This is a genomic window from Chryseobacterium cupriresistens (assembly GCF_046614675.1).
GTDB lineage: Bacteria > Bacteroidota > Bacteroidia > Flavobacteriales > Weeksellaceae > Chryseobacterium > Chryseobacterium cupriresistens.
On record NZ_JBKKJT010000003.1, the window covers coordinates 1 to 57,671 of the forward strand.

51 protein-coding genes (1 of these 51 running past the window's edge) are annotated in these 57,671 nt (G+C 37.1%); 22 read left to right on the forward strand and 29 right to left on the reverse strand.

What is annotated here, in order from left to right:
* Window positions 1-597 precede the first annotated feature (597 nt).
* Complete coding sequence (locus tag ACLI50_RS09010) at window positions 598-2,352, reverse strand: hypothetical protein (protein ID WP_411413598.1); 1,755 nt, start codon at window positions 2,350-2,352, stop codon at window positions 598-600.
* 275 nt (window positions 2,353-2,627) lie between these two features.
* The gene (locus tag ACLI50_RS09015) at window positions 2,628-4,010 is read right to left on the reverse strand and encodes an RtcB family protein (RefSeq protein WP_411413599.1); all 1,383 of its coding nucleotides are present in this window, start codon (window positions 4,008-4,010) and stop codon (window positions 2,628-2,630) included.
* 156 nt (window positions 4,011-4,166) lie between these two features.
* Between ACLI50_RS09015 and ACLI50_RS09020 the strand changes: the two genes are divergently transcribed.
* From ACLI50_RS09020 to ACLI50_RS09030, 3 genes are all read left to right on the forward strand, one after another.
* The gene (locus tag ACLI50_RS09020; RefSeq protein WP_411413600.1) at window positions 4,167-4,502 is read left to right on the forward strand and encodes a HopJ type III effector protein; all 336 of its coding nucleotides are present in this window, start codon (window positions 4,167-4,169) and stop codon (window positions 4,500-4,502) included.
* Between the two features lie 71 nt (window positions 4,503-4,573).
* Window positions 4,574-5,593, forward strand: coding sequence for a helix-turn-helix transcriptional regulator (locus tag ACLI50_RS09025; protein WP_411413601.1), 1,020 nt, complete (start codon window positions 4,574-4,576; stop codon window positions 5,591-5,593).
* A gap of 106 nt (window positions 5,594-5,699) precedes the next feature.
* Window positions 5,700-5,837 carry a hypothetical protein gene (locus ACLI50_RS09030; protein ID WP_167348772.1) on the forward strand — a complete coding sequence of 46 codons (138 nt, stop codon included), beginning with the start codon at window positions 5,700-5,702 and terminating at the stop codon, window positions 5,835-5,837.
* A gap of 291 nt (window positions 5,838-6,128) precedes the next feature.
* Here ACLI50_RS09030 and ACLI50_RS09035 read toward each other — a convergent pair whose 3' ends face one another.
* Both ACLI50_RS09035 and ACLI50_RS09040 read right to left on the reverse strand, forming a co-directional pair.
* Window positions 6,129-7,313, reverse strand: coding sequence for a DUF1501 domain-containing protein (locus tag ACLI50_RS09035; protein ID WP_202839595.1), 1,185 nt, complete (start codon window positions 7,311-7,313; stop codon window positions 6,129-6,131).
* Between the two features lie 168 nt (window positions 7,314-7,481).
* The gene (locus tag ACLI50_RS09040; RefSeq protein ID WP_411413602.1) at window positions 7,482-8,912 is read right to left on the reverse strand and encodes a DUF1800 domain-containing protein; all 1,431 of its coding nucleotides are present in this window, start codon (window positions 8,910-8,912) and stop codon (window positions 7,482-7,484) included.
* A 342-nt stretch (window positions 8,913-9,254) separates the two neighbouring features.
* On the opposite strand from ACLI50_RS09040, the gene ACLI50_RS09045 reads away from it, so the two are divergent.
* From ACLI50_RS09045 to ACLI50_RS09075, 7 genes are all read left to right on the forward strand, one after another.
* The gene (locus ACLI50_RS09045) at window positions 9,255-9,818 is read left to right on the forward strand and encodes a hypothetical protein (RefSeq protein ID WP_343643119.1); all 564 of its coding nucleotides are present in this window, start codon (window positions 9,255-9,257) and stop codon (window positions 9,816-9,818) included.
* Window positions 9,819-9,934: 116 nt separating this feature from the next.
* The gene (locus ACLI50_RS09050) at window positions 9,935-10,984 is read left to right on the forward strand and encodes a glucokinase (protein ID WP_411413603.1); all 1,050 of its coding nucleotides are present in this window, start codon (window positions 9,935-9,937) and stop codon (window positions 10,982-10,984) included.
* Between the two features lie 143 nt (window positions 10,985-11,127).
* Complete coding sequence (locus tag ACLI50_RS09055) at window positions 11,128-11,694, forward strand: YceI family protein (protein WP_202839591.1); 567 nt, start codon at window positions 11,128-11,130, stop codon at window positions 11,692-11,694.
* Window positions 11,695-11,772: 78 nt separating this feature from the next.
* Window positions 11,773-12,399, forward strand: a complete 627-nt coding sequence (locus tag ACLI50_RS09060) for a YceI family protein (protein WP_411413604.1) — start codon at window positions 11,773-11,775, stop codon at window positions 12,397-12,399.
* Between the two features lie 108 nt (window positions 12,400-12,507).
* Complete coding sequence (locus tag ACLI50_RS09065) at window positions 12,508-13,173, forward strand: alpha/beta hydrolase (protein WP_137905856.1); 666 nt, start codon at window positions 12,508-12,510, stop codon at window positions 13,171-13,173.
* Between the two features lie 83 nt (window positions 13,174-13,256).
* Window positions 13,257-14,600: an ammonium transporter gene (locus tag ACLI50_RS09070; protein ID WP_411413605.1), complete on the forward strand. Its 1,344-nt coding sequence runs from the start codon at window positions 13,257-13,259 to the stop codon at window positions 14,598-14,600.
* A 100-nt stretch (window positions 14,601-14,700) separates the two neighbouring features.
* Window positions 14,701-16,119 carry an L-serine ammonia-lyase gene (locus tag ACLI50_RS09075; protein WP_110009219.1) on the forward strand — a complete coding sequence of 473 codons (1,419 nt, stop codon included), beginning with the start codon at window positions 14,701-14,703 and terminating at the stop codon, window positions 16,117-16,119.
* 108 nt (window positions 16,120-16,227) lie between these two features.
* On the opposite strand, the gene ACLI50_RS09080 is transcribed toward ACLI50_RS09075, so the two are convergent.
* The 7 genes from ACLI50_RS09080 to ACLI50_RS09110 all read right to left on the reverse strand — a co-directional run bounded on the left by ACLI50_RS09080 (window position 16,228) and on the right by ACLI50_RS09110 (window position 24,486).
* A complete protein-coding gene (locus ACLI50_RS09080) occupies window positions 16,228-17,070 on the reverse strand; it encodes a prephenate dehydrogenase (RefSeq protein ID WP_137905854.1) in 843 nt (280 codons plus the stop codon).
* A 225-nt stretch (window positions 17,071-17,295) separates the two neighbouring features.
* Complete coding sequence (locus tag ACLI50_RS09085) at window positions 17,296-17,832, reverse strand: hypothetical protein (protein ID WP_411413606.1); 537 nt, start codon at window positions 17,830-17,832, stop codon at window positions 17,296-17,298.
* 13 nt (window positions 17,833-17,845) lie between these two features.
* Complete coding sequence (locus ACLI50_RS09090) at window positions 17,846-18,985, reverse strand: SH3 domain-containing protein (RefSeq protein WP_411413607.1); 1,140 nt, start codon at window positions 18,983-18,985, stop codon at window positions 17,846-17,848.
* A gap of 69 nt (window positions 18,986-19,054) precedes the next feature.
* On the reverse strand, window positions 19,055-20,029 hold the full coding sequence (locus ACLI50_RS09095) for a hypothetical protein (protein WP_110009227.1): 975 nt from the start codon (window positions 20,027-20,029) through the stop codon (window positions 19,055-19,057).
* Between the two features lie 13 nt (window positions 20,030-20,042).
* Complete coding sequence (locus ACLI50_RS09100; RefSeq protein WP_137905919.1) at window positions 20,043-22,607, reverse strand: M23 family metallopeptidase; 2,565 nt, start codon at window positions 22,605-22,607, stop codon at window positions 20,043-20,045.
* A 3-nt stretch (window positions 22,608-22,610) separates the two neighbouring features.
* Complete coding sequence (locus ACLI50_RS09105; protein WP_411413608.1) at window positions 22,611-23,462, reverse strand: DUF4280 and LysM peptidoglycan-binding domain-containing protein; 852 nt, start codon at window positions 23,460-23,462, stop codon at window positions 22,611-22,613.
* A 1-nt stretch (window position 23,463) separates the two neighbouring features.
* On the reverse strand, window positions 23,464-24,486 hold the full coding sequence (locus ACLI50_RS09110) for a LysM peptidoglycan-binding domain-containing protein (protein WP_411413609.1): 1,023 nt from the start codon (window positions 24,484-24,486) through the stop codon (window positions 23,464-23,466).
* A 145-nt stretch (window positions 24,487-24,631) separates the two neighbouring features.
* On the opposite strand from ACLI50_RS09110, the gene ACLI50_RS09115 reads away from it, so the two are divergent.
* Window positions 24,632-24,763 (forward strand): hypothetical protein, encoded by a 132-nt coding sequence (locus ACLI50_RS09115; RefSeq protein ID WP_262710329.1) that lies wholly within the window; start codon window positions 24,632-24,634, stop codon window positions 24,761-24,763.
* A 155-nt stretch (window positions 24,764-24,918) separates the two neighbouring features.
* Window positions 24,919-25,593, forward strand: coding sequence for a hypothetical protein (locus ACLI50_RS09120; RefSeq protein WP_411413610.1), 675 nt, complete (start codon window positions 24,919-24,921; stop codon window positions 25,591-25,593).
* On the opposite strand, the gene ACLI50_RS09125 is transcribed toward ACLI50_RS09120, so the two are convergent.
* From ACLI50_RS09125 to tsaE, 9 genes are all read right to left on the reverse strand, one after another.
* On the reverse strand, window positions 25,574-26,098 hold the full coding sequence (locus ACLI50_RS09125) for a hypothetical protein (protein WP_411413611.1): 525 nt from the start codon (window positions 26,096-26,098) through the stop codon (window positions 25,574-25,576). The two genes, ACLI50_RS09120 and ACLI50_RS09125, sit on opposite strands and share 20 nt — an antisense overlap.
* 42 nt (window positions 26,099-26,140) lie before the next feature.
* Window positions 26,141-26,653, reverse strand: a complete 513-nt coding sequence (locus ACLI50_RS09130; protein ID WP_411413612.1) for a hypothetical protein — start codon at window positions 26,651-26,653, stop codon at window positions 26,141-26,143.
* Window positions 26,654-26,736: 83 nt separating this feature from the next.
* On the reverse strand, window positions 26,737-29,010 hold the full coding sequence (locus tag ACLI50_RS09135) for a cation:proton antiporter (protein ID WP_202844348.1): 2,274 nt from the start codon (window positions 29,008-29,010) through the stop codon (window positions 26,737-26,739).
* Between the two features lie 102 nt (window positions 29,011-29,112).
* The gene (locus tag ACLI50_RS09140) at window positions 29,113-29,502 is read right to left on the reverse strand and encodes a hypothetical protein (protein WP_411413613.1); all 390 of its coding nucleotides are present in this window, start codon (window positions 29,500-29,502) and stop codon (window positions 29,113-29,115) included.
* Window positions 29,503-29,611: 109 nt separating this feature from the next.
* On the reverse strand, window positions 29,612-30,322 hold the full coding sequence (locus ACLI50_RS09145; RefSeq protein ID WP_202839549.1) for a LytR/AlgR family response regulator transcription factor: 711 nt from the start codon (window positions 30,320-30,322) through the stop codon (window positions 29,612-29,614).
* On the reverse strand, window positions 30,297-31,070 hold the full coding sequence (locus ACLI50_RS09150) for a histidine kinase (protein WP_202839547.1): 774 nt from the start codon (window positions 31,068-31,070) through the stop codon (window positions 30,297-30,299). Before ACLI50_RS09150 ends, ACLI50_RS09145 begins: the two co-directional genes overlap by 26 nt.
* 15 nt (window positions 31,071-31,085) lie before the next feature.
* On the reverse strand, window positions 31,086-31,457 hold the full coding sequence (locus tag ACLI50_RS09155) for a DUF4258 domain-containing protein (RefSeq protein ID WP_202839542.1): 372 nt from the start codon (window positions 31,455-31,457) through the stop codon (window positions 31,086-31,088).
* Window positions 31,457-32,647, reverse strand: coding sequence for an alanine dehydrogenase (locus ACLI50_RS09160; RefSeq protein ID WP_062671272.1), 1,191 nt, complete (start codon window positions 32,645-32,647; stop codon window positions 31,457-31,459). Before ACLI50_RS09160 ends, ACLI50_RS09155 begins: the two co-directional genes overlap by 1 nt.
* A gap of 68 nt (window positions 32,648-32,715) precedes the next feature.
* Window positions 32,716-33,123, reverse strand: a complete 408-nt coding sequence (gene tsaE / locus ACLI50_RS09165; RefSeq protein WP_411413614.1) for a tRNA (adenosine(37)-N6)-threonylcarbamoyltransferase complex ATPase subunit type 1 TsaE — start codon at window positions 33,121-33,123, stop codon at window positions 32,716-32,718.
* Between the two features lie 234 nt (window positions 33,124-33,357).
* Between tsaE and dnaG the strand changes: the two genes are divergently transcribed.
* The 3 genes from dnaG to ACLI50_RS09180 all read left to right on the forward strand — a co-directional run bounded on the left by dnaG (window position 33,358) and on the right by ACLI50_RS09180 (window position 37,785).
* Window positions 33,358-35,346, forward strand: a complete 1,989-nt coding sequence (gene dnaG, locus ACLI50_RS09170; RefSeq protein ID WP_202839532.1) for a DNA primase — start codon at window positions 33,358-33,360, stop codon at window positions 35,344-35,346.
* A 111-nt stretch (window positions 35,347-35,457) separates the two neighbouring features.
* The gene (clpP, locus tag ACLI50_RS09175) at window positions 35,458-36,144 is read left to right on the forward strand and encodes an ATP-dependent Clp endopeptidase proteolytic subunit ClpP (protein WP_027373257.1); all 687 of its coding nucleotides are present in this window, start codon (window positions 35,458-35,460) and stop codon (window positions 36,142-36,144) included.
* Between the two features lie 372 nt (window positions 36,145-36,516).
* Window positions 36,517-37,785, forward strand: a complete 1,269-nt coding sequence (locus tag ACLI50_RS09180) for an esterase-like activity of phytase family protein (protein WP_411413615.1) — start codon at window positions 36,517-36,519, stop codon at window positions 37,783-37,785.
* A gap of 69 nt (window positions 37,786-37,854) precedes the next feature.
* Here the strand turns inward: ACLI50_RS09180 and tpiA are convergent, their stop codons facing one another.
* The 4 genes from tpiA to ACLI50_RS09200 all read right to left on the reverse strand — a co-directional run bounded on the left by tpiA (window position 37,855) and on the right by ACLI50_RS09200 (window position 40,801).
* On the reverse strand, window positions 37,855-38,613 hold the full coding sequence (tpiA, locus tag ACLI50_RS09185; RefSeq protein ID WP_202839529.1) for a triose-phosphate isomerase: 759 nt from the start codon (window positions 38,611-38,613) through the stop codon (window positions 37,855-37,857).
* Window positions 38,614-38,653: 40 nt separating this feature from the next.
* On the reverse strand, window positions 38,654-39,001 hold the full coding sequence (locus tag ACLI50_RS09190) for a TerB family tellurite resistance protein (protein ID WP_142719433.1): 348 nt from the start codon (window positions 38,999-39,001) through the stop codon (window positions 38,654-38,656).
* Window positions 39,002-39,123: 122 nt separating this feature from the next.
* Window positions 39,124-40,233, reverse strand: coding sequence for a BT_3928 family protein (locus tag ACLI50_RS09195; protein ID WP_411413616.1), 1,110 nt, complete (start codon window positions 40,231-40,233; stop codon window positions 39,124-39,126).
* Window position 40,234: 1 nt separating this feature from the next.
* Window positions 40,235-40,801 (reverse strand): DUF1599 domain-containing protein, encoded by a 567-nt coding sequence (locus ACLI50_RS09200; protein ID WP_411413617.1) that lies wholly within the window; start codon window positions 40,799-40,801, stop codon window positions 40,235-40,237.
* A gap of 334 nt (window positions 40,802-41,135) precedes the next feature.
* Here ACLI50_RS09200 and folP point away from each other — a divergent pair, with 334 nt between their 5' ends.
* The 7 genes from folP (at window position 41,136) to ilvA (ending at window position 49,503) form a co-directional block, all read left to right on the forward strand.
* Entirely contained in the window at window positions 41,136-42,002 is an 867-nt protein-coding gene (gene folP / locus ACLI50_RS09205) for a dihydropteroate synthase (RefSeq protein ID WP_475572017.1), read from the forward strand.
* 370 nt (window positions 42,003-42,372) lie between these two features.
* Entirely contained in the window at window positions 42,373-43,245 is an 873-nt protein-coding gene (gene ilvE, locus ACLI50_RS09210; protein ID WP_411413618.1) for a branched-chain-amino-acid transaminase, read from the forward strand.
* Window positions 43,246-43,425: 180 nt separating this feature from the next.
* Window positions 43,426-45,108: a dihydroxy-acid dehydratase gene (gene ilvD / locus ACLI50_RS09215; RefSeq protein ID WP_411413619.1), complete on the forward strand. Its 1,683-nt coding sequence runs from the start codon at window positions 43,426-43,428 to the stop codon at window positions 45,106-45,108.
* A 4-nt stretch (window positions 45,109-45,112) separates the two neighbouring features.
* Window positions 45,113-46,834: a biosynthetic-type acetolactate synthase large subunit gene (ilvB, locus tag ACLI50_RS09220; protein ID WP_411413620.1), complete on the forward strand. Its 1,722-nt coding sequence runs from the start codon at window positions 45,113-45,115 to the stop codon at window positions 46,832-46,834.
* An 18-nt stretch (window positions 46,835-46,852) separates the two neighbouring features.
* Complete coding sequence (locus ACLI50_RS09225; protein WP_110009245.1) at window positions 46,853-47,134, forward strand: ACT domain-containing protein; 282 nt, start codon at window positions 46,853-46,855, stop codon at window positions 47,132-47,134.
* Between the two features lie 48 nt (window positions 47,135-47,182).
* Window positions 47,183-48,229 (forward strand): ketol-acid reductoisomerase, encoded by a 1,047-nt coding sequence (ilvC, locus tag ACLI50_RS09230; protein WP_202839520.1) that lies wholly within the window; start codon window positions 47,183-47,185, stop codon window positions 48,227-48,229.
* A gap of 11 nt (window positions 48,230-48,240) precedes the next feature.
* A complete protein-coding gene (gene ilvA / locus ACLI50_RS09235; RefSeq protein ID WP_411413621.1) occupies window positions 48,241-49,503 on the forward strand; it encodes a threonine ammonia-lyase in 1,263 nt (420 codons plus the stop codon).
* 1,501 nt (window positions 49,504-51,004) lie between these two features.
* Here the strand turns inward: ilvA and ACLI50_RS09240 are convergent.
* The 5 genes from ACLI50_RS09240 to ACLI50_RS09260 form a co-directional block, all read right to left on the reverse strand.
* On the reverse strand, window positions 51,005-52,474 hold the full coding sequence (locus ACLI50_RS09240; protein WP_411413622.1) for a M20/M25/M40 family metallo-hydrolase: 1,470 nt from the start codon (window positions 52,472-52,474) through the stop codon (window positions 51,005-51,007).
* Between the two features lie 8 nt (window positions 52,475-52,482).
* Window positions 52,483-52,719: a hypothetical protein gene (locus ACLI50_RS09245; RefSeq protein ID WP_110009324.1), complete on the reverse strand. Its 237-nt coding sequence runs from the start codon at window positions 52,717-52,719 to the stop codon at window positions 52,483-52,485.
* A 74-nt stretch (window positions 52,720-52,793) separates the two neighbouring features.
* Window positions 52,794-55,121 carry a hypothetical protein gene (locus ACLI50_RS09250; RefSeq protein ID WP_411413623.1) on the reverse strand — a complete coding sequence of 776 codons (2,328 nt, stop codon included), beginning with the start codon at window positions 55,119-55,121 and terminating at the stop codon, window positions 52,794-52,796.
* A gap of 298 nt (window positions 55,122-55,419) precedes the next feature.
* Entirely contained in the window at window positions 55,420-57,234 is a 1,815-nt protein-coding gene (locus ACLI50_RS09255; protein ID WP_411413624.1) for a cytochrome-c peroxidase, read from the reverse strand.
* A gap of 70 nt (window positions 57,235-57,304) precedes the next feature.
* Window positions 57,305-57,671: the end of a PhoX family protein gene (locus ACLI50_RS09260; protein ID WP_411413625.1), read on the reverse strand. It continues 1,109 nt past the right edge of the window; 367 of the gene's 1,476 nt are visible here — the last part of the coding sequence; its start codon lies beyond the right edge, outside the window — the gene reads right to left on this strand; it ends in the stop codon at window positions 57,305-57,307.

The window sequence follows — 57,671 nt, forward strand, 5'->3', positions numbered from 1 at the left end:
TGCCACCAGTTCATCTTTGGCTACATCTATTCCTACAACCTGTTTTAATGCACTCATATTTTTATCTTTAAATAAAAGCAAGTCTTCCTTCGTTTTGTCTCCTGATTATTATCCAAGATATCTTTTTCGATCCTTTAAATTCTGTTCAAACTCTAAAAGGAATAAAGAAGTGAGGATATTTCTAAAGCACAATATACTTCCTGAGTTATTTAGCCAAAACTGTTCTCTCACCCCTTTTGCTTTGTATGTAAATTTATTCTTTTGCAAACATAGGAGCCAAAATATAAGTTGTTTGTAATAGTATACATTAGGTAATTCTGAATTTTGGAGGCCGGATTCCTGCGGAATGACAAACTGTATGGATAAACTATCATTGCAATTGTGTCATTCCATAGGAATCCAGCAGCAATTCCATAAACACACACACAGAAAACAGTACAATTCTTACCAGACTCCCAACTGAAGACGTGAAAATTCCCCTCCCTCAGAAGGGTGGCGAAAATTCAAAGAATTTTTGACGGGGTGGTTCTCAACGTTTACCTAACCAAATTATCACAAAAAAACGCCACCCGATATCATCAGATGACGCCATAGAATTTATTTAAAAATTCTGATAAAACTATCTTTTTCCAGGCTTTCCAGTGAGAAATCAAAATCAGCTTCCGCTTTTTCTGTGGTAATCTCACCGCCAAGCTCTTTGATAAGCTCATTGAAAGACATCGCTTCATACCATTGCTGGTATAATGCATTTGTTGCCATTGCAGAAATCTGGCTATTTCCTGAAACATGCGAATGTCCGGCTCCGAAATTCAACAGTATGAAACATTGCTTTTCGTTCTTCGCTAAAAGCATTCCCAGAATCATTTGCTTCTGAACAGAATTACATCTGGCTTCAGCAAAGAGATGATTAGGATTCATCATATAATCGTAGGAAATATCATCTCCTTTTCCGATCACAATTTTATATCCACAGTTGGCATCTCCGCTGAAAACGTTGTTCATGACAAGTGTTGGTTCACAAAGACCTTTATTGGCATAAAGATATTCAACCGCACCGTTAGGCGCTGATGTCATATCTCCTGAGTACATCAATTGTCCGTTACCATGGTTATAAGCGGCATTCCAACCTATTTTTCCTGCGATGTTCAATCCTGAAAGATCAAGGTCATTGGCCCCCCATTGGTCTTCCCAATAAATACCTACAGCCAGTCTATCCGCATAAAAACGGGTTCCGGTAGGAATATTTCCAACAAACATCTTTTCAGAAGTTGGCAATGCGAATTCTATATTCTCAGGGAAATAGAATTTCTTTCCGGATAGGTTTTCATACTTTAGTTTCAAAAAGTCCAGAATGAAATCATAATTGAACTGATTCACGTAAGTTTCCTTACCTTTTTTAGTCCATGATTTTCCGTTTCGGATTCTGTAGACAAATGTATCCTGACCGTACATTCTTGCGTAACAAGCTGATAGTGCTTTGAACAACGCAAACGGTGTCGCATTTTCCAGCCAGTGCCAATCGCTGTTTTCCAGTAATGTATTGGTAGCGTCATTCAATGGGTTTGAAATCAATGGTTTATGATGAATCTTAGATAACTTTGATATTTTGTTGATCGCTTTGGGTGCTCTGTTTTTATAAGCCAGAAATAATGGTTTAAATCTGTTGAAGATTTCCGCCATTTTTTCCATTCCAAAGCTTTCAAACAGATATGTCGGATTGAAATTACTCTGCTTGATTAAATTAATCAAATCATCATTTTTGATTAAAAGCGTAGTGCTCGTCGTTTTATAAATGACATAACGCAAGAATTCAACAGGATTTTCAGGGTAAATATCATAAAGATCAGCTATTTTTATAATGGCTTCTTTATTTCTGATGTTTTCTTTTCCTGTAAAATCATATTCCAGCTCCGTGTGTAAAATAGAAAGCAAATCATCAATGGTTTCTTCTTTTAAAGCAATTCCTGATCTTAAAAGAGCAAGACATTTTTCCTGCATTTCTTCCACAGAATAGGCTTTGATTACTTTAAAAACCAGCTTCATATCAGGAACATTCAAAATTTCATTAGGAATATAGATTTCACTTTGAAAATCGCTTCCATAGGTTGAAATATAATGAGTGATCTGTTCAAAAAATAAATCAATTCTGGAAGTGTTCTTTATTTTCTCCCAGGATTTATGAAAGGTTTTATTCAAATCATTACCATTCAGCTTTTCCTTTGCGTAAAAAGAGATGATTTCATTTTTTGCCCATAGAGCATCCGGTTCAATGATGAAACCATCATTAGAAATAAATGGCTTTTCATCAGATTTTCTGGCCAGTACAGCATTGAATAATTGTAGTGTTTTCATTGTTTTAAGTTTAAAAAATAAGTGAGGAGTAGATTCATTAAAAGTGAAGGGTATAGGAACTCCTTTTACCTATAGTTTATAAAAAGCGGGGAGTATTTTTCCAAAAAATATAGGAACTCCGTTTGCCTTGTAATTTGTAAAAAGGCGGAAAGTAAATCTGGAAATATAGGAACTTTCTTTGCCTTGAATTTTTTAGTGCTTTGAAATTTGGTTTATTGTTTTTATTCAACCTAACGGGTTTCTAAAACCCGTTAGGTTTGAACATACTATTAAAATTATGCTTTTCTGAATTTCTTTTTTTTCTTCCACGGAGCATTCTTCTGAACATCTCCGGCCATAATACATCCGTAAGGCATCACTTCATCCAGAACTTCACAAAGTCCGTATTCTTCTATCTGTGCTCTTACATTCTTCGCACTTTTATAAGCGCTTGGAAGTTCAGAAATATCAATCTCATTAGAGTAGAAACGGATATCCAATCCTGCTGTTTCCTCATTGAAGATCTCCTCGGTCGTTTTATGAGCCAAAGATCTCTTATGCTGGCTTCTGCTGAAATTTCTTCCTGCTCCGTGCGGTGCAAAACCAAGGTTTCTTTCATTCGTTTTTCCCTGAACAATCAATACCGGTTCTGCCATATTCAACGGAATCAGTCTTGGTCCGGTGATATCAGGCATGAACTTATCATCCAGCGGAGTAGCTCCTTTTGCATGATAGAACAGGTCTCCATCTCTGAAAACGAAGTTATGTTCGTTCCAATATCTGTTTTCCTTCTCCATTTCCAGCTTATTCAGCACGGCATCATGAAGGGAAGTATGGTTTTCTTTGGTCCATTGTCTTATTAATTGCAGTGCTTCCCAATACGATTTACCTTCATCTGTATTATAAGGAATCCAGGCATTTTCTCTTAATGTTTCAGGGGAGATTTCCTGTCTGAAACGGTTGGCGGTCTTCATTCCTTTATCATATAAGGCAGCACCCGGAGCTCTTGATCCGTGATGGGTTACCATCATTGTGTTTCCAGTATTTTTGGAAATTCCAACGAAAAGGAAATGGTTTCCGTCTCCCTGGGTTCCCATATGGGAACGGGCGATACTGATCAGTTTCTCATCATTTAAGAACTCATTTTCTCTGAAAGCATCCATCAGTTCCTGGGACATCGACATCTGTTCACCTCTTGGCCTTCCTCCATATCCGAAGTGGGTTACAGAGTGTGCTGCATCCAGGACATCTTTAGGATTTGTCTTTCCAAAATCCGTCAGCATCACTGAACAACAGATATCGGCGCTATGGAATCCCGGGTGAATGGCATTTTGAGCCACGACCACTCCTCCCACCGGAATCTGGCCTTCAGGACCTGTAGGGCAGGCGTCCGGCATTAAAGCTCCGCCAATCAGCGTAGGGGTTTTCATCAGAACTTTCATCGTTTTGATTACTTTGTCCACATTATCATTTTCACTTTCGTGTTCTGCACGTATATTGATTATAAAATCTTTAGCTGTTTCATGAAGCGGAATAAGATCTGGTTGTTTGAACTGTACCAGATATTCTGCGATCTGATATTCATCCAACTTATTCTCGTTGATATAGGTAATGGCATCTTTAAACCATTTTGCCGGTCTATATCCTAATTCGATTAAATGATTTCCATTAAATTCCATATTGTTTCATTTTGATGATGCAAAGTAATATCATTATTGCGCAATAGTTTTGCGTAGATAAAGAAATTTTAATTATTTTTACAAAAATTTATTAAAAAGACGAAAAAGCACATTGGCAGACTCGTAAACATAGTATAAAATAAAAAAACAAGGCTCATGGTATTATTAGAACAATTAAAACATTTCCCGGAAACCATCCAGTTTAATGATGTGATCGCTCATATTGATGAACATTATGAATTTACTCCTACTGCCTTTCAAAACGGAGATACAACCAATCAGGCCGGACAGAACAACGGTTCTTGCAAGGTCTTCAGTTTTGCAAGCATTAAGGATCTGACAAAAGAAGAGACACTTTGGCTGTTTGGTGAGTTTTACAGAGAGGATGTGCTGAAAAATCCTGAAGGAACTGATCATCAGAATATCCGGAACTTTATGAAATTCGGCTGGGAAGGGATTACTTTTGACGAAAATGCTTTGAGAGAGAAATAATTTTCAGGAAAAGAGCAGAAATAAAAGCAGATTGCTATTAAAAGAAACACCCAATCATTAAACACTAAGGTATGTCATCCAATAAAAATGCTCTGATCAGGTATAAAACATTAGATAAATGTCTTAAAAATAAATACAGGAAATACACGCTGGAAGATCTCATTGATGAATGTTCGGAAGCATTGTTTGAATTTGAGGGAAAAGAATCTTATGTAAGTAAGAGGACTGTTCAGCTCGATCTTCAGAATATGCGGAGTGAAAAATTCGGGTATGAAGCTCCTATTGAAGTTTATGAAAGAAAATACTACCGTTACAGTGATCCGGAATACAGCATTCATAATATTTCTGTGAATGAAAGTGATCTGAAGGCAATGAACAATGCAGTTCAGATTTTAAAACAATTTAAAGACTTTTCTATGTTCAAAGAAATGAATGGGGTTATTCAGAAACTGGAAGATTCTATTCATGCCACCAGCCAGAAATCTATTATTCATCTGGATAAAAATGAACAGCTAAAAGGATTGGAACATATTGATATTCTGTATGAAAGTATTGCCAGTAAAAAAGTACTGAAGATCCTTTATAAAAGCTTTACGGCAAGGGAATCCAATATTTTTACAGTACATCCACAGCTGCTGAAGGAATTCAACAACCGTTGGTTTCTGATCTGTCTTTACAAACAAAAAATGTACAATCTGGCACTGGACAGAATGGAAAGTATCGAAACAGATGATAGTCTTCTCTATATTGACAAGGATCTGGATGGAGATGAATATTTTAAAGATATTGTAGGAGTAACTGTTGCAGAGTCAATGGATCCCAGGAATGTAGTCTTTTGGGTGGATTCGGGAAATGCTCCCTATGTGAAAACAAAACCACTACATAAAAGTCAGGAGATCCTAAAGGAAGACCGTGACGGCACACTGTTTAAAATATGTGTGCAGATCAATTTTGAGCTGGAAAGACTCTTGCTTGGGTTCGGAGACTCTCTGATTGTACATAAGCCCAAAAAACTACGGTTGAAAATGGAGGAAAAGTTCAGGGCAGGCAGTAAAAATTATCAGAATCTGATTGTTCCTGAGGAAAACTAAATTAGTTTAAATGTACCATTCACAGGGCTTTGTTGAAGATAATTTATTTTCATAATTTATCTTGGCTTGGAAATTGTAGTATTACCTTAACAATACCAAATTAATTATGAAATCAAGAATATTTAAAGCATTAATTGCAATCATAGCACCGCTGGCGATAGAGTATATCGTTAAAAAAATATCTGAGAAAATAGATAAAAAACAGGAAGAGAAAGAAAACGAAAAAAAGCAGATTACGGCTTAAACGTAAAAGTAGTTTACATTTAAAATTATTGAAAAGAGACTGTCATAACAAGGTACAGTCTCTTTTTTGTTGGTAATGGATCTTTTTAATGAGTACTGAAAACCACCCCGTCAAAAATTCTTTGAATTTTCGGCACCCGTCCGGAGGATGGGAATTTTTACGTCTTCAGTTGGTGTATTGGACAGGATTGTTTTTGTATTCCTTATAGCAAAGGCTGGATTCCTAAGGAATGACAAGCTGTTTGGATACATCACCGTTCCAATTGTGTCGTTCCGTAGAATCCCGGTTTCCCTACACAAAATCATAAATACCATCTTTCCATCCCAATACTTTGGAAGAGTCCGCTTTAAGCCAGTTTTTCAGAATTGTTGCATATACTTTTCTGAAATCCTCTTTATAAATAAGATCACCATCATTCAGATTCTGCAGATCAGGAAGTGTATTTAACAGTCCTTTTTTCTTAAGGTTTCCGCTGATAAAGAACATCTGGTTGGCGGTCCCGTGATCGGTTCCGTTACTGGCATTCTGTGCCACACGACGTCCAAACTCTGAGAATGTCATCAACAGTATATTTTTAAAGAGCCCATTACTTTTCATATCTGCAACAAATGATTTTACCGACTCGTTGATATCATCAAATAACTTTTTTTGTCTGTCATTCTGATTGACATGCGTATCAAAACTTCCTACAGAAAGATAGTACACCTGAGTATTGATGTCTGATTTTATCAAAGAAGCAACCGTTTTAAAATCTTTTCCTAACTGGGAATTGGGGTAAACCTGCTCTGTTTTTTTAGCTTTGCTTTTTTCAAAAATATAATCAGCATTATTAATGGTAGAACCTAAAGTCTGATAAAGGTAAGATACCGTTTCATCGTCGTGATGATGATCATAAAGAGATTTGAAATATTTTTCCTGACTGGTCTGATAGAGTCTTTTGGGATCTTTAAAGGCAAAAGCTTTGTTATTTTCACCTTTTAGGGCCAGACTAAGCATATCATCTACTTCCAGTGCCTGCGTAGGATGATCACAGCGATAACATTCTTCGTCCAGAAAACGTCCCAGCCAGCCTGTTTCCAGAAACTGATCACTTCTGCTTGCCGACTGCCAGATATCCATGCTTCGGAAATGCGACTTATCCGGGTTGGGATAGCCTACATTATTCATCACAGAAAGCTCTCCGTTATCAAAAAGTTCTTTGAAATAGGAGAGAGAAGGATTAATCCCTGCTTCATCCGTAAGTGGTATTGAATCCTGTATGGCCAATGTTTTTCTTTCCCTGAAATAAATATCATTTTTTGCCGGAATGATTGTATTCAAACCATCATTTCCACCCGTAAACTGAAGAACGACCAGAATGTTCTGACTGGGATTCAAAGCTTCATCCAGCGTCATCGCTTTTAAGAAATTAGGCATCAGCATAGAAGCCGTAGCCAGGGAACTTATTTTGAGGAATTCTCTTCTTTTGATTAACATAATTTTGTTTTTGGGGGTTAAGGTGGCAGGTGGCAGATGACAGGTTGCAGGTTGTAAATTATAGGGCTGGGGTGCATTATATTTTTATAGCAGCAGAAAATAAATCAGGGGTAGCCAAGTTATTCTGCGACAGCTATTACCTGCTACCTGCAACCTAAAACCTCCTACCTAACATAACTGGTATTCCGGAGTAGACATCAGGTTGATGACAGTCATTTTTATACTCTTGTCTGAAAAATTACTTACAGAGTTCATATCGAGGCTTTGGGTATTCTGCAGAAGATAATCTTCACAGTTTTTATAGGCGAAAAGCTTTTCAATACGATCCCAGTCGATGGTGATATTCGGGTTTTTAAAGCTTTTATTTAATGCTGTTTCACGGGATTTCATTCCCATATCAATATCATCATCCTGCCGTGGGCTGTATTCCAAAGGGCGGAGTCCGGACCAGATCTGCGGAACCTGAAGCCTCAGCATTAAAGTAGAACTGTCAATCCATGCCTTTCCATTCGGCCATCCCGCTACATTGGGCGGGTAAAGCAGCATTTGCCCCAGTAATTTCTGATACACGATGAGGTTTTCAGGGTTCTGAATATGCATTGGAAGGATTCGCATCATACCTGCCATCAGTTCTATAGGTGATTTTATTCTGTTTCCGATATTTTTCTGATCATAAAACCAGGTGCTTAAAAAGATCTCAGTCATCAGCTTTTTAATGTCATATCCTGAATGGTAGAAGTTTGTACTGAGTGTATTGACGATATCCTGATCCACTTTTTCATTCACAAAAAACTTATAGATCTTTGTGGTAATAAACTGAGCCGTTGTCTTTTGTTCCAGAATAATATTGAGAACATCATTTCCGTCAAAGTTGCCTGTTTTTCCCAGGAAAGTTTTGCTGCCTTCATCATGGAGATTTTTTCTTTCTTTAAAATTCCCTTCTTTATCATAACTCCATCCTGTAAAAGCTCTTGCTCCTTCTCTTACGTCCTTTTCAGTGTAATTTCCTCTTCCCATGGTAAACAGTTCCATCACTTCACGGGCAAAATTCTCATTAGGATGGTCTTTTTTATTCTGTTGGTTATTCAGAAAATTCAACATGGCAGGCGACTGGCTTACTTCAAAAAGCAGATCTCTGAAATTGCCCAGTGCATTTTTTCTTATCGTATTTAAAAGCTGTTTGTTGAACCTTGGATTTTGTACTCTTGATGCAAAATGCCCATGCCAGAAAAAGGCCATCTTTTCCCTCATCTGCTCCTTGTTGTTAACGATAGCGTTCAGGAAGTTCAGATTAAGTTCATTATTTTGTTCCCTGTTGATCCGCTGCATTTCTTTTTTCTTTTCCGCAGGAGCTGTACTGTTCATATAATCTGCTGCCGAAACCGGATCAGGAGTATCATAGGTGATCTCGCTGAAACTTTCTTCTTTAAATAATTCATTCATCAGCGTTTTAATGTTTTTATTTTTCAAACCATCAATTTGATGAATACCAACACCAAAACCTGCCCGCCAGAGAAGATGCTTGTTTTTTACTAATGAATCTGCCATCATGGAGAATTTATTTTTTGATGTAATTCTAAGAAGAAGGTTAAAACTCATAACGGGTTAAGGATTGTTAATATTGTTTTTAGGCTGAAAGCTGGGAGTTATGGTGTACAGGACGGAGAAATTTCTCTTTACTTTAATTATAACAGACGTGAGTTTCATAAAAGAGGATATTACTTCCAGCTTCCATCTTCTTGCTTGCTTTCTTGTTGCTATAATTCACTTTTCGAGGTCCGTTTTTGATAAATTTTGTTAAACAAATATTTAATTTTTGTTAAAATTAAAGTATTGATATTCATTATTTTATAAATTTTATTAATGTTAAAATCAAATAGAAACCTTTGCTTGGCATGATTTTTACATCCTCTTGTTTAGTAAAATTAAAAAATTAGAGTTATGAAAATGTTTAAACAAGCAATAGTACTGGCTGGTATTTTAACAGCAGGTATGGCAAGCGCCCAAAGTGCTCAAATGAACAATATGATCAAGGTAGGTGCAAATGTTGGTTTAGCAGTTCCCGCAGATAACCTTTCTGCAGCAGTAGGAGTGGATGTAGCTTACCAGAATCTGATTACACCGGGATTTGGGCTGGGTATCGCATCAGGATATACTCATTATTTTGGAAAAGACAACAACGGATATAAAAACAATGATGTAGGAGTAGTTCCTGTAGCAGCTTTAATCAGAATTTATCCAAAACAAACCGGTTTTTATTTCGGAACTGATTTAGGATACGGATTTTTGGTTGGAGATAAAGCTGTAGCATCCAATACCAATGTTGAAAGAGCAGGCGGAGGTTTCTATCTTAAACCGGAGATCGGATACCACAACAGAGACTGGAACTTCTTCGTACAATACCAAAAGGTTTTTGTAGGTACTAAAGGAGATTTGCCAGGTCAGGACTATAATGTGGGGAATATCGGGGTAGGATTCGGTTATAATATTCCATTAGGAAAGTAGTTAGATTTAATATATAAACAATTATTAACCAAAACCTTTTCACGAAAGTGAAAAGGTTTTTTTGTTCTGTGCAGGATTTACAAAAACAATTATTATATTTGGTAAAATTTGAGGTTATGATTCTGAATCCAAAATTTCCACTTTATTTACCAGGAGTAGAGAACAGTAATAATGATAGTGTTTCTATCATTGGAGCAAGTCTTCGTGAAGATATAACAATCTTAGGCTATTTTGTTTCCGGGAACGGAGGTCTTGAGATAAAAGTAGAAAATACATATGCAACCAAAGAATATGCTTCCTTTTCAGATATTTTAAAGAAGTTTATTCAGGATAACCAGCTTGAGAATGTAAAACGTCTGGGAATGGCAGTGCCAGGTCCTGTATTGGATGGGAAAAGCAGTCCGGCAAGATTAGGTTGGCATTTAGATATTGCCGAGTATACACGCGATTTCGGGTTTGAAAAAGTAGAAATGCTGAATGACCTGGAAGCTTCTGCCTATGGAATGGCTCTTCTTGAAGATAACCATCTTGAAGCCATTTATACCAGCGGACATCTTGAAAAAGGAAATGTGGCGGTTCTTGCTCCCGGAAACGGATTAGGAGAAGCCGGCTATTTCTTTGACGGAAAATACCTGAGACCTTTCGCAACAGAGGGAGGGCACTCAGAATTTTCACCAAGAACCAACGTAGAAGTTGAATTTTACCAGTTTTTAAATAATATCTATGGTATTGTAAGCTGGGAAAATGTATTATCCAAGTCAGGACTATTCAATATTTACAGATTCCTGAGAGATGTGAAAAGACACCCGGAACCGGAATGGTTAGGAGAACGTCTTGCGAAGGGGAATTTTGTGGAAGAGCTTTATAAAGCTGCTGTAGAGGAAAATGTTTTGATCTGCAAAATTGCTTTAGATACTTTCCTTGAGTTCCTGGCAAGAGAGGCCAATAACTTAACATTAAAATTAAAAGCTACCGGAGGATTACTGATTGCCGGAGATATTCCACAGATGATCGCAGAATATATTGATAAGGCGAAATTCTATGAGAAATTCAAGATCAGTGATAAAATGGAGGAAATGCTTAAAAACATTCCGATCTATCTGGTCAAGCAAAACCACACTGCATTAAATGGTATAGCACTTTATACGGCTTACTATCAGGTATAAAATAAAGCTCCGAAGAAATTCGGAGTTTTTTTATGAGATGATATTATTCATGAAAATTATAAATTTTATTGATATACATCAATGAAATCTATTGAGTAAGATGCCTACCTTTGTATTGTTAAATAAGTAAACAACTCTATTCAATGAAAAAAATATTTTTATTAGCAGTTTTAGCCGGAGGTTTAGCGTTCGGACAGTCAAAAAAAGTAGTAGCATCTGATGTACACTGGTGGGGATACAAAGTAGCAAAATCTGAGGCCAGCTCTCACGACGGTACTGTAAAAGTGAAATCCGGAGATATGGTAATGAAAGGAAACCAATTGGTAGGCGGAAGTTTCGTGTTGGATATGACTACTATCAGTTCTACTGACCTTACAGGAGAATACCAGCAGAAATTAAACGGACATCTTAAGAATGGTGACTTCTTTGAAGTTGAAAAATTCCCAACAGCAACTTTCAAAATTACAGGAGTAAAGAAAAACAATGATAAAATCTACAATTCTCTTGTAACAGGAAACCTTACTGTAAAAGGAAAAACCAGCCCAATCTCTTTCCCTGCGAAGATTTCTTACAGCAAAGGAGTAGTAAGTTTAGTATCCAACAAATTCTCTTTCGACAGACAGAAGTTTGATGTAGCTTACAAGTCTACTATGCAGGACGTTTTTGTGAAAGATGATATTGATATGCTTGTAAAGGTAACTGCTCAATAAATTAATCAAAAAAAGATTATTAAAAGTGTAGAAGTTCTACACTTTTTTTTATTTTTGTTGAATTGTAAATAAAAAAGAATGAAAAGATTACTATTGTTTGCTATGGTGTGCGCAAGCATGTCATTTGTTTCTGCCCAGAAGAAATTTGATAAAGTGTCAAAAGTGACTTCATCAGAGATCAGATGGTGGGGGTATAAAGTGGTAAAAACTGAAGAAACTTCCCACTCAGGAACAGTAAAGCTGAAAAGTGGAAAATTTAACTTTGACCATACGGTCCTGGTGGATGGAGAGTTTGTAATAGATATGAGAAGTATGATGGCGGGAGATGTTTCTGATGAGGATCAGATCAAGCTTACTAATGATCTGAAAAGCTCAAACTTTTTTGAAGTAAAAAAATTCCCCATTGCAAAATTCCATTTGACTAAAATTATTCCTTTGGCAAACAGTGAATACAATTCTACAGTGTACGGTGACCTTACCCTTAAAGGAGTAAGAAAAACAATTTCTTTCCCAGCGAATGTTTACGTTACCCAGTTCACAACATCTATTGAATCTGCGAAGTTCTCCCTGAACAGAAGAGACTTTAAAGTATTCTATCAGTCTTCATTGAAAGATTATTTCATTAAGAACGAAATGGATATTCAGTTTAAAGTTTCCACAGAAATGCTGGATAATGAGAATAGAGTACCGAAAAAGAAAAAGTAAAATATATTCTATTAATACAGAAGAGCAGTTCGTGAGAATTGCTCTTTTTTAATGCTGTTAAATCAGGAGGCTCATCCTTTATTTCCTTATTTTTTATAAATTAGTGGTATGAAAATTTATATCGTAAGCGGTCTGGGAGCAGACTTTAAAGTCCTTGAAAGAATAGAGTTTCCCAAACACTGTGAATTGATTTTTATAGACTGGCTTATTCCCGAAAAAAATGAGCCTTTCGATGCCTATGTCAAAAGAATGGCAGAGAAAGTAGATGATTCAGAACCATTCTGCCTGTTGGGGTATTCTTTCGGAGGAATCATTGTTCAGGAGATTAATCAATTGAAACCTGCAGAAAAGGTGGTAATCCTTGGAAGTATAAAATCCGATAAGGAAAAATCCAGATTCATCAGGACAGGCGAGGTTACAAAAATTCCAAGAATACTTCCTGTAGGTTTATTCAACGATAAAGCAGCCAACGTATATGCTGTGATCCGAAAGCTTTTTGATCCTAAAAATCCGAAACTCCTTCAATATTTTAAAGTAAGAGATCCTTATTACCTCAAATGGTCCGTAGAAAAAGTTTCCGAATGGAAATTTGAAGAGAATCCCAATGTCATTCAGATATTAGGTGATAAAGACATTGTTTTTCCCATCCGCTATTCAAATCCGAATTATGTGGTGAAAGGAGGAACACATCTTTTTCCGGCCACTAAATCCAAAGAAGTTTCCAAAATACTGTCAGAGATTTTTTCTGAAAAAATTGAAAAAGTTCCAGATTGAATATTTTTTTAGGGGTGTTTGGTTTAAAAGTGTAGTTTTTATAGAATTTATATTTAAATTTGATAGGGTTAAATATAAATTTTATGAAAGTAGGATTAAAATGGATCGTTTCATTCTCTGTTATCGCAATCGTTGCCATTGGTGGTTTATTCTGGAATCCGGCTGCCGATATTCCTGATACAAGGGAATTCTTAAGTGAAGATAAAATTGTCGGCGCTGATGTTGCCTGGATTCTGGCCGCGGCAGGACTTGTTTTGCTCATGACGCCAGGACTTTCCTTTTTTTACGGAGGAATGGTCGGAAGGAAAAATGTAATTTCTACCATGCTGCAGAGTTTTATTGCCTTAGGCGTTATCTCTATGGTGTGGGTAGTCGTAGGCTTTTCTTTATCTTTCGGTGAATCTATCGGAATTACAATTGCCGGAAAACATTACGGGATCATTGGAAATCCACTCAGTTATCCCTTTTTTAAAGGAGTAGGAAATCTGCCTCATAAACTGATGGCTCCCACAATTCCTTTTATTCTTTTTGCCTTGTTTCAGATGAAATTTGCTGTTATTACTCCGGCAATTATTACCGGATCTTTTGCAGAAAGGGTTCGTTTTATATCTTATTTATTGTTCATTGTTCTTTTCAGTATATTTATTTATACGCCGCTTTGTCATATGGTATGGCATCCTGAGGGTCTTTTAAACAAATATTTCGGGGTAAAAGACTTTGCAGGAGGAACTGTTGTGCATATGAGTGCTGGTTTTGCTGCACTTGCCGGAGCTTTGGTGGTAGGAAACAGGAAGAATCCTCATCATGAGCCGTCCAATATTCCATATGTGCTTCTGGGAACAGGAATGCTGTGGTTCGGATGGTTCGGATTTAATGCCGGATCTGCTTTGAGTGCTTCTGCATCTGCGGCTACCGCTTTTGGAACAACTACCATTGCTTCTGCTTCGGCGATGATGACCTGGATCTTTTTTGACAGAATCAATGGGAGAAGTGTATCGGCTTTAGGAGCCTGTATTGGAGCTGTAGTAGGATTGGTGGCAATAACTCCCGGATGTGGTTTTGTAAGCATTCAGGAAAGCCTTTTTATCGGATTTATCACAGCAATCGTGTCCAATCTGATGGTGAACTGGAAGGTTTTAAAGAAAGTAGATGATACCCTCGATGTTTTTGCCTGCCATGGAGTAGGAGGGATTATGGGAATGATTCTTACCGCCATTTTTGCTCATGGTGAAAAAGCAAGTCTGCTTCATGGTGGAATTGATGTTTTTCTTCATCATATGGCAGCCCTTGTTTTGGTTTCTGTTTTTACTTTTTTAGGTTCATTAATTTTATATAAACTTACAGATTCCATGATCACCTTAAGAGTTTCTGAAGAGTCTGAAAATAAAGGGCTTGATCTTTCGCAGCATGAAGAATGCCTGCAATAGCTTTTATATTGTGATGATATGTTGATATCATTAAAAATTTGAAGGTATATTTCAGGATTTATCATGTATCTTTGTTTCTGAGGAAAATGACGAATCATTTATGGAATCAATATCGGTTTTTGAAATTATTAAAGTAGGAATAGGTCCGTCCAGTTCACACACGATGGGACCCTGGAACGCAGCAGCAGCATTTATCAGGATTATAAAAAGAGAAAGATCAATAGAAGAAGTTAAAGAGGTTTTTCTTGAATTCTTTGGCTCACTCGCAAAAACGGGAATCGGGCACGGAACTGATATTGCGGGAATGCTTGGGTTGAATGGAGAGGATTTTAAAACGATCAATACTTCAAAAATTGATGAAAAGATAGATTATATCAAGAGTACTCAAACCATTAACCTTGGTGGTGAAAAGGTAATTCCGTTTATCTACGGACATCATTTGATTTTAAACATGAAAAAGAGCCTTGATTTTCATCCGAACGGAATGATCTTCAGAGCTGTTTTCGAAGACGGAACTGAACTTGTGCAGGATTTTTATTCTGTAGGAGGCGGTTTCATTGCCAGCCAGGAAAAAAACTCTATTCAGAAGCAGTGTGTACGTACGCTGTATCCGTGTCATAAAGCTTCAGATATTGCAAAATATTGTGAAAAGCTGGGATTTGATAAAATGTCAGATTTGATTTTCATGAATGAAGAAAGCTGGAGAACCCAGGATGAAACGAGGCAGGAAGCACTTTATATCTGGCAGCAGATCAAAGAATGTATCTACAAAGGTGTCAATAAGGAAGGAGTTCTTCCTGGCGGACTGAATGTTTCCAGAAGAGCCGCAGGGATCAACAGAAAGCTGCTGGGAGATAAAATCTATAAAAACAAAGACGAATGGTTCCAGCAGGTAGTAGATGCTGAAGAGAACTTTACTAATATCAACAAGTGGATTGCCTGCTTTGCACTGGCAGTGAATGAAGAGAATGCAAGCTTCGGAAGAATTATTACCGCACCTACCAATGGGGCAAGTGGAGTTATTCCGGCGGTATTGATGTACTCTCAGGCATTTACCCCATTTACGAGTGAGGAGGATATTATAAGATTCTTGCTTGTAGCGGGAGAAATCGGGACTTTATTCAAGAAAAATGCAACTATTTCTGCAGCGATGGGAGGATGTCAGGCGGAAATCGGAGTATCTTCTGCAATGGCAGCAGCCGGACTTACAGAAATCTTAGGAGGAAGTGTAGGACAGGTATTGATGGCGGCAGAAATTGCGATGGAACATCACCTTGGATTAACCTGCGATCCAATTAAAGGGCTGGTACAGATTCCATGTATTGAAAGGAATACGATGGGAGCGATGAAAGCCATTACAGCAGCCAATATTGCACTGGAAAGTGATCCCACGAAAGCAAAAGTAACATTGGATGAAGTGATTCTGACCATGTGGGAAACCGCTCAGTCGATGAGTGACCGTTTTAAAGAAACTTCGGAAGGCGGATTGGCCATTGCAGTCAACGTTCCGGAATGTTAATAGAAATCATTTTATTTCAAAATATAAAACCCTTAGCCACTATGACTAAGGGTTTCTTAATAAAATAAAAGTAAAAACCGTCGGGCTTTTAGTATTGTATAAGGATTTTTATCTTAAAATTCCTCTGATTCTGTTGGCGTTAGAAATCAATTCTTCCAGATATTCATAGTTTTCTTTTTCCAGAGCGGATTTGAATTTTCTGAGCTGAGTAATATGTTCGTTCAAAACGTCCAGTACATTTTCTTTGTTTTGTTTAAAGATAGGAACCCACATTTCCGGATGCGACTTGGCAAGACGAACGGTACTTGAAAAACCGGAACTGGCAAGCTGGAAAATCGTTTCTTCTTCACGTTCTTTTTCCAATACGGTATTGGCAAGGGCGTAAGATGTAATATGGGAGATATGGGAAATATAAGCGGTATGAACATCATGATCTTCTGCATTCATATAAATCATGTGCATATCGAGAGCATTGACTACTTTTTCAACGGTAGCCAGAGCATCGTCGGCCGATTCTTCTTTGTTGCAGATGACACCAGCTTTTCCCGAGAAACTTTCAGCAATAGCGGATTTCGGACCATTGTTTTCCGTTCCCCACATCGGGTGGAACGCTACAAATCTTGATCGTTTCGGGTGGTTTTTTACCGCATGCACAATGCCTGCTTTGGTGGAGCCTGCATCCATTACCGTCTGCTGGTCAGACACAAGATCCAGAACAGAAGGCAATAGTTTTCGTGCAGCGTCTACAGGAATAGCAAGAATAATCAGATCCGAATTTTTAATTCCATGTTCAAGATCTACTCCCGCATCAATGATTTTAAGTTCCAATGCGTCACTGATATGCTGTGTATTGTTATCGATTCCGTAGATGAAGCTGGCCAGGTTTTTCTCTCTTAATTTCAAAGCCATCGAACCTCCGATTAATCCCACTCCAATAATACTTATTTTCATCTTTTTCTATTTTTTAAAATAAAAAAACCTCGTCCCTAGGACGAGGTTTTAAATTATATTCATAAGAATCCCTATCCCAGAGCTGAGGTAAAAATTCTATAATAATATGTTCCATTGTTAAAAATCACAGAGCAAAGGTATAAATATTTTTTTAATGAAATGGAATTTTTTTGGAAATTGTGTATTATGGGATGAATTGGTTTTAGATTTTACTTTATATAGATATTATTGGGTTTTATCTAATCTTATCCATTCATTAAATGTAGTTTCACCTCCAACTCCTTTGATATAATAAGTGTTGTTTTCTTTTTTAATTTTAAAATTAGGAGTTATTGATTGACAATTTTTCTCGTTTCCTGAATAGTATAATTCTAAAATATCATTTTTTTCAAGAGTTTTATAATCACCATTGCAAATAATTGGTTCTTGATACGTTTCTGTTACTAAGATTGCCTTATCTTTTTTTATACTAAAAGAATATTTAATAAATGCAGTGCCCGTTGTTGTTTCCTCTGTTGCTTGTGTTACTAAAAAATGACCTATAAATTTGGAGTTTATAGTGTTTGAGTTTTCTGATTGATTAATATTAGAAAATTTATTTTTATTGTCATGAATTGGATCATCCGACACATTAAGTTTTGTTGCTGGGCTGTCATTTTTTTTAAGCGTTGATGTTTTAGTTTCATTGACTGTTTGGTTATGACTACTTTCTTTACATGTAACAAGTATAAAAGAAAATAAAATTAAAAAGTTTTTCATCATTTGTTTAAGTTACTTATTCAGATTTTATCCTGCTTTTATGAACATATCCTTTTTTACCTTCTTTAGAAACTACCAACCACCAATCTCCGTTTCGATCTAACACTTCAACCTGTTCACCTGTGTTGATCTTTTGTAGGATTTGGGAAGAAGAGTTTTTCTCCTTCCTTAGATTGGTAAAACCATCACTATCCTGAATGATAAAATTGGTATTACTTTCTTTTTGGTAAATGTATTTCACATAGTCTTTTAAAGTAGGTAAATCATAAAATTTATTTTTTTCCATATTTGATTTATATGTTGGATTTTTATTTAAATAGCTTTCAATATCACCTTGTATTCCAACTCTTAATTCTCTCTCAAATAAATAAGATATTGTTTTTTCAGGTTCAAAATATTCTTTGGGAGATGATGATATTTTACTTATAATATCACCTATTCTTAAATAACCATCACCTTCTTTAGCATAAGAAAAGTCTTCAACTTTACCTTTATAAATAATAGTTTCTATGTCGTCAAATATTTGTTTTTTCAATTTTTTATACCCGCCAGAATCTATAAAAATTAACTGCTCCATATCGGAAAGACTATTAAAATCGAATTTTTTAAATACTGATTCTACAAGCTTTTTATCCTTATTGTATCCATAGTAAACAACTAAATCGTATAAAAGACTGGAATTGTTTGTTTGCAGCCAAACATAAGATACGGGAGTATTATAAAATATATAAGAATTAAAATGATACAACAAGTCAGGATTCATAAACTCTGGTTCGGCAGCACCAGCATCCTGAATGAAAATAAATTTATTTTCTTTAATAGCTACCTCTGGAAACATTGCCGGACGTAAAGCAATTATGGAATTTTTATAATCTTTCAAATTGAAAGAAAATACATCCAAAATTTTTTGATTAAAGGTATTTTCATCAGGAAATTGAAATTTTCTTTGCTCTAATACTTTTTTTGCTTTATTGATAAATTCAGGAGACAGGTCATCATAGTTTGATTTTGTGCCGTCTCCTGCATCTGTAATGTTACAAGGTTTGTCTTTTAATGAGTTTATTTCTTTGATATTCTGCAATTGAAGTTTACTTTCTTGTCCAGTGCAAGAAAGTACAAATGAATACAAAAGAGCTAAAGAAATGTTTTTTATCATTTGTGTTTATTTTAGAATCCAGCAATAAATTGCAGAAGTTCTATCTTAATCAAATTGTAATAATTATTTTTATTTTTTTAATATTACATTTTTTAATCCATACTTTTTTTCTGTGTATTCACTCTCAAACAGTAATTTGCCTTTATCATATTGAAGAATACCAAAATAAAGTGGTTTATCTGCATCACCAGTGTATCCATTAATCACCTCTGAATATTTTAAAAATATTTTTCCATCAATAGTCTTAACTTGTTTAAGCAGGTATTGATTATACATTTTCCCCATATTTCCAGATTCTGTATAAATGATCGAATCTTTATCAATTTTCAATGAAATTCCATAATCATCTAACTTCTCGTTGGTTGCAAAATATTCTCCTGACGGAATTGAAATCTGTTGTTTTGATAGTGGAATACTTCCTACAATTTTCTGTAAATCAGATTCAATGGTTTGGGTATTAAGGTCATCTTTTTTTTCTTTATTCAGTACGCAGCTTTTTCCCTTTTGATTATTGACTGTTTTAAAAGAGATTCCCTGTTTTTGCTCAATACCTTCAATTTTTTCTTTTGAAAAACTTAAACAATTAGGATCATTTGTGCTAATATTTTCGAGATAAGTAATTCTATCTTTATCAAAAGCATAAACGTTAAAAACGGGGTATTCTTCTGTATAACCTGGTAAAAGTAAAAAACCTTTATTTATGCTTGAATTATATAAAATTTTAATATCTGCTTCTGCATCTTCATAAGAACTATCATAATTGAAATTGTAAGAAATTTGATGCCAATCAGAAATTATCTTATCATCTAATTTATACTGTAAATATGTTCTGTCTTCAACAAATTTTAATGTATAAGTAATATTTTTAAATTTTAAAACTAAACTTTTTAGGTTTGTATTTTGATAATCGCTTTTTTTATCAAAAGAAATTTCAGAAAATATGATATTTTCTTTCTTTAAACTTTCAGATAGTTCCTTCTTTTGGTTAGGGGTTTCTTTACAACTTGATAATGTAAAGAAAACTAAAAGAAGTATTGTAAACATGTTTAAAATAATGCTATTTTTTACCATATAAATTTTTAATTCTTGTTTTAGCCGTTTCTTTTTGTAAATTTAATTCATTCTCTGATTGCTCATGTGGTGCTTTAAAGTGAATGTAGAATCCAGGATTACATCTATAATTTAATCCCATACCTACTGCATAGACAGTTGTAAATATTTCAAAATGTAAATGTGGAGCGCAAGTTCCTTTTTCAACACCTGAAACTCCACTTTTTGCAATAACTTTTCCTGCATTTACTTCTGTTCCTTCTTCAACCAAAACTTGTTCTAAATGTGCATAAAATAAAAATATATCTTTTGTTTTATCAAAATTACTACTTTGATTTATTTCTCCATTAGAAGGATAGAGTAGTGAATAATCTCTTTTATGATTAAAAAATGATTCTTTATCAATTATCTTTATTGTCATAGTATTACCATAGCCAGCATGCCATTTTACTTTATGAACAATTCCTTTTACACATGCATACACATTACTTCCTGGTATGACAAATAAATCTAATCCTTGATGTTTGCTTCCATTTCTAGTATTTCCAAATAATCCCCAATGTTCTCCAATAGTTCCTTTTCCACCACCTCCACTTTGCATGTATAAGGTACAGATTGGATTATCAACTGGATCATGCCATTTATTTGTTTTTACAGGTTCGAGTTTTGTTTCTTGTGCATTTTGACAAGTAAACTTTTGTACCTTATTTTGTTTACCTTTATCGTACCATATTTTTATATTTTCCGCAATTTCCCAAACATAAGTTTTTCCTTTTTCTTTTGCCTCTTTATGAAATGATGGGTTTGCAGCATAACCGACATTTCTCCAATAGTTAAGATTTTTAATAGCTTTTCCATTTTTGTACGAAATGGGTAAACTATCATCAAAAACAATATGATTAGGCTGATTCCCTTTTCCGCAATCAACAGGAAATAATACAGCTAAATAAAAATCTGTTAATGTATTTAGCTTTCCTCTAACTAATGGCAGATATAAATATTTTTCAATATAATCTAACTGCTTTATCTGATCCATTGCTAACAACTCTGTTCTTGTAATTTTCAAATCAGTAGCTGCATCTTTTCCGATTTGCAATAAACCAACATATCCTTCTTCATCTTCATTTTTTTTCTTTTTAAATGTTCCGCATGTAGGATCGAAAGTTCCTCCTGTTTCATGAGCCATGGCTGCCATAAGATTGTTGGGATCAATGCCAGCTCTTTTACTTATTTGAAATACTTTCTTCCTAAACTCACAACTTACTTTTCCACCCCATATTAAGTCTTTGTATTGTTCCTGACATATACAACTTCCTGGTTTATCTGGTTTTTGTGTATTCTGCACCCCCGCCGCACTTTTCACCTTCTCCACCTGCATCAGTCCTTCCGAATTTACCCCAAATTTCTGAGATTCCGCAGAAAGATCCTTGGAGATAATTTCGATGAAATAATTTTGGGTACCGGAGTCAGGGTCACCGATAGGGGAGTCTATTCCTTTTCCGAAAATGTCTTTGGTAATGACAAATCCTGAAGTATCACATACATCGGCAGGAATTTTAATATTTCCGCTTCTGTAAACTTCATCATTGGAAGTGGTATCATATTCCCAGACTACATATTGGATGTGTTTTCCCACCATATTTTTGGAGTGGATTCTTACCCTAACTTTATCTCCTACAGCAACTTTGGAAAGTTCATTTCCTTTATCATCTATGAAAACAGCTTCTATAATATTACCTTTAGGATCCGGCTGTTTGGGACCACCTCCTTGTCCGGCCGGGAATTTTGGCGTGTGTTTCTCAGGTTGCGGCTTGGGTTTTGGCTGATTTTGAGGCTGCCCTTTATAATCAGGGTTGGCTACATCTACATTCACCTGGCTGGCTCCCTGAATTTGCCCTGAATAAGTGGCTGTAACATAATATTCATGATTCGCGCCTTCATTCCTGTCACCTTTCATCAGAAACTGATTGGCCATCTGACGAAGGATTTTTTCATCAGACATCAGGGGTATTGACACTTCTGCAATCCCTTTTTCATTGACGCGAGCCTTATAGCTGCGGGTGTGACGGTTGTTTTTGTTAATACTGGCATCGTGCCCTTTTCCAGGAGCGTCATCTTCCCAAAGATGAAACTCAATCTCTTTATTAAACATTGCAATACAATGAGCCTGCGCAATAAGAGTATCGCGGTAGCTGGCTTTATTGACGTCTTTTGCTCCTCTGTTGAAGAGTACTACTTTATCAATCTTCGGAACTTTGTTGCTTGTTGGTATTAATACACAGCTTCCAGCCAGTTCTCTGGTAGAGGGAAGACCAGGTAAAATACCTTTTTTAGTTTCATAGACTTTCATTTGAAACTCTATTCCCAGTGCTATTTCCCCGAAGTTGTATGTTACCTTTTCACCGGTCTTGGGCTTTCCGGTGATGTCTTTCCAGCTTCCGTTCTTTTGTTTCTTAAAAAGATACCATTCATAATCACCTTTAAGACCAAATGAAAGTCCTGAAGGTTTTATTTCGTAGGTATAGGTTGTTCCTACCAGAGGATTCTGATTCCCGATAATAGTTCCTGTCATGGCTTAGCTATAATAAAGTTGGTCTGTATCTCTTGTATCTTCCTTGAATTCATCAAAATCCACAACGGGATTATAAACCTGCTGTTCCTGCGTATTTGCTTTGGCAACCTGGCTTTTACCGACTTCGCTTTGCTGTCCGTGTTTGAGGATGGTAATTTTCCCTCCCGTACTGCACATGAGTTCTGAGATTTCCGTAAGACAGCTTTTCCCCATCACTTTTACCTTTTCATACGTCTTCTGCCACTTTCCGGCAGGAGCATAAGCACACGGAAGATAGCCTCCTGAAGTTGGCTTGAGCTTGCATTGTCCAAACGGCTGTGCCGCAGGATCGAGCTGAAGATCATCCTCTGTTACGGCCAGATAATCAGCGTTTCCTTCTTCATCATTCCAGTAGTGTTTCTGATGGCTGGTCACTTTAAATTTTGGAAATTTAAATCCCTGATTACATTGCACGGTTCCTTTCTGCACAATGAAATATTTTCCTTCATGAGGACTGGAACCACTGTCTTCTTTTTGATCTTCCTTTGCTTCTTTATCAGTTTGTTGTTCCGTTTTTCCGGATGACTGCTCTTCATTTTGTGGAGTTTCTTCCGTTGAATCTCCTTCATCAGAACCTACATTTTCTGTAGCTTCCTCCTGAGAAGATGCAGCCATATTTTGAGGTTCTATTTTTTCAGCCATGAGCTGTGGATCTTCCGGAATCAAGATCGTTTTTCCCGGAACAGGTTCCTGCATAACATCTTCCGGCGGACAGTGGAGATTATGGTAAGTTTTTAAAATACCTTCATTTTTCAGCTTAAACTGCCGGGCCAGAGAACTGAAAGTATCGCCTTTTTGTGTGACATAATTTTTCATATTATCCTTGTGTTATATTGATGTGATGTTGGTGTATCAATACCTCTTCATGGCTGAGTAGAACCGAGGCTTTAGCCTGAAGAAGATTCTTATTTTTAGTGTGAGTGGTGTATTCTAATACAATATTTCCTGAAGCCGGTCTTGCAGCCGGTTTTTTGAGCCTGATCCCGCGCATGATCTCCTGTGAGGTACATAATTCAGTGATTTTTCCGCTTAAAATAGTTAAAACAGAGTCCTCTTCTTTATTTTTATGTTCAGGTTTAATTTCACAGGCTACCGGAAATGAATTTTGTACAAAATAAAAAGATTCTGTCCACTTTATTTTTCTCCTGAACCAGTCTGTTTGGGGAAAAAGAGTCTGAAACAGCAGTGTACTCTGAAATTGCTGTAATAAAAACACTTCATTGCTGATGTTCCTTTCAAAAGAATCCATATAATTTCGAGCGACTTCACCTACATAAAACTCTTCAAGATCTTTACGCTGTCCGGTAAAAGTGTCCGTGATTTTTTTATGATCTGCCAATCCTTTTATCCTGCCTTGTTCATTAAGAATAAATTCAAGCGGCATAATACTTTTCATGCAGGCTATCGAAAGGCCGCTTACCTTATCATCAGGTTCATTTCCTCCTGATTTAAAGTCTCTCTGACTGTAGCTAAGGATATACAAACCTGTGTTTTGGTCTTTTCGGAGATTTACATCAATGGTATAATCGATGTTAACTGAAGATTCGAAAGAGGTTTCAAAAGTCTCATTAATACTATAAGTTTGGGCCCAAAAGGAATCAGAGAACTGGCCGGGAAGACTGTTATTCCTTTCATTTTCCTTCTGCGATTCTGTTTTAAAATGAGTAGGGACAAAAATATTTTTAACGTCATTAAGGTTTTCAAACCAGACTTTATCCATTTTCGGGCAATGGGAATTATGAAACAGCTTAAGCTCCTCACCGGTCATACCCAGCCGGGAAGCGATGGAGGTGAGCGTGTCTCCGTTTCGTACCTGATATTGTAAGAAATCAATTTCCATCCAATGTGAATTATCAGATAAAGCTATTAAAAAACACTGTTGGAAATAAATTTTTGGGGTTAAATTTTAAAAATTGTAGTAGAATTACGACATGAAACTGATGGTGTGAAGAAACCACTCCGAAAACGACCCCGTCAAAAATTCTTTGAATTTTCGCCACCTCTCCGGAGGATGGGAATTGTACGTCTTCAATTGTGATGCTGGTCAGGATTGGAGTTTTGTTGATGCTTTTCTTGTTGGTTTAAAGTGGCTGGATTTCTACGGAATGGCAAACTAATGGTAAGACAAGTATTCCAATTGTATCATTCTGTAGGAATCTTAGCTGGTATAAGGATTTTCAAAGCTAAAACAGTTATTTGTAACTTTTGTGGTTTCATTATATGCAGTACAACCAAAAGTTATTATTAATTTTAAAGCTACAAAAAAGAAAATATGAGGAATAGATTCTTGCATGGAGTTTTCATAATATTGATCAGTTTGAGTTTTGCATATGCTCAGAAGTCCGGAGATCAGTCGCCCGTTTTTTTCACTATCCAAGCACAGGATACTGTAAAGAAGGGAGAAGCATACAATGAGAAAGATACAACAGGAAACAAGAGTTTAAAAAATAGGATAAAACCTATTCAGGCAAATTTTAAAAGAATCAATTCCGTGACAAAATGGACTGCTGTCAAAAAGAAAGATATTGAAGGAGAATCTGCAGAAGGCGGGGAGGCCACATTTTATTACACAGATGAAGGTCTGCAAAAGGTAATTGCGAAACATTATGGAGAAATCGGGCAGAAGCTGACAGAATATTATCTTCTTAACGGACAGCTTTCTTTTGTTTTTGAGAAAGAGTATAGGTATAACCGACCGCTTTTCTATGACACTAAAGCAATGAAAGAAAATAATGACACGGAAGCATTTGACCTGAAAAAATCAAAGATTACATTGACCAGAAATTATTTTGAAAACGGAAATATCATTATGATCACCAATACTACAGAACGTGGATTTAATATCAGTGCGGATTACCCCGCTGAGCAGGAGGAAAAGATCAAGGAAGATTTTAAAAGGCTTCTGAAGCTTGTAAAACAGAGCAGCGTTATGGTTGATCAGCCTTGATGATATTCAGTCTTTCTTCCACCTCATTGATTCTTTTAAGCCAATAGTTAATACCTTCCTGATTGGTCACTGTTTCTTTGAAAGCATTACGGTTGACGGCCCATAGATGTGAGCTGTTTTTCTGATAGTCCAGTTCACGTTCTTTTTTATTTTCAGGCTCTATGCGGTATCTCCAGAATACCAGAGATTTCATGTATTCTGAACGAACTTTTTCCAGATAATCAATAATAGCCTTCCGGTCCTGGGGAATATATCCGGGACCAGAGCATCCACATGAATGAAAAGTGATTCCAACTGTATACAAATCCCGGATATGAGCCCATTGCTTATCATCATTTTTGGGCGGGGATTTAAAGTCAAGTCCCATATTGGCCATCAGATTCCCACATTCAGGACATTTGGCTTCCACAGAGGTCTGAGCATCCCGGTCCACATCTTTCAGGTGGCGGCGTTTGAATGTTTTCTGGCAGTTGAAACAGGCATAATGACCTTTGTAAACCATCATGGCATATCGGCACATAGTGTTCTCTTATTCTTTGGTTATAAGTTATTTTGTATTTGTTTTTTCCTCTTCATTATAATTGATTCCCATAAAGCTGGCGGCGCTTCTCGGGTCGTAAACCGACCACACATCTCCCCAGGGAAATCTGAAGGTGCAGCTGGGATAAGGTTTTTTCTTTTTTTGGGTTGGCGGGCTGTCCAGGATTTTTGATAAAAAAGTGTTATTCCGGTGGAAAACCTTCATTTCTTTTTCTTCTGTCCATTCATTCCAGTCTTTGGCATCACTGTTTTCCCATGTATTCATATGGATGGTGTCCAGCTGATCTTTAAAAAAGCACAGACTGAAAGATACCTGATATCCCTGTATTTCTACAGGCCTAAAATAATACCAAAAATATCCGGTTTTTACGTCCCACAGATCATGATACTTTTCTTTATAAAAATCAGACTGTTTCAGCTGGTCAAGACTCATTCCTTTATAAAGTCTGGTAGTAAAGGTTTCCAGCTCTATAACTCCATTTTCACTGTTAATCAGCATGTCCCAAAAAATTGAAGCCATAAATATACCCGTTTTTTCTTTACAGACAACGAATAATATTTACAGCTTCAATAGAAATAGAAATATCGGTGTGTGTTATTGTGTTATGGATTTGATATTATTAATGTTGATGGGATATCAGACAGCCATAGACTTTTTGTATCGATCAGGTTTTTCCAGCTTTTACTGCTGATGAGCATCAGGTCATGAGAATTCAGGAATTCTTTCTCAATCTTCTTCTCATTGTACAGCGTAATGTGGTTTGGAGCTACCTGTTCAATGCTTCTGATCAGTTCTTTTACTTCAATATTATTTCGGATCTGTCCTGCGGCATCCAGAATGATAATCTGAGAATTATTGTTATTAATCAGCCTTTTCGCATATTCAAGAAGGTAAAAATCACTCAGATTGAAGATCGGAACAAATACTTTGTCGGCTGCTTTAAAATCTTTTTCCACCAAAATTCCTACAGGAATATTGGTTTTGTCGAGAATCTGAAGGGTAAAATCGTCAAAAGGAGAATTGTTGAATATATTTCCTTTGCCTTTTACCGTGTTCAATAGTTTTTCGGGATTAATAATCTTGGTGGTAAAGCCTAATAACCTTCCCAATAAACTACCTTCATACATAGATTTTCCAAGCATGATCAGCAGAAGATCATAATGTCCTTTGTTGGTAATGCTGGTCAAATCACTTTCGATATCAGTAGACGCTTTGAAGAGGGTAGTGACTTCCAGATTCAGATCGTGAGAGGTTTCAATGACATTCTGAAACTGTGACTCCTCATACTCGTTGATGTCATAGGCATGCATTTCATCTACCGGAGCAATATTCATCGCAGTGATGCTTTTATTGCCGTTCATTTTATGGGTGAAATTGTGTGCAAGTTTCAACAAAGTACTTCCGGATTCCGGTTTATCAAATGAGAGAAGAACGCGGTATTTGGAATCATTATCCTGAATGGATTCGTCCTGGTTTTTTTTAGATTTAAAAATAAAATTAATAAAATCCAGTGCAGGCCCAGTCATGAAAGTGGTGAAGAGAGCCATGATTACAAGCATTGCAAAAATTTCAGGGCTTAAAACGCCAAGATCATATCCAATGTTGAGTACAATAAGCTCCATAAGACCTCTTGTGTTCATCAGAGCTCCTATCGTTAAGCTTTCTTTCCAGTTAATACCTACAAATCTTGCGGTCAGGGCACTTCCGGCAAACTTTCCGAGAACTGCGGTCAGAATAATAAATCCTGCGGTCATCCACAGATGGCTGTCGTTAAGCAGGCCGATTTGGGTACGGAGTCCTGTGAATACAAAGAATAATGGCAGCAGAAGTACTAATGCCACATCCTCTACCTTATCAATAAAAAGGGTACGAAACTTTGTATTTTCCGGCATAATAGCTCCCGCCATAAAAGCTCCGAATAAGGCGTGAATACCAATGACCTCAGTAGCGTATGCAGACAGGATCAGGGTCAGGAAAAAGATAGCCACCATGGGTTTGCTGATCGTATTTTTTCCGGCCTGAAGGTCTCCGACTCTTTTCAGGAAGGGTCTTACAATTTTAATCATTAAAAATACATAAGCAACAGCCATGATAATCACATAGATAGAGCTTGCAAAAGAACCTGCTTTTACAATAGCAATTACGGCAGCAAGAATACACCATGCGGTAATATCATCGGCAGCAGCACAGGTAATCACAATCGTTCCCAGTTTGGTTTTCTGGAGGTTTCTTTCCTGTACGATTCTCGCCAGTACCGGAAATGCTGTGATACTCATCGAAATGGCTATAAATAAAGCAAAAGAGGTAAACTGGATACCATCCGGAGCAAATTCCTGATACACAAAATAAGAAAGGCCTATTCCCAGAGCAAAAGGAATAATAATACTTGCATGGCTGATGACAACCGCATCATGAGCTTTTTTCCTTAATACACTCAGATCCAGCTCCATTCCAACAATATACATGAACAGGATAAGACCTATCTGGCTCAGAAACTGAAGGTTGCCTAATGATTCTTTTGGGAAAAGAAAGGCGGAAAACTCAGGGAAGTACATTCCCACAAGTGAAGGACCGAGTACAATCCCTGCAATCATTTCTCCGATAACCGTAGGCTGTTTTATTTTCATACAAATCCATCCGAAAAGCCTTGCTGTCATAATAATAGTGACAATTTGCGCCAATAATAGCGCAAGCGGATGGTGAAGATTGGTTTTGAATGATTCCAGGAAATTATCCCAGGTAGAGCCGCTGCTGGTATTGGCAACGATATTTTCTTTTACTTCCAGCGTCTGCCCTTCAATGATGAAATAATACATCAGAGCGGAAAAGACTGCGATGGTAGTAATGTAGAAAATTAAATTTTTGTATTTCCCCAAATTCATGATTCCAATATTTTATGCAAAGTTGAAAAGAATATAGTTATGTTAAATACTCTTTTTTTTAAAATGTAATGAATGTTCTAAAAAATGTAATAAAATCTATTTGAACGAATAACCCATTCCAAATCCTATTTTCCAGTTCCCATTCAGATCTGCTGTCTTAGCGTTATAGTAGGCAGGAATCTGGAAGGCTATTTTTTTATAGACCACAGTAAGACCTGCTCCCAGCGTAGGCATAATAGGACTGTTTTTGGTTCCGGAAGAATGGTCTTCTTTAATTCTCAGTGAAGGAAGCATTCCAACAATGAATTTTACGCTTTTATGGGTAAGACTTACATTTGGACCTGTAAAGTTGAGATAAGCACCATGATCTACATATCCGCCTATTGCTATTCCGTCAAAAAAAGAGACCTTCAGTTTTGAAGAGGCTTCCTGGGAAAAACACAAGCCGGATAGGAGAAGTCCTGCAGCATAGAAAAAGTTTTTCATTATAAAATCAATTAATTCCATACAAAATTAAAGGGATTCAATACTGAAAAAGGGGAGTTGTAATAAAGGACTTATATTCTGTAATGAAACCGGAAAGATTTGAAAAGATCTATTTTCCGAAGAGCTCCATCAATGAATTTTTATAAGCATCTCCGATCTGAAGTTTCAGAAAAGAGTGATCTTCCGCAGGAATAGTGGTAATGATTTCGTTGGTTGAAAATACTTTGATGGAAGACAGCGCAATGATTTCTTTTTTATTCACCTGGGCAAAATCTTTTGATGGCAGCATTTCCAGAAGGTTTTTGAAATTCAGGTTTTTTAAAACGATGGTTGTTCCGTCAATAAGCATAATATCTTTATCCCTGCTGTCTATTTCAGAAGTTTTGATGTAAGAAATCTGCTCTGTGAATATAACGGTTTTTCCAATATTGGTATTCCACTCGATAAAAGTTTTTTTAGGAGCATTTTCTACCAGTTCTTTAGCTTTTTCGAAAGCTTGAACCAGTCTTTCTTTTTTGATGGGTTTTCTTACATAATCCACCACATTCAAATCGAAAGCTTCAGCAGCATATTCTTTGTAAGCTGTTGTAAAGATGATTTTTTTAGAACCTGAAATAATCTCAGCCACCTGAAGACCTGTCATTCCGGGCATTTCAATATCCAGAATGCACAGATTACAGTCGAGGCTTTCTATTTCATTCAGAAAAATTTTAGGATCATTGAATGCTTTTACTACCTCTACATTCTCAATCTGCTCGCATAGAAGTTTTAAATAGCTGATGGCCAGTAATTCATCATCCAGAATAACGCATTTTATCATAGAATTCTCCTAAATTGATTTTTAATTCCGCCGTAAAGATTCCGTTTTTTGAGCTTCTTTCCAGCTGATAATAAGTACTGTAGATCATTTTAAGCCTCTGATCAAAAGACTGGCTTCCAAAACCGCTTTTTTCCTTTTCCAGAATATTTTTCAGAGAAGCTTTATTACTGACTTTCATAGTGAAAATACTGTCCTCAAGCTCCATATAAATGGAAATAAAAGAATCCTGAGCCAGAAAATCCGTATGTTTGAAAGCATTTTCTATAAGGTCCACCGAGATCAGCGGAGCAAATACCTTTTCTTCATACAAAGCATCAGATTTATTGATCCTGGATTTAATTCTGAAGTCAAAAAGTGGATTGATCTTGATTTTATTAATTTCAATAAGGCTTAAAGCAAAATTAAGCTCTTCTTTCGGGCTTACATACTTATTGTTGCTTTCGTATAAAATATAATCCAGCACATTGGCCAGCTTATCCAGTGACATATACGTCTGATAGGCATGAGACTGCACCGAATTCAGAATATTTTTAAACAAATGCGGATTCAGCTTTGTGCCGATATGTTCCAGACGGACTTCATTCAGGTGCTGCTCAATAAGTTTGTTGGTTTCCGATAATTTGGTATTTCTCTGTTTCAGCTTCTGATTCTGGCTGAAGAGATAAATACTGATAGTCAGAAACAGGAAAATGGCAAAAACTCCGATGAATATCAGATAATCATGAATCATGTAGTAATTGCCGTCCATAGCTTGTACTTGAAACTATTTCAGTTTTTTAAGACTGTTTACCGTCACCGTTTCTTCACATTTTTCAAAAGTGATCTCGTAAGACGGATTTTTTTCAGGATAGGTTAAAAGATAGTCCGGACATGGTTTCTTTTGTGCATGGCTGCGGTCAAAATCTACCTTTCCGTTGGTAATGATGCTGTCTTTTATAAATTTCTCATCAATCTTGTAGGCCGCCATTGCATTTTTAGCTTCTTCAGAATATTTGAATTCTTTGGAAAGACTTTCAGCAATCACACGGCTGTTCGGTAAATATCCGCTGCAGCTTGCTCCTTTTTTGTTTAAAATAAAAAATACGATCAAAAGCCCCGGAACGAAGCCTATTGCATAAAATTTCAGTTTCTTCATTAGAAAATTAAAAGATTGATATCGTGGTACGTAAGTCCGAAACGATCGCAGATGATCTTCTTGGTATGTCTTCCTTTGTACATATATAAGCTCTGCTTCATTTCATTTTTGCGGATCAGCATGTTTTCAAAGCCGCCCTCTTCGTCATAATTTAAAATATAGGAAAGGAAGAAATTCGAGATGGCCTTGGTGGTGGTTCTCGGCATTCTTGAGGTAAGATTCGGAAGTCCGCAGTGGATGACACCGTGTTTGATGACATAAGGATCTTCCATGGTGGTAAGCTCTGAAGTTTCGATCACTTTACCGTTGTCTATGGTAATATCGATGATGACACTGCCTTTTTTCATTTTCATCACCATATCTTCAGTAACGATAGGGGTCATGTTCAATCTTGGAAGTGCTCCGATTACTACATCGGCACGTCTTAAACTTTTGCTGAGCTCTTTAGGATCAATAATAGAAGTCGGTACGCGGCTGTCAACAATCGTGTGAAGCCTTCTAAGCTTGGATAAAGAATTATCGAAAACTTTTACACTTGCTCCTAAACCAATGGCTGCTTTTGTAGCAAACTCACCTACAATTCCGGCTCCAAGGATAACAACTTCTGCGGGTCTTACTCCTGTAATTCCTCCCAGCATTAACCCGTTTGATAAGGCTAATAATTCGGAGGCATATAAGATTGAAACGGTTCCTGCAATTTCCCCGACTAATCTTACCAAAGCCAGCTGCTTGTATTCATCAACGATAAATTCAAAAGCGATGGCGTTTATTTTTTTCTCTGCAAGCTTTAAGAAATACTCCTTGTCTCTAAGATTAATTTGAAGTGCCGAAACCAGATACGTATTAGGCTTCATGTACTCAATTTCATCTTCTGTAGGAGGGTTCACCTTCAGGATAAGATCCTGCCCGAAAGCTTCTTTTGGATCATTGGTGATCTTCGCTCCAGATTCGGAATACTGTAAATCTGTAAAAAATGAACCTTGTCCGGCCCCTGATTCAATAATGATCTCATGGCCGTGCTCTACCAACACCTGTACGGCGTCAGGAGTAATACAGGTTCTCCTTTCGTTGAGACAGGTTTCTTTAGGAATTCCAATACTGAACTGTTTCCCTTTCTTTATAACCTCCAATTTTTCCTCTTTCGGCATTAATTCTTCTTCTGTGAAAGGAGTAAAAATATTTGTACTCATCCTTAAATTAAATTATGTCTTACAGATTGTTTTTTTACACTCAATTAATGAGCAAAGATACATAATATTTAATCGAATGAAATTTCTCTGTTTTCACCCGTATTCACAATACTCATTGTGTGGTACTTAAGGCCATAAAGCTCCTCTTCATACACTTCCGGCCACTCGATGATGCATAGAAAGGAGTTATCCAGATACTCTTCAATTCCGATATCATACACTTCTTCAATGTTTTTCAGACGGTAAAGATCAAAATGATATACTTTTCCTTTTTCAGTATTGTATTCATTCACAATAGAATACGTGGGAGAGTTTACTTCGTCATTGCTGCCCATATTTGTAAGCAGAAATTGAGTGAAGGTTGTCTTCCCGGCTCCCAGATTTCCTTTTAATAAAAGAATATTATGTTGTAATTGAGGAATGATGGTGTCAACAACTTCCTGCCAGTCTTCGATTGTATGTATAGTGAACTGCATATGCTAATTTGTTTTGCAAAAATAATGATTTATGAGTTTTTAATGAGTGGAAGAAGTCAGAAATTATAAATTGCAGGCTGGAAGCTGGAAGTTAGAAGCTGGAAGTTGAAAAAGCAACTTTTATATTCCCACTCTTAAACCTCAAACTCTCAAACTTTCGAACCAGCATCCCGAAACCCGCACCGAAATTCTCAGCCTCTTCCAACTTCCCTATAAATTACTTAATTTTACAGCATGATTTCCAAACAGACCATTGATAAAATATTCTCCACGATCCGCGTTGAAGAGATTGTGGGCGAATATGTGCAGTTGAAAAGAGCAGGGTCTAACTACAAAGGGCTCAGTCCTTTTCATGATGAAAAAACACCCAGTTTTGTAGTTTCTGCCAGTAAGCAGATCTGGAAGGATTTCTCTACAGGAAAAGGAGGAACAGCCATTTCTTTCCTGATGGAAATTGAGAACTTTACGTATCCTGAAGCACTCCGCCATGCTGCAAAAAAATACGGAATTGAAATTGAAGAAGACCAGCGGGAAATTTCTGAAGAAGCAAAAAATGCCCAGACAGAAAAAGATCTGCTGTATAAAATCCATGAGGTTGCCAATACTTATTTTCAGGAGATCCTTTGGGATGATCAGGAGGGCAGAAGCATAGGACTTTCTTATTTCAAAGAAAGGGAGTTGAGGGATGATATCATTAAGAAATTCCAGCTGGGATATTCTCCGGAGAAAAAGAATGCTTTCACGGCTTATGCGCTTGAAAAAGGTTATAATAAAGAAATTCTTGAGAAATCCGGACTTTCTATTTTTCCTGAAAATACTCCTGCAGGCGTAGACCGTTTTAGAGAAAGGGTTATTTTCCCTATTCACAGTTTTTCTGGCAGGGTTTTAGGCTTTGGAGCAAGGATTCTGAAGAATAATGTCAAAACTGCAAAATATCTCAATTCCCCGGAAACGGAGATCTACCATAAATCCAATGTTCTTTATGGATTAAACCAGAGCAAGCAGGCGATTTCAAGAAAGAATGCCTGTCTTTTGGTGGAAGGGTATATGGACGTGATTTCCCTTCATATGTCCGGAATTGAAAATGTAGTGGCAAGTTCCGGAACGTCTTTGACGACAGAACAAATCAAACTTATTAAGAGGCTTACGGAAAACGTAACGATTCTTTTTGACGGTGATAATGCCGGTATCAAAGCCAGTTTCCGAAGTATTGATATGTTGCTGACTGAGGGAATGAACATCCGTGTCTTGCTTTTCCCTGATGGAGATGACCCGGATTCCTTTGCCAGAAAACATCCGCAGGAATACGTTGAAAAGTACATCGAAAATGAAGCGATGGATTTCATCGATTTCAAGGCGGAAATTCTCCTGAGAGATATCGGAAATGATCCGATTAAAAAGGCTGAAGCAATCAGAGATATTGTAAAATCTGTCTCTTTCGTACAAAATGCCCTGAAAAGAGAGGTTTATCTGAAAGAGGTTTCCAATAAATTCGGGCTTTCCGAACAGAGTCTTTTCAATGAGCTGGATGTTCAGAAGCAGATCACCCAGAATCAGACGCATCATGTTCAGCAGCAGCAGAAGGAAAAAGCAGCAGCTCCGAAAATGGAGATTGTTCCTTTGGATAAGGAAAAAGAAGATCCTTTTCTGTATGATGTATTATTCATGGAGAATAAACTGGTAGATCATATGCTGATGTTCGGAGATATTGTTCTCAAAAGGAAGAATGAAAATAATGAGGAATATCAGATTACCGTTATTGAAGAAATTCTTCATCATTTTGAAGAAGAGCAGTATACATTTTTAGTCAAAGAAAATGAGATTATTATCAATCAGGTGAGAGAAGGAATTCAAAAGGATGAACTCAGAAGTGGAAACTTTTTTGTATCTTTTATGGACGAAGAGATTACCACAAAGGTTGTAGATGCTTTAATCCCGCTGGATGAACTTGAAAACTGGGCTTCAAGAAATATTTATCCTCCCAACTATGGTGATAAAGTGGCAGATCAGATCCAGGGAGATGTTCTGTTACATAAGTACCGGTATATTGATTATCTGATCAAGGAAACAGCCAAAGAGCTTGATCAGTACAGCAATACGGATGAGGTAAAATATTATGAGCTGATCAAAAAAATCACGCTTTTAAAGCAGGCTTCCATACGGTTGAGCAATATCATAGAATATTCACCGATCAAAGGGATTTATGTAGATAGGAAGAGATAAACAAGAGTCAGATTTTTGGATATTCTGTGACAAAAAGTCCTATAAAATTTTAGGAATAAATATTGTAATTTAAACTTCGAGAATATTTTAAAAATAATACATAATAGAAATATGGACATTAAAAAGGAATTCAGAGACTTCTCTGTAAAACATTTAGGAAACAACGGTTTGGTTACCGATCAGTATATGGGAATGTATGGCCCAACGAATCTTACTCCGTACATCATGGAAGAAAGAAGATTAAACGTTGCTCAGATGGACGTTTTCTCCCGTCTGATGATGGACAGAATTATCTTCCTGGGAACAGGTATTGATGATCAGGTTGCAAACATCGTTACGGCTCAGCTTTTATTCCTGGAAAGTGCTGACCCTTCAAAAGATATTCAGATCTACATCAACTCTCCTGGTGGTAGTGTGTATGCAGGTCTAGGTATTTATGACACCATGCAGATCATCAAGCCGGATGTAGCGACAATCTGTACAGGTATGGCTGCTTCAATGGGAGCTGTATTACTGGTTGCCGGAGAAAAAGGAAAACGTTCTGCGCTTAAGCATTCAAGAGTAATGATCCACCAGCCTTCAGGAGGTGCTCAGGGAGTTGCTTCTGATATGGAGATCAACTTAAGAGAAATGTTGAAACTGAAGCAGGAGCTTTATGAAATCATCGGTCATCACTCAGGACAAACGTATGAGTGGGTAGAAAAATCTTCTGACAGAGATTACTGGATGACTTCTGAAGAAGCTAAAGGTTACGGAATGGTAGATGAGGTTTTACAAAGATCTACTGAGAAAAAATAATTGATGATATAATCATGAGAACCGCACCCAATCTGGTGCGGTTTTTTTGTTGGATGATATTTTAAATTTCACTATTTAGATTCTGCAGAATGACACAATTGGAATGGAGGTTTATCCATACAGCTTATCATTCCGAAGAAATCCGGCTGCAATAATCCGGAAAAAAATACTTCACAAGAAATCTACAATGCTGGCCAAATTCCAACTGAAGACGTAAAAATTCCCATCCTCCGGAGGGGTGGCAAAAATTCAAAGAATTTTTGACGGGGTGGTTGTAAATAGCACATTCATCAGTATTGTTAAAAAACAATTATCATTATATTTAAGATCAGTTTACAATCGATTTATACTTTCGCAGCCATAAAAGTGAATATGAAAAAATTACTATGGTCTGCAGTCGTGCTGGCAGTATGGGCTTCATGTAAAAGTGATGATGATACAGCCATAATTAATCAGGATATTAATTATTCCAAACTGCCTCAGGAGTTTCCCTTTACAAAACTGGCTACTATAAACGGAGTGGATGTTATCAACGGAGGTTTTGGTTCCGGTGCTGCCGCTCATCCAACAAGAAAAGGGGAGTTCTATGTCATTACAGACAGAGGTCCCAATACGGACTTCCAGAATGGAAAAAAGTTTCTTGCTCCTAATTTCACTCCAACTATTATGCATTTTAAAATCAATGCCGACGGAAATGTAGAGGTCATCAAATATATTAAACTTAAAAATCCATCCGGACAACCTATTACCGGACTTCCAAATCCTGTTGGAATGGGGAGCACAGGAGAAATAGCATATGATGCTTCCGGAAATGTCTTAGGTACTGATCAGTATGGTCTTGACAGCGAAAGTATTGTTGCTGCCGCTGACGGTACATTCTGGGTTTCCGATGAATACGGACCGCATATCGTCCATTACAGTGCAGATGGAATGGAGATGGAAAGAATAAGCCCTATCGGAGTAAATACAGGACCAAGAAAGTTACCTGCTGTTTTAGCGAAAAGAAGAGCCAACAGAGGAATGGAGGGGCTTTGTATGAGCCCGGACGGAAGAACGCTGATAGGAACCATGCAGTCGATGATGTATGTTCCCAGTAAGGCATTGGCTACCAATAAAACTTTAACGAGAATTGTCACATTTGATACTGTTACAGGGCAGACTAAACAGTTTCTATATAAGCAGGATGGAGGTGCTACTGATTCGGTTTGTGATATTACAGCAATAAGTAACAGTGAATTCCTGGTGATTGAAAGAGATGGAAATTTCGGTTCCCAGGGCGGAATCAAAAAAGTATACAGAATCAATCTGAGCAATGCAACAGATGTAAACGGAGCCGATATCAGCGCTGTTGACGGAATGAAAATCAATGGAAAAGCTTTAGAACAATGTTCATGGGACGAAATTACCAATGCCGGAATAAAAGCTGTTACAAAAACATTAGCCGTAGATCTGGTAGCAAAACTGGGCTATGAACATGATAAATTCGAGGGAATTGTTTATCTGGGAAATAATAAACTGGCTGTTTTCAATGATGATGACTTTGGAGTGGTAGATGATGGAAACGGAAATCCAAAAGCCAAAATTTTACCTAAAACGGGTAAAGTAGACAAGGGAACAATGTATGTAGTCGATATTCAATAATTAGATTTTTTTAACGGAAAACGGCGGAATCGAAGATTCCGCCGTTTTTATTTTTATCTAAATGAAATTTTAGTTAAAAGCTTCAATGATTTTAGAGAAGTCTTCCAGTTTCAAAGCCGCTCCTCCGATAAGACCTCCGTCAATATCCGGCTGAGAGAAGATTTCTTTTGCATTATCCGGCTTCACAGAACCTCCGTAAAGAATAGAAACTTCGTCAGCAACTTCCTGTCCGTATTTTGAAGCAATAATATTTCTGATGTGAGCATGGATTTCCTGAGCCTGCTCCGGACTTGCTGTTTCTCCTGTTCCGATAGCCCAAACCGGTTCGTAAGCAATCACCACTTTTTTGATTTCTTCAGCAGAAAGCGTGAAAAGAGCTACTTCAGTCTGGTTTTTTACGACTTCAAGGTGTTGCCCTGCTTTTCTCTGTTCAAGTGTTTCTCCATTACAGTAAACAGGAATAAGACCTTTATCAAGAGCCAGCTTGATCTTTCTGTTACAGTGAGAATCTGTTTCTCCGTGATATTGCCTTCTTTCAGAATGCCCGATTAATGAACCGGTAGCATCGATAGATTCCAGCATATCTGCAGAAATTTCACCTGTGTAAGCGCCGCTTTCATGCTCGCTCATATCCTGAGAAAATACACCGATCTCATCCTTTTCAAAAATATCTTTCGCCATCATCAAATACAATGCTGGCGGAGCAATCCAAACTTCACAGTTGGTAGCGTTATTGTTTTTATAGCTTAGTAACTGAATCATTAATTGTTGTGCATCAATTACATTTTTGTTCATTTTCCAGTTTCCTGCAACTATTTTTCTTCTCATAAGATTTAGATATAGATTTATTTTATTTTTTCGTAATGGTTTATAATCCCCAAAGGTTTTTCAGTAGAACATAGAAGGTGTGCTCTTCCTCAGTTACTTTATTGTCTGCTTTGATCAAAGATTTTGCAAACTGAACAAATTTCACACGTTCATCCTCTGTAGAATCATCATGGAAACATCTTGCATGGAACTCAAAATGATCTTTCCATTCCTCAGGCTGTAAAAGGGCCAATGTGTCCAATTCGTTGTCAAGGTTCATTCTGAAAGGAAATTCATCCGCCAGGTATTGCTGTACCAGCATTCCTTCCTCAGGGGCAAACTCTCCGTCCACAGAAGAAAGAATCATTAATAAATGATAGCCGGCGATTGATTTATTTGATTTTTGCATGAGCTTTTATATGTTTAAGTTTAGTGTTTAAATTTGATAATTGATAATTGATAATTGATAATTGATAATTGATCAACGATTGGCTCTCGTCAAAAAGATCATTTATCGTTCATCATTCATAATTAATTAACGTAGTCCTTTGCAGGTTGTTTATCTACAATTTTTCCATTCTCAAGAATGAGGACAAACGGATTGCTTCTTGCTATTGTTTTGATGGCAGTTCCGTCCATCAGTACATTTTTAATGGTTTTAAAAGTATTAGGCTCTGTGGAAACTCCGTAGATTAAGGCGCCTTTCTGAGTATTTACCTTTGCCTCCACTTTCTGAAGCAGGTCAGCAGGGATTTCCTTTGGATGATAGGAAAACACCAGAACAGCTTTTGGAGCATTAATGATCTCTTGCGTAACTTCCATTCCTGTAGGATCTTCAATCTTAAATTTTACAATTTCAGATTTGTAACCTTCCTTAATCAATACCGATTCATTTTTTCCATCTTCAATTTTCCACGGAGAACCTTCTGCCCAGTATTCTGTTTTTTTGATATAATCATCCTGATTTACCTTTACTACCTGTCCTGTTTTTTCGTTTTTCAGGGAGTAAAATGTCTTATATTCAGAAGGGTTTTTGTCAATTTTAGCTTTTTCACCTTTAATGTCTGTCCCGATTTTATAATCACGGAAATCAATGATCGGTTCATGCATGATTCCCTGCACCATAACGTAGATCATTCCTAAAGAAAAGACTGTTAAAAGAATATATTGGAACGTATGGGAAGACTCTTTTTCGCTGATTCCATACTCATCTTTTTTACGGAATTCTTTTCTGTACAGAATGAATAATAGAATCAATCCTATCAAAAGGATAACATCTTTAAGGAAGCTCTGCCATGGAGTAAATTTGATGGCATCTCCAAAGCATCCACAATCTGTTACCACATTGAAATAAGCCGAATAAAATGTCAGAAATCCAAAGAAAATACAAAGTGCAATTAATACGGATAAGGTAAATTTAAGCTTTAATTTAAGCAGCAGCATAAATCCTAAGAAAAGCTCCAGTACCACCACAATAATAGAAAACAGCAGGGCAAACTTTTCAAAAAACGGCATATTGAAAACAGCAGGAGAGAAATATTCTTCCATTTTGAAAGAAAAACCTACCAGATCCACGGCTTTCACAAAGCCTGAAAGGATAAAAATGACAGCGATAATAAAGCGTAATAAACCTTTGAGCATATTAAATAGTTTTGGGTTCGAACTGATTTTCTTTTTCCGAGAACTTGATCAGACAGAAGACGGCATAATTCAGCATGTCGAAATAGTTGGCATCAAGCCCTTCCGAAACAATTGTTTGGCCCTGGTTATCCTCAATCTGTTTGGTTCTCAATACTTTCTGATAAATAAGATCCGTAATTGAAGAAATCCTCATATCTCTCCATGCTTCACCATAATCATGGTTTTTTCTTTCCATTAAAGCTTTCGCTTCACCGGAATATTTGTCATACAGACCTAAAATTTCTTCCTTATTTTCATTAAAATCATTGGAAAGGCCCTTTTCCAGCTGGATAAGTCCAATGATAGAATAGTTCACAATGGCGATAAATTCATCTTCTTCACTCTCATCCACCATTTTTTTATCAGTCATTTGCAGCGTACGGATCCTGTTCACTTTGATATAAATCTGATCTGTAATGGAACTTGGCCGTAAAACCCTCCATGCCGCACCATAATCCTGCAATTTTTTGCCGAAAAGATCACGGCACTGACTGATAACTTTCTCGAACTGTACTGATGTTTTTAACATAAATCTTCTTAATCTTCCAAATATACGAATTCGGTTTTAGATTTTTGAATTTGATGAGCTGAGTTTGTGAGTGAGAGGGTGAGAGGATGGGAGAGTTTTAGAGTTTCGGGTTTCGGGATTCGAGTTGTTGGGTTTGAGAGTGAGAGAGTCGGAGCGTCGGAGAGTTTGAGGGTGAGAGTGTTTGAGCATGGTATGTGAAACGTCCACTTCTAACTTCTAGCTTCTAGCTTCCAATTTCTCATTTAAAACTCATAAATCACTAATTTTGCATTACAAAAATCATTCATCAATTATCATTAATCATTTATAATCTACCCTCATCAATAATAATCTCATGCTCTCCAACCCTAAAACTCTCCCACACTCAAACCCTCCAACTCATTCAATCAACTGCAACGGTAGACTGGTACAACTGGACACTCCAAAAATCATGGGAATTCTCAACCTGACTCCGGATTCTTTCTCTGACGGCGGAAAATTCAATAACGAAAAAGCAGCTCTGGAGCATGCCGAAAAACTGTTGAAAGATGGAGCAGAAATACTGGATATTGGCCCTCAGTCTACACGTCCCAATGCCGAATTTTTAAGTGCTGCCGAAGAAAAAAACAGAATTGGAAATCTGATTTCTCTGATCAAAAAAGAATTTCCGGAAGCCCTGATTTCCCTGGATACTTTTTATGCAGAAACAGTGAAATTTGGATTTAATGAAGGAATTGATCTGATTAATGATATTTCTGGAGGTCAGTATGATACAGAAATGTTTGATACAGCTGCTGAAACGAGGTTGCCTTACATTCTGATGCATGTAAATCCTTCTTATGAAACCATGCATGATAAAATAAAATTTGAAGATATTACGCTGGAAGTGAACCAGTATTTTGCTAAAAAAACAAAAGAACTTTTAGAAAAAGGAGTGAATGATATCATTCTTGATCCCGGTTTTGGTTTCGGGAAAACAGTGGAAGACCAGATGAAAATGATCCATGAAGTTGAATATCTCGGATTCGGAAAATTTCCTTTGCTGATAGGGATTTCCAGAAAGTCATTTATCTACAGGCCTTTGGGAAAATCACCGCTGGACATCAATGAGGAAACACAGAAACTGCACATGAAAGTATTGGAACAGGGAGCAAAAATTTTGAGGGTTCACGATGTGGCTGAAGCAAAGGAAACACTGAACCATTTTTTACGAAAAAAATAAAAAGTGCAAAAAAAACTTGTGAGTAATTAAAAAGTTTATACATTTGCAATATGAATTTTACGAATCAGAAAAATATTATTGTCATTTCTATTATTGCTGTTGTCATTAACAACAGTAAGGAAACGGCATTTTAAATAGATTTTAATTTAAATTATATATAAAACCGTTTCAAACTATGAAACGGTTTTTTTGTTTTTAATTTTTTATAGTATAAAAGTATGTACCAGTTATTATCAGTAATTATTATCGTCATTATTATTCCCTTACGGCTGTGAGAAGGAAGGTGTATGACTGTACATATATTGAGCCCTCTCACAGCGTGAGAGGGCTTTTTTTATTTCGATTTGTTAATTTTTTAAACTTCTATAACATGTATTACAACGACGACACGACCATCTACTTTGACGGAAAATTTATGAAAGCGAAAGATGCGGGAACTGATCTTTACAGCCAATCACTTCACTATGGTTACTCTGTTTTTGAAGGCATTAAATCCTACAGCACAGATCATGGAACTCAAATTTTCAAAGCAAAAGAACACTACGAAAGACTGAAAAGATCAGCAGAACTCATGCATATTCCTTTTGATTATTCCGTAAATCAGCTTACAGAACTTACCTATGAACTTCTGGATCGTAATGGGTTTACAGATGCTTATATCCGTCCGTTGGTTACGTGTTCGCCCAATATGTCACTTTCAAAAGGACAAAAATCTTATCTGTCTCTTCTTGCATGGGAATGGAACAACGGCTATCTGGCGGATAAAATGAAAATTATGACTTCCCCTTTTCAACGCCCTAATCCTAAGGCATTCAAGGTGGAAGCCAAAGTAGGAGGGCATTATGTAAACTCCATATTAGCCTGTCAGGATGCCAAAGATAAAGGCTATGATGAAGCGCTGGTTCTGGATGAAAACGGAAATGTTGCCGAGAGTTCAGGTGCCAATGTGTTCTACGAAAAAGACGGAGTTTTATATACTCCGGCCAAAGGAAGTATTCTTCCGGGCATTACAAGACAAACCGTTATGGAAATTTGTAATGAGCTAGCTATCCCTGTAAAGGAAACTTTTTTCAAACCTGAAGAAATGAGAGGCGCAGATGCAGGCTTTTTCTGTGGTACGGCGGCAGAAATTGTTGCCCTTGATTCACTTGATGATGTTCCTTTTACCAAAGATTGGGAAAACACAGCAAGTGGGAGAGTACAACAGGCATATTTGAAATTGGTAAGAGTTCTGTCATTGTAAATTTTAATAATATAAATATTTGATTATCAATTGAATAAATTCGTTTTTTGAACAATTGAATATTGTAGTTTTTGGAAAAAACGAAAATGAAAAGAATATTACAAAATGTAGTTTTGGATCGGAATTTAGTAAAGAACTCCATTTTAAAGCGAGGAAAAGAACATAAAATGAAGAATAAATATGTTAAATAAATATTCAAAAACATTCACGCAAAACAGTGAACAACCCGCAGCCAAAGCTATGTTGTACGGGATAGGATTTACAGAAGAAGATATGCACAAAGCTCAGGTCGGAATTGCCAGTATGGGCTATGACGGAAACACATGCAATATGCATCTGAATGATCTTGCCCAGGTCGTAAAAAAAGGAACATGGAACCACGGATTAGCCGGATTGATTTTTAACACCATCGGAGTAAGTGACGGAATGAGCAATGGAACAGATGGAATGCGTTATTCTCTGGTAAGCCGTGATGTGATTGCCGACAGCATCGAAGCCATATGTGGAGCGCAATACTACGATGGATTGATCGCATTGCCAGGCTGTGATAAAAATATGCCGGGAACTATCATCGCAATGGGAAGGCTGAACAGACCATCCATCATGGTATACGGAGGAACAATTGCTCCAGGCTGCTATAAGGGAGAACAGCTTAATATTGTTTCAGCTTTCGAAGCGTTGGGGAAAAAGATTGCAGGAGAAATTACCGAAGAAGATTTTGATGGGGTTGTAAAAAATTCCTGCCCCGGAGCTGGTGCATGTGGTGGAATGTATACGGCCAATACAATGGCTTCTGCGATAGAGGCTTTAGGAATGAGCCTTCCGTATTCTTCTTCCAACCCGGCTTTAAGCAAAGAAAAACAGGAAGAATGTCTTGAAGCAGGAAAATACCTGAAAATATTATTGAAAAAAGATATTAAACCTTCGGATATCATGACCCGCAAAGCTTTTGAAAATGCGCTGCGCATGATTGTTATTCTTGGAGGAAGTACCAATGCCGTTCTGCATTTTATAGCTATGGCAAAAAGTGTGGGAGTACCGCTTACTCAGGATGATTTCCAAAAGATGAGTGATAAAACTCCGGTGCTGGCAGATTTAAAACCAAGCGGGAAATACCTGATGCAGGATCTGTATGAACACGGAGGAATACCATCCGTCATGAAATACCTTTTAAATCAGGGATTATTACATGGGGATTGCTTAACGGTAACCGGAAAAACAGTTGCAGAGAATTTAGAAAATGTTCCCGATCTGGATTTTACGACTCAAAAAATTATTAAACCATTATCAGAACCTGTAAAAGAAACAGGCCACCTGAGAATATTATACGGAAATCTTGCTGAAAAAGGAAGTGTAGCCAAAATTACAGGAAAAGAAGGAGAACGTTTCGTAGGTAAGGCCCGTGTATTTGATGGCGAAAAAAATCTGATCAGAGGAATTCAGGATGGAACCGTCCAGCATGGTGATGTCATTGTCATCCGCCATGAAGGTCCAAAAGGCGCTCCCGGAATGCCGGAAATGCTGAAACCTACGAGCGCGCTTATCGGCGCTGGACTGGGAAGCAGTGTCGCTTTGATTACCGATGGAAGATTCAGCGGAGGAACTCATGGTTTTGTAGTAGGACACATTACCCCTGAAGCTCACGAAGGAGGTTTGATAGCTTTTGTCAACGATAATGATCTGATTGAAATTGATGCTGTCAACAACACCATACAGCTCAAAGTTTCAGAAGAAGAAATAGAAAGAAGAAAAAAAGGATGGCAAAAACCAGCTCTTAAAGTACAGAAAGGACTGCTTTATAAATATGCATTAACCGTATCATCAGCTGCAGAAGGCTGTGTAACAGACGAAATCACTCAATAAAAATATGGAAAACCCGAATTTATCAACAGAAATACAACTGAGCGGAAGCCGGATCATTCTTGAAGCCTTTCTTCAGGAAGGAGTGAAAACCGTTTTCGGATATCCGGGAGGTGCTATTATCCCTATTTATGATGCCCTTTACGACTATAAAGAAAACCTGAAACATATCCTTGTACGTCACGAGCAGGCAGCAGTGCATGCGGCACAAGGTCTTGCAAGAGTCTCAGGAGAAGTTGGTGTTGTATTGGCTACCAGCGGCCCGGGAGCAACTAATCTCGTTACGGGACTGGCTGATGCTTTACTCGATAATACTCCCCTGGTATGTATTACGGGACAGGTTTTTGAACACCTTCTCGGAACTGATGCCTTTCAGGAAATAGACGTTATGAACATCACAAGCCCGGTTACCAAGTGGAATTATCAGGTGACGGATGCTCATGAGCTTCCCGAAGTATTGGCAAAAGCATTTTACATTGCAAAGTCAGGCCGTCCCGGTCCCGTAGTGATTGATGTGACTAAAAATGCCCAGCTGCAGTCTGTTGCTTATAAAGGCTATTCACCATGCCACACATTACGCAGCTATAAACCGGATCCCGATCCATGTATGGAAAATATCGTAAAAGCTGCAGCGTTGATCAATAATGCCGAAAAGCCATTTGTTATTGCAGGACAGGGGATTATGCTCGGAAAAGCTGAAAAGGAGTTCTTACAGTTTGCCGAAAAATCAGGAATTCCGGTAGCATGGACGGTTCTGGGAATGAGTGCTATTCCAACTCATCATCCACAAGCGGTAGGAATGGTAGGAATGCACGGAAACTATGGCCCGAATATATTAACCAACGAATGTGATGTTCTGATTGCTGTAGGAATGCGGTTCGATGACCGTGTGACCGGAAGATTGGATCAGTATGCGAAACAGGCAAAGATTGTTCATCTGGATATAGACAATGCGGAGATCAATAAAAATGTAAAAGTAGATGTTCCCGTTCTGGGAAACTGCAAACATACGCTTCCTCTTCTTACAGAAAAGATCGTAAAAAGAGAACATCATCACTGGCATAAAAGATTTAAAAAATGTCATGAAATTGAAAGCATCAACCTGATTCATACGGAGCTCTACCCCGAAGAAGGTGAGATTACAATGGGAGAGGTTATCCGCCAGTTGAATGAGATAACAGCAGGTGAAGCAGTAATTGTAACAGATGTAGGACAGCATCAGATGGCGACATGCCGATACTCTCAGTTCAAACATTCCCGAACCAATGTCACAAGCGGTGGGCTGGGAACCATGGGATTCTGTCTTCCCGCTGCGATAGGAGCTTCTTATGCAGAAACAAACCGTCCTGTTATTGCTGTGATGGGAGACGGAGGAGCTCAGATGAACATTCAGGAACTGGGAACCATTATGCAGTATCATCCGGAAGTGAAGATCTTAATTCTGAATAACTGCTATCTCGGAATGGTAAGACAGTGGCAGGAATTGTTTCACGAAGAAAGATATTCCTCTGTAGATATTCAGAGCCCCGATTTCGTTCAGGTGGCAAAAGGATACAATATTCCCGGAAAAAAAGTATCCGAGAGAAAAGACCTGAAAGCAGGACTCCAAGAAATGCTTAACCATAAAGGATCTTTCCTCCTTGAAGTAATGACAGGAAAAGAACACAATGTATTTCCGATGATCCCTCAGGGAAAAAGTGTTTCGGAAATTGTATTAAATAATAAATAAAATTTAAAAATAAAAAAGATGAAAACAGATCATAAAGAATATACCATTACAGCGTATACAGAAGATTATTTAGGATTGATCAGCCGCATCAATGCTATTTTTTCGAGAAGAAGAATTTCTATGGTGACCTTTAATGTTGGTCCTTCAGAAATGGAAAAAGTAAAAAAGTTTGTTATTGTTATCAGAGAAACAGAAGATTCTGTTCAGAAGATCAGCAGACAAATGGAAAAGCAGGTAGACGTTCTGGAAGTACATTATCACAGAAATCCATACCTGACAGCAGTAGAATATGCAAGCTAAAAGCAAAAAATTAAACATCACAATCAATAATAAATAAAATCAAAAAAAATGGCAAAATTGAATTTTGGAGGAGTAGAAGAGAACGTAGTAACAAGAGAAGAATTTCCGTTGGAAAAAGCTCAGGAAGCATTAAAAGATGAAGTTGTAGCAGTAATTGGATATGGAGTACAGGGGCCTGGGCAGGCTTTAAACCAGAAAGACAACGGAATTAATGTGATTGTAGGGCAGAGAAAAAACTCCAAATCTTGGGATAAAGCAATAGCAGACGGATTTGTACCGGGAGAAACATTATTTGAAATTGAAGAAGCATTGGAAAAAGGAACCATTATCTGCTATCTTCTGAGTGATGCTGCACAGATTGAATACTGGCCGAAAGTAAAACAGCATCTTACTCCAGGGAAAGCGTTGTATTTTTCTCATGGTTTCGGAATTACGTTCAGCGAGCGTACAGGAATCGTTCCTCCAGCTGATGTAGATGTATTTCTTGTAGCTCCGAAAGGCTCAGGAACTTCATTGAGAAGAATGTTTCTGCAGGACAGAGGTTTAAACAGCAGTTTTGCCGTATATCAGGATGCTACAGGAAAAGCAAGAGAAAGAGTGACAGCATTAGGTATCGCGATCGGAAGCGGATATCTTTTTGAAACCGATTTTAAAAAAGAAGTATACAGCGATCTTGCCGGAGAACGCGGAACGCTGATGGGTGCTGTACAGGGAATATTTGCCGCTCAGTATGATGTATTGCGAAAAAATGGACACAGCCCTTCTGAAGCCTTTAATGAAACCGTAGAAGAACTGACTCAGTCATTGATGCCATTGGTAGCAGAAAACGGAATGGACTGGATGTATGCTAACTGCAGTACAACCGCTCAGAGAGGAGCTTTGGACTGGTGGAAACGTTTCAGAGATGCTACTTCACCTTTGTTTGAAGAGCTGTATGATAATGTAGCCAAAGGAAATGAAGCTCAACGTTCCATTGACAGCAACAGCAAACCAGATTACCGTGAAAAACTGGAAGCTGAACTTAGTGAGCTAAGAGAAAGCGAAATGTGGAAGGCCGGAAAAACAGTACGAAGCCTGAGACCAGAAAATAATTAGTAAATAAACGGATGATGAAAGAGGGAGTAAGTTCCTCCGTTTTAGAGAATGTCTATAAAGCGGAGGAACGATTAAAAAATGTAGTGGTAAAAACACCTTTGGCTGTCAATAACAATCTGTCAGCTATTTATGAGTCGAATATTTATTTTAAAAGAGAAGATCTTCAAAGGGTAAGATCCTATAAAATAAGAGGTGCCTATAACAAGATGGCCACCATGTCTGAGGAAGAACTTTCAAAAGGTGTTGTGTGTGCCAGTGCCGGAAATCATGCGCAGGGAGTTGCATTTGCATGCCAGACCATGAAGGTGAAAGGAACGATTTTCATGCCTTTGCCAACTCCCGGGCAAAAGCTTGAACAGGTGAAAATGTTCGGTGGAGAATACATTGATGTTATTTTATTTGGAGACACATTCGATGAATCTAAAGATGCTGCGATGAGGTTTTGTAAAGACCATAACAGCGTATTTATCCATCCTTTTGATGATCCGGCGATTATTGAAGGACAGGCAACAACAGCACTGGAGATTCTGGAACAGACAGAAGGTGTGGTTGAGTATCTTTTTGTACCGATCGGCGGCGGCGGACTGGCAGCAGGAATCTGCACAGTATTTCAGCATTTGTCTCCGCAAACAAAGATTATCGGGGTAGAGCCCTCCGCAGCAGCAAGCATGAAAAAAGCCCTTGAAAAGGGAAAACCTGTTCTTCTTGAAAAGATCAGCCGTTTTGTAGACGGAGCAGCCGTACAGCAAGTGGGAGATATTACATTTGAACGCTGTAAAGATATCCTGTACGATATGGCAACAGTGGATGAAGGGCTTGTCTGCGAAACCATATTGTCTTTGTATAATAAAGATGCTATTGTTGTAGAACCGGCAGGGGCACTTTCAGTAGCAGTATTGGACAAATATAGAGAAGAGATAAAAGGTAAAAACGTAGTATGTATTATCAGCGGAAGCAATAATGACATTACCCGGATGGAAGAAATCAAGGAAAAAGCATTGCTTCATGCAGGACTAAAACATTATTTCCTTGTCAGATTTCCACAGCGTCCCGGAGCATTGAAAACCTTTGTAATGGATGTACTGGGACCTGATGATGACATCACTTATTTTGAATATACCCAGAAAAATTCAAAAGAAAAGGGAATCGCAGTAGTAGGAATTGCTTTAAAACAAAACAAAGATTTCACTCCTTTAATTGATAAAATGAAACAATATGATTTCTTTGTCAACTATCTGAACAATGATCCTTCACTGATGAATTTGCTTATTTAAAATTATATTCAATATTAAATTATTTCGTACACAAATCAGATTCTAAAAACACAATGATGAAAAAAGCTTCACAATTTTAGTGAAGCTTTTATGTTTCTGTCAATTTCAAACGACATAAGAAAGTGAAGCGTTAAGAAAATGAATTCTGTGAACGTTAAGAAAACTCTGGTGTCTGAGTGCGGGACAAAATATGATTCTCAATATAGATCGTTTCGCACGAGTTTAGAGTTTTTAGAGAACAGATTTCATTTTTAGCTGAAGTTTCTAAGTCTTGAATTTTTGATTCTTTTGTTTCAAGACAAAAGAAGTAGATTAAAAATAATTTTTCGAACCATTAAGAATAATAAAGTTTTTAAGAATAGTGAAGAAAACATCTTCGATATTTAGTAAGGAGGATGGCTTCAGTGATGAAAAAAAGCTTCACAATTTTTGTGAAGCTTTTATGTTTCTGGCAATATCAAATGACATAAGAAACTGAAGCGTTAAGAAAATGAATTCTGTGAACGTTAAAAAAACTCTATTGTTTGAGTGCGGGACAAAATATGATTCTAAACATAGATCGTTTCCGCACGAGTTTAGAGTTTTTAGAGAACAGATTTTATTTTTAGCTGAAGTTTCTGAGTCTTGAATTTTTGATTCTTTTGATTCTTTTGTTTCAAGACAAAAGAAGTATAATGAATAAAAAAATAAACCATTAAGAATAATAAAGTTTTTAAGAATAGTTAAGGATAATATCTTTCGATATTTATTAAGCAAGGTGCTTCATTCAAATTTATTTGAAACTTAACTTACCTTATCATCTAAATTCCTCTTAATGGTTTAAAATCATATTCAATATTAAATTATTTCGTGCACAAATCAGATTCTAAAAACACAATGATGAAAAAGCTTCACAATCAGTGAAGCTTTTTTGTTTTTTGACAAAATCAAATGACATAGGAAACTGAAGCGTTAAGAAAATGAATTCTGTGAACGTTAAAAAAACTCTGGTGTTTGAGTGCGGGACAAAATATGATTCTAAACATAGATCGTTTCCGGACGAGTTTAGAGTTTTTAGAGAACAGATTTCATTTTTAGCTGAAGTTTCTGAGTCTTGAATTTTTGATTCTTTTGTTTCAAGACAAAAGAAGTAGATTAAAAATAATTTTTCGAACCATTAAGAATAATAAAGTTTTTAAGAATAGTGAAGAAAACATCTTCGATATTTAGTAAGCAGGATGGCTTCAGTGATGAAAAAAAGCTTCACAATTTTTGTGAAGCTTTTATGTTTCTGGCAATATCAAATGACATAAGAAAGTGAAGCGTTAAGAAAATGAATTCTGTGAACGTTAAAAAAACTCTATTGTTTGAGTGCGGGACAAAATATGATTCTAAACATAGATCGTTTCCGCACGAGTTTAGAGTTTTTAGAGAACAGATTTCATTTTTAGCTGAAGTTTCTAAGTCTTGAATTTTTGTTTCTTTTGTTTCAAGACAAAAGAAATATAATTCTTTTTATAAATTATCTTTCAAGCGAAAAATTCGAAATTACTTTCGGACGTTCAGCTTCATTAGCTACTTTCCAGGATGTTCTGTACATCCATTCCGTCATTTTATACAGCTTTTTGTAATTGATATTTTCTGATTCATCCTGCGGGGTATGGTACTGATCATGCAGAACACTGGTAAAGAATACAGCAGGAATGCCAATTTTAGCATATGGAAGATGATCACTTCTGAAATAGAAATACTCAGCATGGCTTGGAGAATCCCAATCTTTAAGGTATTTGAACTTTGTACTTTCATTGTTGGCATCTTCGGCCATTTTTACCAGCTCTTCAGAATTTTTGTGAGGAGCATTTCCTCCTAATAAAGCAGCTTCATTATTGTCATTTCTCCCGATCATGTCACCATTCAGTACGGCTACAATTTTTTCTTTCGGAACAACAGGATGGGCTGCATGCCATCTTGAACCCAGTAATCCTCTTTCTTCAGCGCCATGGAAAACAAAAAGGATGCTTCTTTTTCCCGGCTGTTTTTTGTAAGCTCTGGCCATTGCTAACATGGCAACACAAGTACTGGCGTTATCATCAGCACCGTTGTAGATCGTGTCATTCTTTACAGGATGTCTGATCCCGTCATGATCCTGGTGTCCGCTTAACAGAACATATTCATTTTTAAGAACAGGATCTGTACCATCAATTTTTCCGATAATATTGACTGAAGGGTATTTGTAAGTTTCAGTGATCAGGTTCAGAGAAGCTTTAGGATTGTTTTTTACCCAGCTGGCATTTTCTCTTTTGATCCACACAACAGGAATATTATTGGTGATTTTTTCTCTTAATCCTTCCACTCCGTAGCTTCCTCTTGTCATTTGAGGCAGTACTTCTACCCAGCTTTGCTCGGAAATATCATCGGTGATGAAAATAATGGCTTTTGCTCCCAGTTCAGCGGCTTTATTGTAATATTTATTTCTTACAAATCCGGGATATCTTCTTACAAAAAGAGTCATATCCTTAGAAATATTTTTGTCGGATGCGTTTACTGCAACAACTTTTCCTTTGATATTCAATTTCGCAAGCTCTTCAGGCTCTGCGTTTCCGGCATATACAATTTCAGCGTCTACAGAAGCATTTACAGGTTCCGCAACCAGAAAATCCTTCCATAATTTTAAACTTTTGTCTCCGATTTTCAGGGTGCTTTGCGGGATCACCTGATGTCTGTACATATCAAAGAACTGGAAAAAAGTTCCGTTATCTCCGGCAGGTTTCATTCCGGCTTCTTTAGCTTTGTCAGCCAGCCACATAGAGACTTTCAATTCATCCAGAGTTCCTGCTTCACGGCCCCAGAACTGGTCTGCAGCAAGCTGGTACATATCGGTGCGGAGATCAGATTCTTTGATAGCAGAAACTAAAGGTTTTTTATAGTTCTGAGCATTTCCGAGGGTAAACAGGAAAAGGCTTAACAGAGAAAAAATATAATTTTTATTCATAAGAACTTTTAATTGAAGTTAGCCAATTTCTCTGAAAACTGTTTTGAAAACTCTTTTCTGTCTTCTTCCAGTTTTTCCTGTGTAGAAGGTAGAATATAATTAAATAGGATCTTGTCTTCATGGTCTAAAAAGATAATTTCCTTTTCATTTCCATCGATCATCTGTGAGAAAATTTCCCACATCGGAGTGTCTTTTAATTTTAATAATTCAAAAAACTGTTCTGCTTTGATTTCGATTTTCTGCATGTTCTTTTTATATAGTATCGTTGAATATTTCTGAATTCTGGTTCAAAAATAAAGATTTTGTATGGTAAAGCGTATTAAAACTCGAGAAACTTCAGCTTAAACTGAATGGCGAAGTTTTCCTTGAAATGAGGCGTTGCATAATAACCCACTCTGTAGAATACCCCAAGATTAAAATAGCTGGAAAGGAAATTGTTCCATTCCACACCGACTTCCTGATACAGGTGATCCAGTTTTCTGAATTTAAACTGGTGGTATTCCGGATGTTTCATATCTCCGATAGTTCCTCGTAAGACAAAATCAAAGCTGGAAACATTGTGTCCGAAACTTTTCAGATACCATGGAAGTTTATGCGTAAAATAATACGCTATGAACCTGTCATTATAGTATTTTCCGCCTTCCAGTGTTGCAAACCCAAGGTAAGATGTAAGGTTAAAATTGAAATCTTTACCAGGAGAGGCAAGTCCGTTCATCGTAAAGTTTTTCCAGATAGGTGCCCCACCAAGAACAAGACCTCCATATAATCGGAACCCTGTAGTTCCGATCGGTGTTTTGAAATTATGAACAAACAAACCATCAAAACGGGAATAATTAAAATCCCCCTGCAGTATTTTGTAACTCTGCTCATAATTAAAATACAGTTCAGGATATTTCTGATCAATCAGAGATTTTCCCTGAGGGGTCATAATATTGGTAGAATTCGGAGAATATTTCAGGGTGAAAAGGGTATTGAAGTTTCTGTAAGATGTTCCCCGGTCTCTGAACTGATAATCGAATTCAGCTTCTTCTGTATTTCTTCTTACAGCAAGAGCAACGGTAAGTCCGTTGGTGACATCGTTCAGGTAAGATAATGACATTCCTTTAAAGTGGAAATACCGGTCATTATTCAGATTATTCCCGAAGTTCATCATTCTCATCTTGAAATTCCACATTTTTCGGTTGAATTCTCCGGATGCTGTCACATCATCATACACTTCAAATCTGAAAAAGGAATTCTTTTCCAGTGTGGTTTTCATATCAAGCCCCATTCCGTACTTCCATTTTCGGTCTTTCACACCATATGCAAAATAGTAGTCCGGTGAAAAATAAGGGTTGAAATTTTCATTCAGCTTGGCTTTTAAACCTAATCTGAAACCTTCATAGGAGTTATAATTGACAATTTCATCCACAGCAAAATCTACAGAACCGACTCTGATCTGTCCGTTCAGTAAACCTGATAAAATCTGTGCTTTGCTGTCGATTTTATATTTTTTACCTAAACTGTCGATGGTTTTATAGGTATTTTGTTCCCTTTCGGTAAGGGGATCTGTCCTGTAGCGGTCCAGAGATTGGCCGTCAATATTTTTTACCGAGAAAGTATAGCCTTTAAAATCCTTTGGATCTTCTTCAATAGGAGATTCGAAATCAAAATACTTTGAGGTAAGGAAAGCATAGGTCCCGAAGCTTTTTTTGTCTTTCTTATCATCGGCATGCACTTTGTCATCCATGGCCATTTTACCCATTTTAAGCTTGGCTTTTTCATGAGCAAGGAACCATTTATTATTGTAGAATACCCAGGTACTGGTAATAATTCCTTCGTTTTTATTTTTACTGAAATTCTCAATTTTTTTGATTCCGTACGTTTCGGTATCTACATAAATAGCACCGTTATACTTTCGTTTTCTGTCCGGCTTTTTGTAATTTACCTCACGGAAGCGGATCACAAAGTTTTTCCTTCCGTCAAGGGTAACGGTATCTGAAAGAAAGAATCTGTACAGCCCTCTGTTTTCGGGTTTTATCTGTTCGGGAACAACATCCCTGTTACTTTGCTGGAGCGCAATCATTTCGTAAATAGGCTGCTTCAGACCGGAGATTCTGTTGTCCAGAATATTGATCTTTTCACCATACTTTTTGGAGTACAAAAACTCCTGAGCTCTTTCCCAAAGGAAGAGTTTACTTTTTGAAAATATTTTTCTTGCGTTGATATTATTCAGCGAGTCTTTTTCTCTTTTTTTCTTGAAAATGTTTAAATCATTAAAATACTGATTAAACTGAGAAAGACTGTCCTCATCAATATCCAGAGAGATTTTTTCGTAGGATTTGTAAGAATAGGATCCTAAACTTTTGGGTGAGTTTTCTTTGAATAATTTATTGACTTTTTTAAGAATTTCCAGAGCCCTGGGATCACTTTTGTCTTCAATAACAACCGCTTCAATGTTGGTTGTCTGTGATGTTTTTTTAAGCAGGGAAACTTCCATGCTGCTCTCAACTGTGATACTTTCTCTCTGATAAGAATCTGCATCAATATCAATATTTTTACATCCTGTTTTAAACTCCAGAATACCTTGTTCATTCGTATATCCGATAACTGCATTGTCACAGGATACCTTTGCTTTATAGACAGGCTTTTGGCTGGCGTCATCCACAACCTTAATTTTTGATTGCGAATACCCCAAAAAGCAGATCAGGAAAAATAATAACAGTAAACCCCTTTTCATGTAAAAAAACTACGTCAAAAATAATGATATTTATTGTTGTAAAAAAGTTTTTAACAGAGTATAACATTGATTTAATCTAATGTTTTCATGGACTTTCCAAAGGTAAAATCAAACAAAGAAATGAGCCGCATAGCCTTTCTGTGTTTTACCTGAATTTCTAAATAAAAAAACTCCCGGACAGTTCATATTCAGGAGTTTTTTTTGTTTATTTGTGTTTTAGAATCGTTTATTGATCGTCCAGCGCTTTCATAAACTCAATAATATCATCAACTTCTTTGTCGGTAAGCTGTAACGGTGCGTCGGAAAGTGTCTGATTTTCCAGTTTAAATCCAAAAGCTTTTCCTCCGCCTTTGTTATAGAAATTCATCACTTCTTTCAGGGTTTTATACCCGCCGTTGTGCATATAAGGAGCTGTTTTGTTAATATTTCTAAGTGTGGGTGTTTTAAAGGAATGCTGCAGGGAAGAAACTGTCTCATGGAATTTTCCCCGTCCCGGATCTGTGTCAAATGTTTTATTTTCTCCGTTCATTGCTGTTCCCAGGACTTCCTGTTCAGTTTTTTTGAAATTCGGAGGAACCGTTCCATTAAATAAGGGAAGGAAATGACAGATGGCACATTGGGCTTTTCCCACAAAAAGATTGAAACCGCGCTTTTGATTGTCTGTCATCGCTGATTTATTTCCTCTCATATATTCATCAAAATCAGAATTGAATTTTGCCAGAGAGCGGATATAGCTCGCCAATACATTCTGAAGCTGCCAGACCTCGGTTTTTTGTGAATGATAGATCTTTTTAAATGCGGCCTTATAGTTTTTATCCTGATTGATTTTGGCAAGAATAACATTCAGATCACCGTGCATTTCTTCTTTATTGGAGATTACATCAGAGCTTTGTCCTTCCAGGTCATCCTTTCTCATATCCCAGAACTGTCCATGCTGATAGCCTGCATAATTGAGCGAAGGGGTATTTCTTGCCAGTTCCGAATTTTCAAGGGACATTGCTTTGCTCAGTCCGTCTGTAAAAGCTTTCTCAGGAATATGACAGGTGGCACAGCTCCGGTTGTTATTATTCGACAAAATTTTATCATTAAAGAGTTGGTGCCCAAGAGCAGCTTTTTCTTCAGAGTAGGCATATTCTTTTCCCGGAATAAAGGCATTAGGATTAAAAGCATTTTTACTGAAAAAAGTAGCTGCATTTTTGTTTAAAGCGGTCGTTACGTCAACATCGGGAATGTTCTCCTGCTTTTTAAAATCAAGCATCAAAGTTGTGATTCTATTCAGATGATCCGGAATGAAATTCACGTAATCAAATGTGTTTTTGTCTGTATTTTTCTTCAGTACGGTAATGGTTGAACTGATCTCTGCCACGATACTTTTTAAGGCTTTATTTTTCGAACGATCAGTGGAGATCTGTTCCAAAGTTTCTTTTATTCCTTGCAGAGAAGAGGGCATTTCCTGTAAAAATGTTCCCGAAACCGGAGTGTCAAAACCTGAAATTCCCAGGCTGGAAATTCTGAAAGTCTCCTGTCTTAATGCATCAAAAACCTGGTCTTTACTGATGGTGATGACCTGAAAGTTGGTATCAATGGTATTGCTTTTATTGATGAGTTTATTAAGCATCCGGATTACTTCTTCTTTATTCGCTTTTTCGTAAGAGTAGAACATCTCTTCCAGCACCTGTAAGCCTTCAGGTTCTATTTCAGTATGTTCATCCATTTCTATTTCGGGAAGGGCCGGGCCATTGATAAACCTTGCAGAGTGGGGAAGGAAGTATTCTACAGCCCATTCCATTTTTTTGTAGGTTTTTCGGATATCCTGGAATTTCTCCTGAAGAAGTTTTTCATCAGCATCTTTAGCAACAAGAGCCTTCAGTTCATTGATCTGTTTTTCAAAATCAGCATTGGTTTTGATGATCCTGTTTTTTACAGAACCAAGATCTTCGTATACGGGCTGCTGCTTATCATTTTTGCAATGGTAAAGCGTAAAAAGTGCTGCTGCACAGTATAAGAAAAGGAGTATCGGGTATTTTGAAAGTTTACTCATAAGTATGAAAAAGTATCAACAGAGGTTTTCTATTGATACTTTAATTGAATTTGATATGAAGGAATTAAAACTATTTTTCTACGTTTCTGATAATAACAATCTGTCCGCCTTCTTTGTTGGCGTTGATTCCGGAACCGTCAGGATTTTTGAATTTATCCAGCTGCCAGGTATGAGAGTGAATATTCACAGAGAAGGTATTCGGAATTCCGATGATGTCTGAAATATCAACCATTGCCCCGAATTCCCATGAACCGAATTTCTGAAGGTCTCCGGATTGGTTGTAAGCAGTCTGCCATGCAGAGTCACCTCTGTTGTGCCTCATGTTCAGCCATGGTTTGTATTGTTTGGTGGCAATATTCAGCTGCCAGATATAAGAATCGTGTTTTGCATTTTTGTAATAAGAATCTCCGTCTTCCTGGATGTATACAAAGTTTTCA

What these genes read in the sequence shown, in the direction of transcription:
- ACLI50_RS09055 (WP_202839591.1), top strand. Translation starts at nt 11,128, where the DNA reads ATGAAAAAAATATTTTTATTAGCAGTTTTAGCCGGAGGTTTAGCGTTC.
- ACLI50_RS09075 (WP_110009219.1), top strand. Translation starts at nt 14,701, where the DNA reads ATGGAATCAATATCGGTTTTTGAAATTATTAAAGTAGGAATAGGTCCG.
- ACLI50_RS09190 (WP_142719433.1), bottom strand. Translation starts at nt 39,001, where the DNA reads ATGCAAAAATCAAATAAATCAATCGCCGGCTATCATTTATTAATGATT.
- ACLI50_RS09065 (WP_137905856.1), top strand. Translation starts at nt 12,508, where the DNA reads ATGAAAATTTATATCGTAAGCGGTCTGGGAGCAGACTTTAAAGTCCTT.
- folP (WP_475572017.1), top strand. Translation starts at nt 41,136, where the DNA reads ATGCTCTCCAACCCTAAAACTCTCCCACACTCAAACCCTCCAACTCAT.
- ACLI50_RS09090 (WP_411413607.1), bottom strand. Translation starts at nt 18,985, where the DNA reads ATGATAAAAAACATTTCTTTAGCTCTTTTGTATTCATTTGTACTTTCT.
- ACLI50_RS09080 (WP_137905854.1), bottom strand. Translation starts at nt 17,070, where the DNA reads ATGAAAATAAGTATTATTGGAGTGGGATTAATCGGAGGTTCGATGGCT.
- ACLI50_RS09040 (WP_411413602.1), bottom strand. Translation starts at nt 8,912, where the DNA reads ATGAGTTTTAACCTTCTTCTTAGAATTACATCAAAAAATAAATTCTCC.
- ACLI50_RS09195 (WP_411413616.1), bottom strand. Translation starts at nt 40,233, where the DNA reads ATGCTCAAAGGTTTATTACGCTTTATTATCGCTGTCATTTTTATCCTT.
- ACLI50_RS09225 (WP_110009245.1), top strand. Translation starts at nt 46,853, where the DNA reads ATGAAAACAGATCATAAAGAATATACCATTACAGCGTATACAGAAGAT.
- ACLI50_RS09020 (WP_411413600.1), top strand. Translation starts at nt 4,167, where the DNA reads ATGGTATTATTAGAACAATTAAAACATTTCCCGGAAACCATCCAGTTT.
- ACLI50_RS09110 (WP_411413609.1), bottom strand. Translation starts at nt 24,486, where the DNA reads ATGGAAATTGATTTCTTACAATATCAGGTACGAAACGGAGACACGCTC.
- tsaE (WP_411413614.1), bottom strand. Translation starts at nt 33,123, where the DNA reads ATGCAGTTCACTATACATACAATCGAAGACTGGCAGGAAGTTGTTGAC.
- ilvE (WP_411413618.1), top strand. Translation starts at nt 42,373, where the DNA reads ATGTATTACAACGACGACACGACCATCTACTTTGACGGAAAATTTATG.
- ACLI50_RS09035 (WP_202839595.1), bottom strand. Translation starts at nt 7,313, where the DNA reads ATGTTAATCAAAAGAAGAGAATTCCTCAAAATAAGTTCCCTGGCTACG.
- ACLI50_RS09105 (WP_411413608.1), bottom strand. Translation starts at nt 23,462, where the DNA reads ATGAAAAATTATGTCACACAAAAAGGCGATACTTTCAGTTCTCTGGCC.
- ACLI50_RS09125 (WP_411413611.1), bottom strand. Translation starts at nt 26,098, where the DNA reads ATGATGGTTTACAAAGGTCATTATGCCTGTTTCAACTGCCAGAAAACA.
- ACLI50_RS09180 (WP_411413615.1), top strand. Translation starts at nt 36,517, where the DNA reads ATGAAAAAATTACTATGGTCTGCAGTCGTGCTGGCAGTATGGGCTTCA.
- clpP (WP_027373257.1), top strand. Translation starts at nt 35,458, where the DNA reads ATGGACATTAAAAAGGAATTCAGAGACTTCTCTGTAAAACATTTAGGA.
- ACLI50_RS09085 (WP_411413606.1), bottom strand. Translation starts at nt 17,832, where the DNA reads ATGATGAAAAACTTTTTAATTTTATTTTCTTTTATACTTGTTACATGT.
- ACLI50_RS09120 (WP_411413610.1), top strand. Translation starts at nt 24,919, where the DNA reads ATGAGGAATAGATTCTTGCATGGAGTTTTCATAATATTGATCAGTTTG.
- ACLI50_RS09045 (WP_343643119.1), top strand. Translation starts at nt 9,255, where the DNA reads ATGAAAATGTTTAAACAAGCAATAGTACTGGCTGGTATTTTAACAGCA.
- ACLI50_RS09100 (WP_137905919.1), bottom strand. Translation starts at nt 22,607, where the DNA reads ATGACAGGAACTATTATCGGGAATCAGAATCCTCTGGTAGGAACAACC.
- ACLI50_RS09050 (WP_411413603.1), top strand. Translation starts at nt 9,935, where the DNA reads ATGATTCTGAATCCAAAATTTCCACTTTATTTACCAGGAGTAGAGAAC.
- ilvA (WP_411413621.1), top strand. Translation starts at nt 48,241, where the DNA reads ATGATGAAAGAGGGAGTAAGTTCCTCCGTTTTAGAGAATGTCTATAAA.
- ACLI50_RS09150 (WP_202839547.1), bottom strand. Translation starts at nt 31,070, where the DNA reads ATGGACGGCAATTACTACATGATTCATGATTATCTGATATTCATCGGA.
- ACLI50_RS09130 (WP_411413612.1), bottom strand. Translation starts at nt 26,653, where the DNA reads ATGGCTTCAATTTTTTGGGACATGCTGATTAACAGTGAAAATGGAGTT.
- dnaG (WP_202839532.1), top strand. Translation starts at nt 33,358, where the DNA reads ATGATTTCCAAACAGACCATTGATAAAATATTCTCCACGATCCGCGTT.
- ACLI50_RS09245 (WP_110009324.1), bottom strand. Translation starts at nt 52,719, where the DNA reads ATGCAGAAAATCGAAATCAAAGCAGAACAGTTTTTTGAATTATTAAAA.
- ACLI50_RS09070 (WP_411413605.1), top strand. Translation starts at nt 13,257, where the DNA reads ATGAAAGTAGGATTAAAATGGATCGTTTCATTCTCTGTTATCGCAATC.
- ilvD (WP_411413619.1), top strand. Translation starts at nt 43,426, where the DNA reads ATGTTAAATAAATATTCAAAAACATTCACGCAAAACAGTGAACAACCC.
- ACLI50_RS09160 (WP_062671272.1), bottom strand. Translation starts at nt 32,647, where the DNA reads ATGAGTACAAATATTTTTACTCCTTTCACAGAAGAAGAATTAATGCCG.
- tpiA (WP_202839529.1), bottom strand. Translation starts at nt 38,613, where the DNA reads ATGAGAAGAAAAATAGTTGCAGGAAACTGGAAAATGAACAAAAATGTA.
- ACLI50_RS09145 (WP_202839549.1), bottom strand. Translation starts at nt 30,322, where the DNA reads ATGATAAAATGCGTTATTCTGGATGATGAATTACTGGCCATCAGCTAT.
- ACLI50_RS09010 (WP_411413598.1), bottom strand. Translation starts at nt 2,352, where the DNA reads ATGAAAACACTACAATTATTCAATGCTGTACTGGCCAGAAAATCTGAT.
- ACLI50_RS09015 (WP_411413599.1), bottom strand. Translation starts at nt 4,010, where the DNA reads ATGGAATTTAATGGAAATCATTTAATCGAATTAGGATATAGACCGGCA.
- ACLI50_RS09255 (WP_411413624.1), bottom strand. Translation starts at nt 57,234, where the DNA reads ATGAGTAAACTTTCAAAATACCCGATACTCCTTTTCTTATACTGTGCA.
- ACLI50_RS09030 (WP_167348772.1), top strand. Translation starts at nt 5,700, where the DNA reads ATGAAATCAAGAATATTTAAAGCATTAATTGCAATCATAGCACCGCTG.
- ACLI50_RS09095 (WP_110009227.1), bottom strand. Translation starts at nt 20,029, where the DNA reads ATGTTTACAATACTTCTTTTAGTTTTCTTTACATTATCAAGTTGTAAA.
- ACLI50_RS09200 (WP_411413617.1), bottom strand. Translation starts at nt 40,801, where the DNA reads ATGTTAAAAACATCAGTACAGTTCGAGAAAGTTATCAGTCAGTGCCGT.
- ACLI50_RS09140 (WP_411413613.1), bottom strand. Translation starts at nt 29,502, where the DNA reads ATGAAAAACTTTTTCTATGCTGCAGGACTTCTCCTATCCGGCTTGTGT.
- ACLI50_RS09155 (WP_202839542.1), bottom strand. Translation starts at nt 31,457, where the DNA reads ATGAAGAAACTGAAATTTTATGCAATAGGCTTCGTTCCGGGGCTTTTG.
- ilvB (WP_411413620.1), top strand. Translation starts at nt 45,113, where the DNA reads ATGGAAAACCCGAATTTATCAACAGAAATACAACTGAGCGGAAGCCGG.
- ACLI50_RS09240 (WP_411413622.1), bottom strand. Translation starts at nt 52,474, where the DNA reads ATGAATAAAAATTATATTTTTTCTCTGTTAAGCCTTTTCCTGTTTACC.
- ACLI50_RS09025 (WP_411413601.1), top strand. Translation starts at nt 4,574, where the DNA reads ATGTCATCCAATAAAAATGCTCTGATCAGGTATAAAACATTAGATAAA.
- ilvC (WP_202839520.1), top strand. Translation starts at nt 47,183, where the DNA reads ATGGCAAAATTGAATTTTGGAGGAGTAGAAGAGAACGTAGTAACAAGA.
- ACLI50_RS09060 (WP_411413604.1), top strand. Translation starts at nt 11,773, where the DNA reads ATGAAAAGATTACTATTGTTTGCTATGGTGTGCGCAAGCATGTCATTT.